Below are 57,671 nucleotides of genomic sequence, written 5' to 3'. Positions count from 1 at the left end.
TAAGGCGCATAGCGCACCAAGCCAAGTTGCCATGCCTTCAATAAAGCCGGGGCTAATATGTTGCGCGACCATGATGGGGGCAGGAAAGCCTTGGGGTAACTTGCTGAGTAGCCTTGCCAGCGCTTGCGGCCCACCGGTTGAGCAGGCAATGGCGACAATACGTTTGTAGTGTCGAGGGGCGGGAGGGCAAGGGCTTGCGACGGGAAACTGCGCCAAGGGCGGTGGAGGAAGTGTGCGACGGCGCAGCCGGGTAATGACAGCCACGCCGGAGAGCAGCCGAACCCTGGCCCGAAGCCGCTCTGCATCTTCACTGTCTAGGGTTGGCTTGGGCAGCACCTCTAGCGCACCGACTTCCAGCGCTCGGTAGGCTGTTTCCGCATCTGAACGATCGCTAATGACCAGGATCGGCACACCTTTGGTGTGCATGATCTCTTCAATGGCGCTAAGGCCATCCATCACCGGCATATTCAGGTCCATCGTGATGAGCTGCGGCGCAAGACGCCGCGCCATGTCAACGGCCTCCTGGCCATTGGTGGCTTCGCCGACAACCTCAATATCGCCATCGCACGTTAGGATATCACGCAGTACATCTCTCGCTAGCTGGCTGTCATCCACCATCACTACCCGGATCGCACTCATTACAGCATCCTCACGTGGAGCGTTGCGGGCCATCGTGCTGTGCCAGCGTAAACTCTTGAACAAGGTCGTTAAGCTCTGCCGACATTTGAATCATATCCTCGCTAATCTCAGTAATGCTACGAACGGACTGGGCGTTGCGAGTGCTGGCGGTATCAATATCGCGTAGTGCAATCACCACTTGGTTGCTGGCCGTTTTCTGCTGCTGGGTAGAGAGCGAGATTTGCTGGGCAGCGCTGCTCGTTTGGCTGGCGGCTTTCAACAGGGCTTCTAGGTCCTGTGCGGTACTGATGCTGGCTTCGACCCCTTGCTCAATGGTCGATGCTCCCTTTTCAGAGGCGACAACGAGTCGGTTGATCGCCTGTTGGATGTCATCGGTGTGCCCCTCAATCTCATGGGTGGAGTCCGTTACGCTATCGGCCAAGCGGCGGATCTCGTTTGCCACGACAGAGAAGCGGCGTCCTGACTCCCCGGCGCTGGAGGCTTCCAGGGCGGCATTGAAGGCGATCAGCTTGGTTTGTGCCGCCAGCGTATTGATCAGCTCCATCACTTTACTGATTTGTTTAGATTTGGCGCCCAGCGTCATAATTTCAGCAAGGCTTTGCTCGCTGTCGGTGCGGATATCCTGCATTTTGGACTGCAGCAGCTGCATGGCGGTACTCCCTTTACGGCTGCGCTCCAGGGTTTGGTTGGCCACATCGACAACGGACTGAGAGTGGTCGGCAATTTGGGTCGAGGAAGTGGATAGCTCCTCCATGGTGGAGGTGATTTCCGCCACCGATGACGCCATTTCCTCAACAGCGGCCGCCATGGTTTGGTTGGCTTCGTGGCTGATATCGCCACCTTGAACGCCGGAAAGCCCCGCAGTTTGCGCCAGCCGGTCGGCGACCTGGGTAAGTGCCGAGGCGTTATTAGAGACCGCCAGGATCGCTCGGGAGAGGCGTTCCAGTAGCTCATTGGTTTGGTCAGCTAAGTCGCCCAGTTCCGCTTGGTCGTCGGTTTCCACGCGCCGCGACAAATCAAGGCTATGAGTGATCTCTTTTAGCTGATGCTGAAAGCGTGTTAGCGGGCGCGTAAGGCTACCGGTAAGCGGATAGAGCACAATGAGTGCAGCCAATAAAATCAGCAGGCCAATGCCGCTCGACTCAATGAAGCGTTCACGGGTTAGGTTTAGATACGCTGTTTTATTGACCTCAACGGCTAAGTGGCGCTGTAGCTCAGGCAACCAAAGTGTGCCAACGAGCCAAGCTTGGCCGTCACGCTCTATTTCATGTGTTTGTACCGTGCCATCACGCAGCAGCTGTTGCGATAGCCGCTCGGGCAGTGTGCCCACAATACTTGCGCTATTGTGGATACGCTGCTCTTCATCGGTACTCAGCAAGTAGGCCTGGCCGGTGTCACCTAAGCGAAAGTTCTCAATGAGTGCGGTCATTTGGGAAAGCTGAATCCCAGCGCCAGCCACGACTAAAGGTTGACCGTTGGCAGCATTGACTGTGCTGCGGTAGTTAACAAAAACAAAAGGCTCGGAAGGCGAAAAGATGTCGTTATCCAAATTAAGTTCATAGGTGCTACCGCTATCAGTAAAGCGGTGGTACCAATCATCTTCGCTGCCTGGTGGTTGGATCATACGCTGTAAAAATTCATCATGACGCAGCTGAAAATAGTAGCCCTGACCCTGGTACTGGGCGGCAATAAACAGCAGCTCGCTATCCAACTGGCCCATCAACCGCGATAAGTAAGTGGCAACTTCCGCCTGGCGCTCTTCGGGTAATCCTTCACGTACCCACTGTTCAATAAAATAGCTATTGGCCAGGCTTTCAGAAACGCTTAGATCCTGGCTAAGGCTAAGGTTAATGCGCGCTGCAAGACCTTCCACGTGGGCAGGCAGCTCTTCGTTGTGGAAGTTACTGAGACTCGCTTGGCTGTCAGAGCGTGCTTGAAGGAATAGCGCCAGTAACATGGCGAGTGCCAGCACGGTACCAAAGGTGATAAACAGACGTAGCCGTAATGGCAGTGATTTCCAGCGCGCTGTCATTATCGCGATTACTCCAAGTGAACTCATGACCAAAAAAGAAAAAGAAGACCTGCTACCCTTAATACCAGTGCATTAAGCCATTGCTGATGCAGCATGATAACAACGATTTCAGCGGCTTTTAGGAAGTGTGTCCAGTATTTGTACCAACGCGGATTAAGCGGCGAGTGCGGTTATGAGACATAACGCAGCTAAATAATGGCGTGAGGAATAAAGCACGATGTGTCTTTAGTAATTCGCCCCACGTCTTCTCGAATGCCCATGCCGCAGGCGCGGTCGCCCACCACCCAGCTGCCAATCAACGCGTGCTTGTCACCAAAGCGCGGCAGCGGCTGATAGGCCTGACGTATCCACGGGCTATCGGTGTAAGGCCCCCCCACGCTCTCTTCCTGGCCGCTGGGCGTTATCAAACTGATATTGCTCCCTTCCCGTGAGAAGAATGGCTTGCGCACCCAGCCTGCTTCCAGCGGCGAGTGACTATCTGTTTCAAAATACGCCGGTAGTAGATTCGGGTGCCCTTCAAACGTTTCCCACAGCAGCGGCAGAATGCCCTTGTTGGAGAGCACGGCTTTCCAGGGCGGCTCAAACCAGTGGGTGTGGAGCTGCGTGACCGCCTCGCCAAATGCCTCTACGGCCATTTCTTCCCACGGATAGAGCTTAAACAGCGCGGTGATGGGTTGGTCGTCTAGGTCAACAAAGTGCTCGACTCCTGGGGCCACGCCAATATCCTCGATGTAGATAAACGGCGCCTGTAAGCCTGCCTGCAGCGCAATATCCTGCAAGTAGCTGACGGTGGCGCGCTCCTCGTCGCTGCCTTTTACACAGGAGAAATAGAGCGTGCGGTTTTCCAAGCGGTCGCCCAGGTGCGCCATGGCGTTGAGCAGGCGCTCTTGAATCGAGTTGTACTGGTCGGCGTGGCGGGGCAGGATGCCTTGCTCAATCGCCTGCTCCAGCCACACCCATTGAAAAAAGCCCGCTTCATAGAGCGAGGTGGGCGTGTCGTAATTGAGCTCTAGCAGCTTCGCGGGGCCGTTGCCTGAATAGGCAAAGTCCATTCGCCCATAGAGTGGCGGCTGCCCGCTTCGCCAGGAGTGGTGGATGGTGTCCCACATGTGTTCGGGAATAGCCAACCGCTGCATTAAGGCATTGGAGTGGCAAACTTTATCCACCAGCTCCATACACATCTCGTGCAGGGCTTCGGTGGGCGCTTCGATCTCCTGTTCCACCTGCTTCAGGGTGAACTGGTAGTAGGCGTCCTCTTTCCAGTACGGCTCGCCATCAATAGTGTGGAAATGAAACCCCAACTCTTTAGCCAGGGCTTTCCATTGCGGGCGTTCGGGTACGTTGATTCGCAGCATAGCGGCTCTGCAGTGAGTGGCTAAGAACCCCAGAAGCTAAGAGCCCCATGAGGCAGAGCGGGTGCCCAGGCCACGCCGTGTCGTAGCTTGGCGGTTTTGCACCACCGAGCTACGCATGGCTTCGTTGCGCTGATTGACCCGCTGGGAGGCTTGGCTAGTGGCAGCGTTCCAGTTGCCCTGGTTTTGGCGATTGCGATAGACCGGCTCTTGATACACGCGCTCAAAAGAACGCCCACGGCTGGTATTCGCCAGCATATTGCCAACCATATAGCCCATCATGGCGGGCATAAACCAACCGCCGCCGCCCGCTGCCTGGGCTTGCTCGTCGGTGGGGGCTGCGCAGGCGCCTTCGCCGTGCTCGGCTTCACAGGCTTCCAGGGTATCGAAGCGGGGAACGGACTCTAGAGAGGCCTCGTAAGCGTCTTCGCAGGCGCTGCGGGTGTACACATTGGCCGCCACGCAATCCTCAACGCTTTGGTAGCTTTTCGGCTCATCGAAGCGCACGTCGGTCAGGTGCTCGTCTTCCGCCGGCTGGGTACAGGCGGTCAAGCCAAAGGCGCTGGCGCCCATCATCGCCAAGGAGAGGCGCGCGCTGCGTTTACGGCGGGGCAGGTGAGTGGGGTGGGTCTGCTTTTGCATGAGTGCGCTCCGTTACCAGGTCATTGAGGCCGCGTTGAGCAAGCCCACGGCAATCGAGATGCTGCCCACCAGCGTGCCGTAGGCTTGATGGCCCTCGGTGATGTGCTGGGACAGGCTCTCGCCCTGGCGGTGCAGAAACAGCTTCAAGCCAAAGAAGGTCGCCAGCTGAACGCCGAAGGCGATAATCCCCCACAGAACAAAATCGATATAGCTAATAGAGTTGGCCATGGCGCTGTAGAGCGGCAGGGTGAAACCCAAAATAGAGCCGCCGTAGGCGGTGGCCGCCGCCGCATTGCCCGCTCGAATCAGCGCCCACTCATGATGGGGCGTCAGGCGGCTATAGCAGTACATAAAGGCCACCAGCAGCGCGAGCGCGCCAAGCAGGTAGGCAAAGAAAGACGGTAATCCCTGTAAATAGTGCAACATGGCGGTGTGCATCCCTGTAGTCAAAGACGTGTGGCCAATCAACAGTGGCCATTGTGTCATAGCTTAGCGGAGCTAGGGGGAATCACGAGCAGGGTTTCATTGCACTCTTCTGAAAGTGGTAAAAAAACGTATTTTTAATTTTATATGCGACCAAAGGCTAATAGATGAATCGTGTCACCTAATTAGAATCCCGCGATTCTTGGTATTTTTACCTAAATTCACCGTGTCGTATCGCTTGATACCGCTCTTCGTGCCCGTGTTGGGCACTGCTTCAGACGCGACCGCATCGAAGGACCTCCCCCATGCATGCCCTAACCCTGGCATCGTTTCTGTTTTTTACGGGCCTGGTGGCCTTTGTCACATGGCGCATCACGCGGCGTGATGACCACCGCAGTACCAGCGGCTATTTCTTGGCAGGCCGAACGCTGACCTTCCCGCTGATTGCCGCTTCCATGCTGATGACCAATCTCTCCACCGAGCAGATGGTAGGGCTGAATGGCTCGGCCTTTACCGATGGCTTGAGCGTGATGGCGTGGGAAGTGATCGCTGTGATTGCGCTGGTGGCGCTGGCGCTGTTCTTCCTGCCGCGCTTTTTGAAAAGCGGCATTGCCACGCTGCCACAGCTGCTGGCGATTCGTTTTGATACAGGCACGCAGCTGATTGCCAACGTTATCTTCCTGATCGCTTACGCGGTGGTGCTGCTGCCGATCATCCTTTACTCCGGGGCCATCGGCCTTCAGGGCATGCTGGATTTACAGGGCTTGACCGGCATTGAATCCAACACCGCGCTGCTCTGGGCGACGGTATGGACGGTGGGGCTGATTGGCGCGGTCTACGCGCTGTTTGGTGGCCTGCGGACCGTGGCGGTGTCGGACACCCTCAACGGAGTGGGCCTACTGATCGGCGGCTTTGTGATCGTTTACTTCGGCCTACAGGTGGTAAGCGGCGGCACTGGCGTGATGGAAGGCTGGAACATCCTGAAGGAGAGCGACCCCAGTAAATTCAACTCCATGGGCGGCCCGGAACAGCAGGTGCCGTTCTCGACCATCTTTACCGGCGTGCTGCTGCTGCACCTTTTCTACTGGACCACCAACCAGCAAATCATTCAGCGCACCTTTGCCGCCAAGAACTTGGCTGAAGGACAGAAGGGCGTACTGCTCACAGGTTTTCTAAAGCTGCTGGGGCCGCTGTACCTGGTACTGCCCGGCATCATCGCCTACCACCTGTATGCCGACCAAGGCATTCGCGCCGACGAAGCGTATGGCCATTTGGTGTTCAACGTATTGCCGCCTTACCTGACCGGCTTCTTTGCCGCCGTCATGGTCGGAGCGATTCTCTCCTCGTTTAACTCTGCGCTGAACAGCACCACGACAATCTTCAGCCTGGGTATCTACAAAGGTGTCCTGAAAAAAGACGCCACGGAAGAGCAGGTAGTGAAATCCGGTAAAGTGTTTGGCTGGATCATGGCGATTACCACCATGATCATTGCGCCGCTGCTGGCGGGCCAGGATAGCCTGTTTAGCTACCTGCAGAAGATGAACGCGATCTACTTTATTCCGATTCTTGCCGTAGTGCTGGTCGGCCTGCTGACAAAGCGTGTGCCGCCCATGGCCGCGAAAGTAGCGCTGGTAGGCGGCTGCTTACTGATTGCAGCGGGCTACTTCGTACCGCCGTTCAACAATCTGCCCATGGTGATGCACGAGTTCCACTTCGTCGCGGCGGTGTTCGTGCTGCTGGTGGCGGTAATGCTGGTGATTGGTAAGCTGCGCCCCCGCGCCACCGACTGGGTGCAGGAAGACTCCGGCGATGTCGACCTCACTCCGTGGAAAGGCGCGGTGCCCACCGGTATTGTGCTGGTGATTTTGGTCGTGATTATGTACGCCTCGTTTGCGGGTGGCTAATCACGCCAGTGTTTGAAAGCAGCGTTCGAGAAAAGACAGCGCCCACGCCCCGCTCTGCGGGGCGTGGGCATTTTTGTAACGCAGTTTATCTGCTCAAACTCTTTAGCATTTCACGCTGCGAATATTCTCTCAGGTGCTTAAAAATATAGGGATAGACCGTGGCTCCCCGGTGTTTCACATGCCATACCTCTAGTGATTCCCAAAACCACTCGGGCACTTCTAGCCCGTTGTCTTCAACACAGTAGATGTGGTTGAAGTTATCTTTGAACCGTACCGGTTTTCTCGGAGACCCGTTAGTTTGAGTCAAGCAGCCTTATTTGCCTGACTCTGTTGCTCATAATACATGGCTTCTCGCTCTGCTGGTGGGATGTGGCCAATCGGCTCCAGTAACCGCCGGTGATTGAACCAGTCGACCCACTCCAACGTTGCAAACTCAACCGCTTCTAGTTGCCGCCATGGTCCGCGTCGGCGAATCACTTCGGTCTTGAAAAGCCCTATCACGGTTTCAGCCATTGCGTTGTCGTACGAATCGCCCACGCTTCCGACAGAGGGCTCAATGCCGGCATCTGCTAAACGTTCCGTGTAGCGAATTGAGACGTATTGAACGCCTCGGTCGCTGTGGTGAATAAGATCACCTTTAGGTCGCTGAGGGCGCTCATGAAGCGCCTGTTCAAGCGCATCCAACACCATATCGGTTCGAGGTGTACTGGAAACTCGCCAGCCGATGATTCGGCGAGCAAACGCATCAATGACGAAGGCGACATAAACAAAGCCCTTCCATGTGGCAACGTAGGTAAAATCTGATACCCACAGTGCGTTCGGCTGAGCTGGCTGAAACTGCCGCTTGACCAAATCCGCCGGACAGGCCTTGTTAGGGTCAGATACAGTCGTACGCACCGGCTTACCACGTATCACACCGCGCAGCCCCATTTGGCGCATCAGGCGAGCGACGGTGCAGCGAGCCACCGGAGTGCCTTCTCGGTGTAGTTGACGCCAGACTTTGCGGATGCCGTAGACACCGAAGTTCTCTTCCCAGACGCGCTGAATTTCGGCCCTCAGCCAGCGCTCACGTTTATTGCGGGGAGGCGCTCGGTTGGGCTCGCGTGCGCGGGCACGATGCTCATAGTACGTCGACGGGGCGATCGGCAGGACACGGCAGATCGGCTCGACCCCGTATAACGCTCGGTAATCTTCGATAAAGTTGATCATCACTTCCCGCGGCGGTCGAGCTCCGCCTGGGCAAAATACGCAGAGGCCTTTCGTAGGATCTCGTTGGCTTGCTTCAACTCTCGGTTTTCACGCTCTAGCGCTTTGATCCGTTCACGCTCGGAGGTCGTAGCGCCTTCCCGACGCCCTGTGTCACGCTCGGCCTGTCGGACCCAACTGCGCAGTGTTTCAGGCGTACAGCCGATTTTTGGGGCGATGGCACCGAGGGCTGCCCACTGGGAGGAATAATCGGCCTCGTGGTCGAAGACCATACGTACCGCCCGCTGGCGAACTTCAGGGGAATATCGATTTGATTTACTCATGGCTCCATCCTCTCAAGGTTTGGAGCCTCCGGGAATCCCGGTACGGTTCACTTTGTATTGTTCTTTGTCGTTTACCAACAAAAGGTTCCATCCGCCAGGCTGAACCGCTGGACTTAGTTCCGACTGCATATTCAGAGGTAGCAGAAGTGCCTGTAACCTAGCCGCAGCTTCTGGGTCATCGCTGTGGTTTGTTATCCAGATTGATTGTTGTCGTACGAAATCGAATAAGCTGGCGTAGCTCTTGTTTATCGATGCGCTGGTCACCGGTACGTGCGCGGTTGGCTCTATTTTTTGAGAGTGATGCTGAAGGCCTCACCGTACGCCCGCTGAAGGTCATCTAGGAATAGGGAAAGAACTCCTAGCCGGGTTTTGTAATAAGACTCAAGCGTCACTAATCCATTAAGCCTGAAGGCTGGGACTCGATTTTTGGTTTTTCGCCAAAGTGCTCTTTTAACGTAATCTCCAGAGCCGTCACGGACTATGTTTTGGCCGAGCAAATCAAGACTATATCGTGGCTCTTTTGCAATTTTCCTGGGTAACCTCCCGTCTGGATTTTCGTGAGCTTGTAGGGGGGTAAATGTGACAGTTTTGACGGTAAGTCTGGGGTTTTGGATAGGTTCGCACCAGGCTGAGTCAATATTAACCGTCGTTATTATGTTGCCTGTCCCATTGAGTGTTTTGCGATCAACGACGTAGTATAAACCGTCGGCTTCCAATCGTTTTGGGTCTCCTTCGTCCTGCTGGAGTAATCTTGGTATTGCCCTCATTAGTAGGGATGTGATGATCCATTTCGGAAGCGTATCCAGTCCCTGCGGTTTGATGCTCACCGACGCATCATCTAGTTGCAGCGCTTTGCCTCTAGGTAACAGTACCCAGTACATCTGAGCTTTACGCTGCCAGACGAGAGAGAGCACTGGCCCGGAGCGATAAATACGAGTGGCTAGCGTTGATATGTGTCTTTCTGTTTTCTCTTGGGAATAGCTTTTATAAGAGACACTTGTGACTGTAACTCGCTCATAGAGCAGTTCATGGTCGATGTTGGTATGTTCAATGAATGAAGTTAATACGGTTGTCATTAGTGTTCGCCCATCCATTCTAAAAATGTTTTTAAGTGTTCTTGAAGAATATCGCCAGTTTGGGGGTCTAGCAGTCCGGGTACTTCGATGACGGGACTATGTCTTCGGTTACAGGGGGTTAGCTCTCGACTGAGATATCGGCACGATTGATCAGGGGTGCCGAATAAGTTGATGTAAGCAAATTGTTTAATTCCGAGAGCATCGCGCAGCTTTGCGGTTTTATGCCTGTGATTTTCAGCGGTGCCATCGGTGCTCCAGTGTTTCGCATCAACGGCAATCGGGGGGTGGTTGGCGTAGGGGCGGACTAAGAAATCACATATTTCATACGCCTCTGGGATTAAGGCTTCGATTGTCAAACCGATGTGTTTAAGGATAGCAATGATCCCTTCCTCACCAAGGGCGCCTTTATACAGGTTAAAGAAGGCTGCCGGATTCATGGTGTAGGGCTGTAGCTGCCACTGTGTTGCGTAGCCTTTGCGTTGGAAATGACTGCGCACTATGGTGTTTTTCATGAGCTGTGGGAGTCCGCTGGTACTTTCGTTGACCCATCGGCTACCGGTGGCTTGTTCAAAGAATTTCAAGCTTTTATAAGATTCAAGCTGGTCGTCTACCTCCAGACTTCCAGAGAGCCGGTAGCCAATAGTGCCTGGTGTTTGAAGGTATAAGCGTGGGTAGTCTGATGAGGGTGAAGACACGGTAGGTTCTGACAATAGTTGGCGGCGTAGGCTTTCCCAGCTTTTGATAGCGCTCTCGGGAGCGGCTCCTCTAAATCCAGACATTAGTTCTCGGATCAGGCCTAGAGTATCGGCAGTGTAGAGGGCTGCCTGGTTGTGTAAACGGAGTAACTCGCGGTTGTCGTGAACTGGCTGAGTGGATTCTACTGCTGCCTTTCTTAGCGCAATGTATTCATGGGAAAGGGTGTCATCTGGCCGGTGGTCAGAAGCTAGGATTGGCCGAAGATCACCATCAGCAAAGAGCCTGATGATGGGGCGTTTGAAAGCTGTGCGGGCCATGCGCCCCACTGCTTGTTCGACAACCTTACGGATGAGCCAATCGTAGTCTTTAGTTTCGTAGTATTTTTTTAGGTGGTGGTTGTGATGCGTTCCTTGCAAGGCCTGTTTTACCCAGTCTCGTGCTTCATCAAGCGATATCCAGCCTACTTCTTGTAACACCATAATCTGATGGAACAGAAGAAGTTGATTGGCCTGGTAGTTGTCGGGATCGCTGAGGAGTTGATGGGTTGGTTTTTCGAGATACAACGTGTCGATGTCGGTTGTAATCTTGTCTGGTGGGTTACCGTCTCCCACCCAGACAAGTTGATCACGATCTTGCTGGTGGTTTACCTCATAATCCGGGTTTTTCCCTTCGCCCATTGAGGCATAAGTAGAAAGCACAATAACTTTGTCGTTAGTGGTACTCAGGTGGTTGAGAATGTTATCGAATTCCCCGTGGTTCATGGCCTGGGCGTTTATTCCGCAGAATAGTTTGTAATTTTTTCCAGAGGCTGCGCTTTTGCGATTAAGGTGGTCTTGCAGGAACTCGATAAATTTAGGGCATTTAGCCGAGCTAATCGTTCTGCTGAGCAGGGCAACCATATACCGATTGTTCTCTGTGTCCATGAATCGGTTAAGCGCATTGAACAGAGTGCCTACCCAGCTCAGGGCAAAGGTACCACTATCTTCTGCATTGAGCAGGTGATTGATGGCTAATCCGGGTTTCCGGACGGGGCCATTGAAGTAAGTCTCAAGCGCAGTGGGTAACAGGCTGGACTCTGGGACCATAAATTCTGTTTCAATACGCACTCCGGCTTTGCTGTATTGTCTTCGTGTGCGATACCAATTACCAATCTCGACTTGCTGCTTAGTGGAGAGCTTTATGAACTGGTTGCCTAGGCGTGTTTGCAGGTAGTCCAGATCAAAGTTCTTGATAACGGTTCGTGAGGTTGCGGTGGCACTAATACCAACAATTTTTACGCCACTTTCTACAAGGCGGGCGATTAGGCCGGAGGGTGTGACGGTAAACCCTGAGTAATAGCAGCTTACGGTATCAATTGTCCCATCGTTTCGGCGAACGTCAGTTAGCTTGAGTCCATTGTCGTGATAGGTTCGCGATGCCGCCCGGTTGTCTGAGGTAGCACGTTGCCCCCGTTGACCGGTGAAGCTGGCTTGGGCATCAAGCGCTGCAATGACCGCGCGGCTTAGGTCCTGAAGATTGAAGTGGCGCAAAATTGAGTGCACGGCGTCTTGAACTGTAGCAGCTCTCAGCGCATCGTCTTTTCCCTCAGACTTTGCATAGTTACTCAGATAAAGCCACACCGATGAGCGCATAATCCAAATAAAGCGCCGGAATAGCCAGTCGGCCTCGTTAATGAAACGGCTTAGGCGGGCATCTGTCTTGTCGTGGTGGGTTCCTATCTCCCTGGTGTCGGTTTGAATGATGTTCTTCTGCAAATCTTCATTAGTGACAAGACTCAATAGGTAGGAGGAGCTGTGGACATGTGTGACGGTCCGGTCTGAAAACAGACGAACCTTCTCATTTTCAAGGCTGGCCCCATCGGTATTGAAAGCGAACTGTAGATTCCAGCGTTCGGCAAATTCTGCAAGAGCGGACCGAAGGGTATCAAATTTCTCCTCAATGCCTTCATAACGGCTCGACCGCTCGAGCTGGTGTTGCTGGAGGTTGGCATTGAGGGTGCGGGTAAGCTCAATCAGATCCACAGCCTTCTGGTCTGCCATAAACTGTAGAATGATTTCATTTTGACGATCAAATTCGTCAATCAGTAACAGGGCATTTCCTAGCTCACGTATAGGATGAATCCGAGCTTTGAGGGTTTGATAGCCCTCCAGAAATTTCCGGGTGGTCATAAAACAAATATGTGCGTCCTGGCGGTGTAGGCGGTCGCCGGGAATGAGTTCGTCGATGAATTCAAAGTCTTGGGGTGATAGCTGGACCGGGTTTTTGCTGCGCTGACGTGCCTGGATTAAGCTAATGAGTAACCGATAGATTTCAGTGGCGTGTTGATTCAGCGTGTCCTGTAGGACAGGCTTTAAACTTGGGTTTCCGTTTGTGAGGCGTTGGAGTTTGCGAATTTGCTGCCAACCTTGTTGGAGCTTCTTGTCTGCTTGAAGGTCAAAAAGTTGGATGATTTGTTCAACGCAAGTGGGAGCTACTTCCTGAACCGTACCGGTTTTCTCGGAGACCCGTTAGTTTGAGTCAAGCAGCCTTATTTGCCTGACTCTGTTGCTCATAATACATGGCTTCTCGCTCTGCTGGTGGGATGTGGCCAATCGGCTCCAGTAACCGCCGGTGATTGAACCAGTCGACCCACTCCAACGTTGCAAACTCAACCGCTTCTAGTTGCCGCCATGGTCCGCGTCGGCGAATCACTTCGGTCTTGAAAAGCCCTATCACGGTTTCAGCCATTGCGTTGTCGTACGAATCGCCCACGCTTCCGACAGAGGGCTCAATGCCGGCATCTGCTAAACGTTCCGTGTAGCGAATTGAGACGTATTGAACGCCTCGGTCGCTGTGGTGAATAAGATCACCTTTAGGTCGCTGAGGGCGCTCATGAAGCGCCTGTTCAAGCGCATCCAACACCATATCGGTTCGAGGTGTACTGGAAACTCGCCAGCCGATGATTCGGCGAGCAAACGCATCAATGACGAAGGCGACATAAACAAAGCCCTTCCATGTGGCAACGTAGGTAAAATCTGATACCCACAGTGCGTTCGGCTGAGCTGGCTGAAACTGCCGCTTGACCAAATCCGCCGGACAGGCCTTGTTAGGGTCAGATACAGTCGTACGCACCGGCTTACCACGTATCACACCGCGCAGCCCCATTTGGCGCATCAGGCGAGCGACGGTGCAGCGAGCCACCGGAGTGCCTTCTCGGTGTAGTTGACGCCAGACTTTGCGGATGCCGTAGACACCGAAGTTCTCTTCCCAGACGCGCTGAATTTCGGCCCTCAGCCAGCGCTCACGTTTATTGCGGGGAGGCGCTCGGTTGGGCTCGCGTGCGCGGGCACGATGCTCATAGTACGTCGACGGGGCGATCGGCAGGACACGGCAGATCGGCTCGACCCCGTATAACGCTCGGTAATCTTCGATAAAGTTGATCATCACTTCCCGCGGCGGTCGAGCTCCGCCTGGGCAAAATACGCAGAGGCCTTTCGTAGGATCTCGTTGGCTTGCTTCAACTCTCGGTTTTCACGCTCTAGCGCTTTGATCCGTTCACGCTCGGAGGTCGTAGCGCCTTCCCGACGCCCTGTGTCACGCTCGGCCTGTCGGACCCAACTGCGCAGTGTTTCAGGCGTACAGCCGATTTTTGGGGCGATGGCACCGAGGGCTGCCCACTGGGAGGAATAATCGGCCTCGTGGTCGAAGACCATACGTACCGCCCGCTGGCGAACTTCAGGGGAATATCGATTTGATTTACTCATGGCTCCATCCTCTCAAGGTTTGGAGCCTCCGGGAATCCCGGTACGGTTCATCCAGTAATTGGCTTCCCTGTCTGGGGAGGTAAACAATTTTGCGTTTCAGAATATCCTTTTCGCTGCTGGAGAACCTGGGGCTTCCTCCAATTTGTTGCTCATCAATTAGGTCGATCAACTCCCGGTGGGTTTGGCGAACGTTGTCCACCGAATTGGTGATGTAGTAAATCGTTTGGGCAGGCCGAGATCCGTTAATAGAGGCAACGAGCTCTTCAATAATCAGCTGCTTGATGGTGTGGGTTTTTCCAATTCCGGTTTGAGCATTTATTAAAACAAGGCATCCTGACTCTGCTTCAGGGCCAATTTGAGAACGAAGGTCCTCTTGTAGCAATCTATCTAGCGGGGTTCTTACACTAGAATCGGCTGGGAGCGTTTTCATCTGGATTTCCTGTCTGCATCGTTGGTAATAGATTTACCGGGAAGCTTTGCTTTTGGCGATACTGGACAGGCTTACAATATTTCTAACTTTTGAGCAGTCACGGGTGTGATGTAAGCAAGGATATCTCGTGGAAAAGGCGGTTGACGCGGGAATGTCTCACATACGGAGTAGGTTGGAAGCCTCCGACGATAGCTGTCTGGATAGCGTTTACGCGACTTATCCTGACAACCGCCTGCGCTCGTCGAAGGTGTTGGGGTTTATGGCTTAGGCTTACCTAGTGTGCGCACTGTTGGCGATACGCCCTACTGGGATAAGGCTAGCCCGCATCAATAAAGTTAAGAGGCTGCGGTGTGTCGACCACTTCCGCCCACAGGTCATACTCATCGGCGTGGGTAACGGTCGCTCGCACTACATCGCCCGCGCGTAGGGCATGGCGGCTCTCCAGGTAGACCATGCCGTCGATTTCTGGTGCATCGGCTTCGCTTCGGCCAATCGCGCCCTCATCGTCTACCTCGTCCACCAGAACGCTGATCTCACTGCCGATTTTGGCTTGGAGACGAGCGGCGGAAATCTCCTGCTGGTGCGCCATAAAGCGTTCCCAGCGCTCTTGCTTCACGTCATCTGGCACTTGTGCCAAGCCGAGCTCGTTGGCGGGAGCACCCTCCACCGGGGAGTATTGGAAACAGCCTACGCGGTCAAGCTGCGCTTCGGTCAGCCAGTCCAGCAGGTACTGGAAATCCTCTTCGGTCTCGCCGGGGAAGCCGACGATAAAAGTCGAACGAATCGTCAACTCAGGGCACTGCTCGCGCCAGCGTTTGATGCGCTCTAGGGTGCGGTCTTCAAAAGCGGGGCGCTTCATGGCTTTCAGCACCTTGGGGCTGGCGTGCTGGAAGGGGATATCCAAATAAGGCAGGATTTTCCCCTCCGCCATCAAGGGAATCAGCTCATCCACATGCGGGTAGGGGTAGACATAGTGCAGGCGCACGCGAATACCCAGCTCGGAGAGCGCGTCGCATAGTTCCGTCAGGCGGGTTTTTACCTGCCGTCCGTGCCACTCGTTCTCCGCATAGCGAAGGTCAACGCCGTAAGCGCTGGTATCCTGTGAAATTACCAGCAGCTCCTTAACGCCAGCCCGGGCCAGCGATTCAGCCTCGCGCAGTACCTCGCCCACCGGGCGGCTAACGAGCTTGCCCCGCATGGAAGGAATAATGCAGAAGCTGCACGTATGGTTACAGCCCTCGGAAATCTTTAAATAAGCATAGTGGCGGGGAGTTAACTTGATGCCCTGGGCAGGTACGAGGTCGATGCGGTGATCGTACTGGCTCACAAACGGCACGGCGCTGTGGACGGCACTGACCACCTGTTCGTACTGCTGGGGGCCTGTTACCGCAAGCACGTTAGGATGCACATCGCGGATAACTGCTTCATCCACCCCCATGCAGCCGGTCACGATAACCTTGCCGTTTTCAGCGATCGCCTCGCCAATGGCATCCAGCGACTCCGCCTTCGCGCTGTCGATGAAACCGCAGGTGTTAACGACCACCACATCGGCATCGTTGTAGGTGGGTACGATCTCATACCCATCGGTACGCAGCTGGGTCAGGATGCGTTCGGAATCGACCAGCGCCTTGGGGCAGCCCAGTGATACAAAACCGACCTTGGGTGTGGACATAGCGAGCCTCACGGAGTAGAGCGGGGGCTATCGCTTTATGCACAGGCCCCAAAATAAAAGGCGGCATTTTAGCGCCCTAACCTAACGCTGCAAACTCTTAGGTGAGCTGATCGGTATATGTGTGGTGAGAGGAAACTCTTGGCGGCCTGTTGTTTTATCTTTTTGGGTGCCCCCAGGTCAGATCGACTTCACCCTCGCTGAATTGACAACGCCGCGTGGGTATGACAAACACACACCCATTTTGCGTGAGGAACCAGCAGTGGCAAACGAGCAGACCTATCAAGCGTTAGAGGTAGATACCCTGGCCCAGCGGCTAGGCGGTGTGGAGGCGGTGGCAAGCCGCGTAGGTGGCAACCCCGCTGAGTGGCAAATCCGCGAAGTGGGCGATGGCAACCTCAATCTGGTGTTTATTGTGACGGGCAGTACCGGCAGCGTGGTAGTCAAACAGGCGCTGCCTTACGTGCGTATGGTGGGCGAAAGCTGGCCGCTGCCGCTCTACCGCGCCCATTTCGAGTATTACGCCCTGGTACGCCAGGCCAAGCGGGCACCGGGCGTGGCCCCCGAGGTGTACTACTTCGATAAGCCCCAGGCGCTGATCGTGATGGAGTATCTCCACCCCCATGTGATTTTGCGGCGTAAGCTGATCAACGGCGAGCGAGTGGCCAGACTTGGCGAAACCATCGGTGAGTTCTGTGCCCGCACGGCGTTTCGTGGCTCCGAACTCTCCATGCCAAGCCCCGATAAAAAGGCCGATGTGGGCCTGTTTTCCGGCAATGTCGCTATCCCCGCGATTACCGAATCCCTGGTATTCACCGACCCCTACTACGGTGCCGAGATGAACCGCCATACGCCGGAGCTTTCGCCGGTGGTGGATGAGCTGCGTCGCAACGCACGCTTGAAAGCCAAGGTGCAGCGGCTGCTGATGAAGTTTACCGCCAACACCGAAACCATGCTGCACGGCGATTTGCATTCTGGCTCCATCATGGCCACCGACACCAGCGTGCGGGTGATTGACCCTGAGTTTTCCCAGTATGGCCCGATGGCGTTTGACTTGGGCATGGCGGTAGCCAACTTCTTCATGGCCTACTTCAGCCAGCCTGCCCACCGCGCAGAAGGCGATCTGGAAGCGTATCAAACGTGGATTTTAGAAGTGATTACCGCGTGCTTTACTCGCTTCGACGAAGAGTTTCGCCACCTTTGGCAAACCGAGCGCAGCGGCATTCTGTTCCCCAAAGCACTGTTTGAAGCCCAGGGCAACAGCGCCGACGACGCCTGCGATGCACTGCTAGAAGAGATCCGCCTGGATGCGCTGGCCTACTGCGGCATTGAAATGCACCGCCGCGTGCTGTCGCTGGCTCACAACGCCGACTTTGAAGAGATCGAAGACACCGCGCTACGCGCCAAGCTTGAAGCACGCAACGTGCTGATGGGCCAAGCGCTGATTCTGGAACCGGAAGCCTACTGTGACCTAAACGCACTGACGGCGCTCGCCAAAACATATAACCAGAAGGCAGTGCTGTAAGCGGTTAGTCAAAGCCTTAAGATGACGAGAGAGGGGCGTTTCGCCATGAGCAGCGACTGCGTTTTTGATAAAACAAGCCAAGCTGCATTTGCGGCGACCGCCTCCTTTGATGACCCTTTCTACTACCTAGCGAACTTCCGCTTTGTGGTCGCGTGGGTGCAGGCACGCCACGGTGATTTGCTTAATGCCGAGGAGCATCACGCCCTCCGGCAGTGGTCGCAGCTGCCGCGCGCTTCTCAAGCGCTTTTAGTGCGGATGGTGATGCGTAAAGGCGAGCTGTTTCGGGTGGATAAGCTCCGCTACCCCGAAATCGGCGATACCCATCAGGCGTTGGCGCCGCTGCTGGCCCTTGGCTGGGTGGATGACGCGCCGCTGCTCAGCGTGCAGGAGCTATTTCGGCTGCTGCGCCTAAGCGAGCTGCGCGACGCCTTGCAAGCCTCTATGAGTTCCGTTGGGCTGCCGTCTAACGCCACCAAAACAGCGCTTCAGGCGGCGTTAACGCCGGTGCTCACCGATGCAATGCCGCTTAGCCAGTGGTGGCCAGAGGCGACGACACGGATCGTTCGGCTTGGCATCATGGCGCTGTGCGACCGCTTGCGGCTGATGTTTTTTGGCAACCTGCGCCAGGATTGGGCCGAGTTTGTGCTCACCGAGCTTGGCCTACAGCGTTTTGAGCAGGTGCCACTGACCGCAGAATCGCGGGCGTTTCAGCATCGGGAAGAGGTGGACACCTACTTGGCACTGCACCGCCTGCGCGAGCGCCTGGAGAGCGGCGAACCGCCAGATCAACTGGCCGCCGCCGCACCCGCCGCCTCCGGTAACCGCTGGCTAGATGCCCGCCGCTCGCGACTGCTGCTCACCCTAGGGCGCACGGTGGAGCGCAGTGGCGATGCGGAGCTGGCGGTTTCACTTTACGCTGAATCGAATAACAGCGAGGCACGCATACGCAGGCTGCGAGTGTTGGAGCGCCTGGGACGCTATTCAGAGGCTTATGAACTCGCCCAGGCCGCGTGCGAGCAGGCGGGGGAGAGCGAAGCCCAAGCGCTGGGTCGCTTGTTGCCGCGCTTGGCGCGCAAGTTGAACCAGCCCACGCCCTATGCTCCAAAAACGGCTGACGCCCCGGCCTACGTGCTGGAGCTTCCCGGCCCGCAGCCGGTGGAGCGTGCCGTTGCCGAGTACTTATCCACCGTCAGTGCCCCGGTGTTCTATGTGGAAAACAGCCTGATCACCGGGCTTTTTGGCCTGCTGCTCTGGCCGGCGATTTTCAAACCGCTGCCGGGGGCGTTTTTTCATCCGTTTCACAGCGGGCCTGCAGATTTGTACCGCGAGGATTTCGTTCGCCAGCGCCAAGCCGAGATCGACGCCTGCCTGGCGCAGCTAGACGACGGGCGCTACCGCGAGACGATACGGGCGACCTGGCAGGCTAAGCAGGGCATTACCTCGCCGTTTGTGCACTGGGGTATCCTGAGCGAACCGCTATTAACAGCCGCGCTTAGCTGCCTACCCGCCGCGCATCTGCGCGCCTGCTTTACCCGCTTGCTGAGCGACTTAAAGCACAACCGCGCGGGCCTGCCGGATCTCATTCAGCTCACGCCCGATGCGCCCGCCGGGGAGCCTCGCTATCGCATGATTGAGGTGAAAGGCCCCGGCGACCGGCTGCAGGATAACCAGCGCCGCTGGATCGACTTCTTCTGCCGCCACGACATGCCGGTCGAGGTGTGCCACGTGCGCTGGCAGCCCGCGCCATGAGCCGCTATCGGGTCGCGGTACGCACGCTGTGCGACTTTACCGCCCGTGAGGGCGACCTTGACCACCGCTTTACCCCCGCTCCCAGCGCCCAAGAGGGCATTGAAGGCCACGCGCTGGTAGCCAAGCGGCGGGAAAACATACCGGGCTACCTGGCCGAATTGCCGCTTTCCGGTGAACATCAGGGGCTACGCGTAGCGGGCCGCGCCGATGGCTTCGATGTGGCGGCGAATTGCGTTGAAGAGGTCAAAACCCATCGCGGTAGCCTGGCGCGCATGGCGGATAACCAGCGAGCATTGCACTGGGCCCAGGTAAAGGTGTACGGCGCGCTGCTCTGCGCCGAGTGCGGCCTTTCGCACATCACGCTAGCGCTGGTGTACTTGGATATTGCTAGCGGCCAGGAAACGCGGCTGACCCTGGAGGCCAGTGCCACAGAGCTTGATGCGTTCTTTACCGACCAGTGCCAGCGCTTTTTAGCCTGGGCCGAGCAGGAGACTGCCCACCGCGAGCGCCGCGATGCGTGGCTTGCTACCCTTACTTTTCCCCACGCGGATTTTCGCCCCGGCCAGCGGGCGTTGGCCGAGGATGTATTCAAAGCCGCCAGCACCGGGCGCTGCCTGCTGGCCCAGGCCCCTACCGGCATTGGCAAAACCCTGGGCACGCTGTTTCCCATGCTCTCCGCGATGCCCCGCCAGCGGCTTGACCGCATCGCCTTTCTGACCATGAAAACTCCCGGCCGCCGCTTGGCGTTGGACGCCCTGGCGAGCCTAGGTGCCCCCGCGCAGCCGCTGCGGGTGCTGGAGCTGGTGGCCCGCGATAAAGCCTGTGAATACCCCGGCACCGCTTGCCAGGGCGATGCCTGCCCGCTGGCCAAAGGGTTTTACGACCGCTTGCCTGCCGCCCGCCAAGCGGCGGTGGAAAACGGCTGGCTGGACCGCGATGCGCTGCGCGAGGTGGCGCTGGCGCATCAGGTCTGCCCCTACTATTTGGGCCAGGAGCTGGCCCGCTGGGCGGATGTGGCGGTGGGGGATGTGAACCACTGGTTCGATAGCCACGCGCTGCTGCACGGGCTTGCCCAGGCCAACGACTGGCGGGTGGGGCTGCTGGTGGATGAAGCGCATAACCTGGTAGAGCGTGCCCGCGGCATGTACAGCGCAGCACTTTCCCAGCAGCGCTTGAGCTACCTACGCCGCCACTCCCCGCCTGCGCTAGCCAAGCCGTTAGCCCGGGTGGGCAGGCAGTGGCAGGCGCTCAATAAAGAGGCAACTGCCCAAGCGCCGGAGCGGCATTACCACTTGCTAGAAGCGCTGCCCACCAAGCTGGTGGGCGCACTGCATACCCTGGCCGGGGCGATTACTGATTATCTGGTGGAGCACCCCGAAGGGGCGAATCAGGCGCTTCAAGAGTTGCTGTTTGAAGCGCTGGCGTTCTGCCGCTTAGCGGAATCGTTCGGCGACCACTCGCTGTGCGACTTGGAGATCCAAGGCAAGGGGAGTGCGGTGCTTGGGCTACGCAATGTGATCCCGGCGGACTTTCTCGCCCCGCGCTTTAAGCGCGCCCACTGCGCGGTGCTGTTTTCCGCCACGTTGTCGCCGTTTTGCTACTACCGCGACCTGCTGGGGCTGCCGGAGCGCAGCGTATGGCGCGAGGTGGAGTCTCCCTTTGTGGCGCAGCAGCTAGAGGTTTATGTGCGTAGCGATATCTCGACCCGCTATCATCACCGCGCTGCCTCGGTGCCATCTATTGTGGCAACGCTGGCGGAGCACTATCAGTGCAAGCCGGGGCACTACTTAGCGTTTTTCAGCAGCTTTGCCTACCTAGAGCAGGTGATGGGCGCGTTTGAGCAGGCGCACCCCGCTATTCCCGTGTTCGCGCAGACTCGCAACATGCAGGAACCCGAACGCGAGGCGTTTTTGGCGCGCTTTGTTCCCGGCGGTAAAGGCATTGGTTTTGCCGTGCTGGGCGGTGCCTTCGCGGAGGGAATCGACCTGCCCGGCGAGCGATTGATCGGTGCTTTCGTGGCCACGCTGGGCCTGCCGCCGTTTAACGACTTCAACGAAGCGCTAAAAGCCCGGTTGCAGGCGCGTTTTGGTCAAGGTGACGACTACACCTACCGCATTCCTGGCATGATCAAAGTGGTGCAGGCCGCGGGAAGGGTGATCCGCAGCCCCGACGATGAAGGGGTGGTGGTATTGATGGATGACCGCTTTGCCCAAGCCAAAGTGCGCGCACTGCTGCCGCGCTGGTGGCAGGTGGGCTGATCGCCCTAAAGAAAGTAAAAACGCAGAAACAAAAACGGCCACTTGCTCTAAGAGCTAAGTGGCCGTTTTCATTAAATTCGTGGTCGGAATAGCAGGATTCGAACCTACGACCTCTGCCTCCCGAAGGAGATTTAGGGGGTTGAGTGGGTAATAGGCGATCTCTTTGTTATGTGCGGTTAGTCCATTTTTCTCAAAGAGTTACTATCGTTCTGCCTTGTCATCTTTTTGCTGAGCCATAAGGGTAATTTCCAACCTCTGGAACCTATTTGGAACCTAGAAAAAGGTGACCTTGATGGCTAAAACAACCGCTAGCTTGACGACCCGTACATTGGATCGCTTGACCAAAACGTTACCTGATGGCCACGAGGTGTGGGACACCGCCTTAGGTGGTTACCACATCCGCTCAGGTAAGCGTGGCCTTGCCTGTCGACTGTCTTACTACAACACGCTCGGCCAACGTCGTGTGCTGACGCTTGGCCGCTATGGTGAGGTTACCGCGGAAGAAGCCCGCCAGTTGGCAAAGGAAGCATTGGCTGACATTGCTCAGGGTAAAGATCCCCGTGCCGTTGCTGAGCAGGCTAAATTTGATCATCAGCTACAAGCACAGCAAACGATTCGTTCTTATCTGGCCGGCCCCTACAAAGCTTATCAAAGCCGTAAGAAAGGCGGGCAAGCTACGTTGAGCCGTCTGCGTAAAGCCTTTGCTGACTGGCTTGATAGGCCTATGGGTAGCATTACACGTGCGGATGTTGAACGTTGGCAGGCAGCACAAGAGGCCATGAAGCCTTCTAAGCCCAATAGCAAAGTACCTAATAAACCACGTGCCTTCTCTACCATGAAGCGTGACTTTGGGGCACTCCATACCTTGCTCGCTCATGCCGCTGAGCGAAAAGTCATTCCTACTAATCCACTCAAGGGTATCAAGCTCCAGAAACCAGCCATGACAGAGCAGGAGCTAGCATCTGTGGGTAATGAGCGGCGCTACCTTGAGCCAGAAGAAGTACATGCACTTTTTCTAGGCTTAGAGCTGTATCAAGAGGAGAAGCGTAAGCAGCGACGTAGTAGTCGAGCACACGGTAAGGCCTTTCTTCCAGACCTGGATCAAGTGGCCTATGTCGATCATGTGAAGCCGTGGATTCTGTTCATGTACTACACAGGCTTTCGTCCAGGAGACATTGCAGGACTCCGCTGGGAGCACGTCAATTTGCCCTTCAAAGTCGTTAGAAAAACTATTGAGAAGACAGCGCACCACCACCCTGAACCACAGACCTTCCCTCTCTCCAGTTCAGTCACTGAGGTGCTTGCGACTTGGCACAAGCAGCAAGGGGAGCCTAAAACAGGGCTGGTATTTCCTAACCCTTTAACAGGAAAGCGCTTTGATAGAACCGCTATGCAAAAGCCATGGGCGAAGGTCAGAGCGTTTGCCAAGCTACCTGATGACTTGGTGCTCTATACCCTTCGCCACAATTTTGCATCGCAGCTGGTCATGGCTGGAGCCGATCTGCTAGCAGTGTCCAGACTGATGGCACACAATGATATCCAGACGACAATTCAGCACTATGCCCACCTTAGGCCCGACCATACCCGCGACATTGTGGAATCATTTGCTGTCTCTGCTGTAGCCAACTCACAGGAACACCTAACGGATAGGCTACCCTGTGAGAGGCCAAGTGCTACTAACCAGCCAATGCCTGCTCAATAACATCACGGGTCTTCGATGGATCAAAGACAGTACTGAACACCCAATGACCAAATCCTCCTTGGGTGTTCACCGCCTTTATCCAAATATCCATAGCGGCACGCTTTGCTGCATTTTGCGGGCTGTCTTGGCCTTTCACTTCAAGAACCAGGGTTTTGCCATTGGTAAAGCGTATTAAATAGTCAGGCACGAAATTACGAGAGGAACCACGCCATAGGTAGCGGAGTTTGAAATCCAAATGGTCATTCTTAGCCCATGCTGAGATATCAGGATGCTGCTCACAGATATCCGCTACCATTTTTTCCCAAGTACTGTCGTACACGACATGACTAATCTGCGAACGCTGGGTAGGGGCGCATGGCTTAGTGGTTAACCAAGGGCGCATGTAAGCAGTTGAACCAATCGGTTGATGTTCGTCGTAGATAAGTTCTTGCCGCTCAATGTTTTGCTCTGTAACAAAGCGGCTAACATGCGCCACTACCGTATCCATGTTCAGAGCAAATAACAGTCGACGACGAATAGGGTCTTGATGCCAAAGGCTTGGTATGTCGAGCTTATCACTGTCCAGGAACTGCTCGACAATACGGATTAGTTGCACGGCTAGATACTGCTTGTCACCACCGAAGGCATCCGTATTTTGCTGGTAGAGCTTACGTGCAGCCCTAAAGACTAAGTTCTGTAAGCGGAAGTCCTGAACGGCATCTTCAAGATCAATCTCTTTCACCATTGCCAAATTAGGTGAGCCTGTTAATGAAGGCGCTATATCGGCGTTTAAAGGGGTTTGCCCAGGGTCAAGTTTAAGGTCGGGTACGCCTGCCCAATTCATCACCAGTTCAGGCTTCAGCACGTTATCGACCCGATCAACATTAGGCCAACGAATTTCCAAATGATTGCGTCCAGTTTCGACTTCTACCCGAACACTGGGCTTGGGTGGAGGAGGTGGATCGCCGCCACCACTTTCATCTTGAAAAATAGAAAGGGGCACACCGAAGACGTTCACATACTCCGGTAGAAACTTCTTTTCTGCATCCATATCGTGGGAAACACGGCGCAGCCCACGCCCGATGACCTGCTCACATAGCAACTGACTGGTGAAGGCACGTAAGCCCATAATGTGGGTCACATTCGCCGCATCCCAACCTTCAGAAAGCATCGCCACAGAAACCACGTTCTGTAGCTGTTGGCCAGGTTGCCCACGCTTGCCCACCGTATCCACCAATGCGCGTAGCTGTACCTCTTGTTTGTTGGCTAATAGATCTTTTTTCTTATCTTCCGGCAAGCCAGAGGCTTCAATGACTGCTTCAAGACGTTGTGCATACAGCTTATCTTTCGTGATGCTCTCGCCCTTCTCGGCCTTTTCCAACACTTTTGAGTCTACTCGCAACGTAGCCTCTGGTGCTTGGGTGCCAGAGATCAAGCAATCACCGCTATTAAAGAAGTGTTCAATGCGTGCAGCTGTCTCGGTACGATTACATACGGTCAGCATGACAGGCGGAATGGTATGCCCAGCGTTTTGCCATTGCTGTTTGGTTTCTTGCCAATCATAAGCGAGCAGTGCATAGGCCTTCTGCACTAAATCAGGCAGGGGAGCCGTGACTTCGGCTTTACGGTTCAGGTCTTCTTTCACCTCATCTTCACGGTAAAGGTGGTAAAGCTTGCTAGCATAGGTTTTGGCATTGGCGAGTGCATCATCGCGTACAACCACTCGTGGTGTTTTTACTAAACCGGCTTCAATAGCATCGTTCAAACCAAAGTCGGAAATAATCCACTCAAACAAGCCAGCATCCGTATTGCTTTTACCGGTAGGTGCAAACGGTGTGGCTGAAAGGTCAAAGCAGCGGCGAATGCGGCGAGTTTTATGAATACGATCCAGCCCCTCAACCCAGCGGGTGGCCTCGTCCAGGTCGATGCCAAGCTTTTCAGCCTGCTTTTTACTGATTTTGGCTTCAGCTGGTTTGCGGTAAGCGTGGTGGGCCTCGTCGTTGATGACGATAATGTCCCGCTCATTCGCTAGCTTACCGAGTACTCTGCGGGTAAAGGCTTCGTCACTCTCTTTGCCTTTCCGAACCACAGAACGATCCTGTTCTTTTAAAGGCATCAAGGTATGCCAGTTTTCGATAACCAGCTGCACTTGGTTCAGTTGCTGCCGCATGGCTTCATTAGGGCAAAGATTGAACTCGTCATAGACGTTTTGTGGGTGGCTAGGCATCAAGACCTGCAAGCGGCTCTTCACCGTCAAGCCAGGTGTGACGATAAATACAGCCTTGGAGTAGCGTCGATCTTTAGGGTACTGAAGGGCGTTCAGTGTCTGCCAGGTAATAATTAACGACATAACGGATGTCTTACCTGAACCTGTGGCCATCTTGTTACAGATGCGCTCCCACGGTCCACCATCACCCTGGAGGTAAATACCTTGCCGATACTGCTCTTGAGCTTCCAACCACCAAATCAGCGTTTCGATGGCTTCCAGTTGGCAGAAATAGAAGGGGTACTGGCGTGGGCCTCCTTCCCAGCGGCAGCTATCGGCATCCCATTCACCACGCTCATGCCAGTGCTCTAACAACTGGCGAGTCACCGATGTAACGCCTGGGTAGCCGTCTTCACGCCACTCATCAACACGTTTGCGGATGTGATTGACCTGATCCAGTGACTCTGAGCGAGTGGTGTTATTTCGGGTATCAAAAATCTCATAGGCAGCAGGGCGTCGTCCTTGCTGTAAATTCAGCTTCTTATCATCCCGCTCCCAGTAAGCCGTTGGTACATCATAAGGCGAGTTGATGATCAGCGATGGATGGCTCATTCGGTGGTTCCTTCTACCGCGGTATATTTTTGCTGGCTATGGTTGGGTGTGTCGGGATACAGCAAAGCTAGCTGTTGATTGAGGACCATAGGCTTAAGGTAACTGTGGCGTAAGCTTTCACTGTTACGCTGCATCAACGTAGCAAGCTCATATACGCTGAGGTAACGCCCTTGGCAAAGGGTGAGCAGTATTTGCTTCACTGCCTCTGCAGGAGGCTTTTTCCCACGAGTGGGGCTAGCAATCTGCCAAAGATAGTCAGCAGCCTCCTTACCGAAACGTTCTTCTAACTCAGTCACAGGCCTAGCATCGTTTTCAGATTCTAGGGAGCTATCCTCGGATAGTAGGGAGCTAGGTTCAGATGCTAGGGAGCTAGGTTCAGATGCTAGGGAGCTGCTGGAATCGTCGTTCGCAGCAGTAACGGCGCCAATGCCTGCGGAGTGGAGGTGGTTGGGTTCTGCCAAGGTGTAGTACATGCCACGGCTGCGGCCGTGAGGCTCTAAAAAACCCTTATCAACGAGCCCAGCCAGCATCCCTGTAATGTCGACACGATGTAGGGTCAGCATTGCCTGTAGACGCTGGTTAGTGACCTGGTTTTCTGTAGAAGCGATGACGATGGCTTGAGCTTCATCACGAGAAAGAGCCTTGAACTCAGGACCAAACAACTGGTGAAGCCGATCGAGCACATCTTCAGGCATCATGCTAATTAGCGGGAGTGATAGCTTGACGCGATCCGGGCGAAACGTCTCGCTCAAGCTAGGTGGCTGCCAAAGATTGGTGTGCCAGCTACGGCGAATTTTATCCAATCCTGAACCTGCTTTATCGCCTACGCCTAGCCATTGGAACATCTTCTGTAGCGACTTGTTACGGCACTCGCTCACACCTCCGGCGACCAATTGTTCTTGTGAGAGCAGCAATGTACCGGGGTTCGAAAACTCAAACGCATCCTTGAAGCGCTCAATGATGATGCCACCCTGGCCAGAGTGGTCAGCGTGAATCAACGCATTCACCAGGGCTTCTTTCAGAGCTTCATGGGCATCACTAGACCCACGTCGTTCTTGATTGAAAGGCACTTTCAGCGCCGGATCATGGGCCAGCTTTTGTGAGACGCGCTGATAAAACTGAAAAAGATTGGCTTCCCAGGTGCCATCGATATGCAACCGGTCACTCCAGCGAATGTTGTCGTCGTCTGCTAACCGCTCACGAAAGTCGAGCTGAAAGCCGGGGAGTACCTCGTTGTCTTGAATGGCTTCCGTTTTGCCGAACATCAACAGCCCAGCTACCGTTAAGCCAGTACTACCTGTGCGACGATCCTTACGCCAACCACCTAACTTAGTGAGCAGGCCAATATCATCTTCAGTAAGCCAAGGGTGGTCAGGTACTCGTGAAGCCACACGATTTCGGAATTGCTTAAGTGAAGCGGCATCCAAGTCGTCTAAGTCGAAGTGAGCCAGGATACGGCTATCTGCAGGTTCATGGTCGAGACGATCCGCGAACATTCGCTGTACTTCCGCATCGTTACAGCGGAAATCACCTTCATGGTTACGCCGATAGGTTCCCTTGAAGGGGTCTACACCAATATAAACGGGGCGTTCGCTTCTCGAAGCACGTGGCACTTCAATCACCAGGATGGTATCACCGCCATATCGTTCGATACTGACGTGATGCTCCTGAAGAATATTGGCACTGACTTTCTGGACATTGTTAATCGTCACCCAGAAATCACCCCGTAACTTTTCCACATCCACGTCGCTCAACCCGGCGGTGCTAGGGCCATCGTCACCTTCTTCTACCCCTAGATAGAGCGTGCCACCTGCGGTGTTAGCAAAGGCGCTGTAGGTTTCCCACAAGCTCTTAGGCAGCCCGCCTTTGGCTGCCTTGTACTCGGTATCGACCCCTTCATGGCGAGCCAGTACCTCAAATAAACTAAGTTGCTGGGTCATGGCTCAATCCAACCGAACGACTTTGAGCGATTCAATGCCTCGGTTATCAACAATCTTCACCGCAATACACTGGTTATTGCCTGGCTCGAAAGGTAACGATTTAGTACCGTGGTACTGGTCTAACAGCGATTCATTGAGTTCAGCACGGATGTCTTTCTTCAGCTTGTACCAGCCGTCTTTCTTTCCAGCCATAGGGAAGAACACCTGGCGTGGGTAAAGCGAGCGGTCATCGTAGTCGGTGTCCAGCTCCCAAACCGCGATATCCCGCTTACCACCCGATTTCAGCTCGCCCGTTTTAGTATCAAAATAATCGAAGCCATGTACTTCTACCTGTAACTTGCCACCTTCTAGCTGATGAACTTCTACATCCGGTTGACCCATGAGCCAGAAAGACTGGTTGCTACGGCTGTTTTTCTTCAAGTCTTCGGTCAGCAAGTCGGTGTTCATCTGTACCCGTAAGGCCTGAATGCCTCGGATACTGTCGATATCTTTGGCGGCCTCAGGGTCGAAGGTGAAGGCACAGAACACCAGTAGCTTGGGAGTAGGGAAAAGGTCGCTGGCATCATTTTTGGCAATCTCTACTTGTCGCTGTTCTAATGCGGCATACTCCGGGCCAAAGCTAACAGCAACACGCTCACCAGTATCAGCCACTGTGCCAATGGCATGTAAATATTTACTTTCCAGGCCACTAGGTAAAGTCTTCAGGTCCATCAATTTGAGGTGCTGGCCGCCTTTGCCGCGTATCCCCGCCTTTAATAGCTCATCCCGCCACTGGGCATGGCGTGAGGTGGCACCAGAACGAGCAACAGCCACATCGGCCTCTTTGGGTTGTTCCGCCTCATCTAAACCAAGCACCGTCGCAAAAGGTACGGCTTCCACAGTGAAGGGGCCGGTAATACGCAGCTTGTCTTTGCTGGCTTCAGGCTGATCGTAGAGCGTTTCTTGGCCAGCATGGTTGGCAATGCTTTCATCCATACGCTGTTGCATACGAATACGTTGTTTATGGAAATCCTCAAAGGCATGAAGCGCTTCTTCTGGCCACTCTTTAGGCCAATCAAAGGGTACTTCCCACTCCAGCAGGGCATTCATAGGGGCTTCTTCACCGCTGGGGAGCGTAGTGGTTTTACGGTCAGGGGCGGTAAAGTCAACTTTCTCTCCCTTGCGGCCTCCTTCTGTCACCGTGAAAGAGGGAGCTGACTTTTTCTGCAGCTCACCATTGAGCCAGCCCAGTGCCTCAACGATGGCAGGGTGGTACTGATCATAAATTTGATCAATCTCGGGGTTATTGGCAATCGATTTGAGGGTGATATGCGGCACGGTCTTGTAGATAAACCCACCGCTTAAACCTTCTTGCGGGTACTTGAGATCGAAGTAGTCGTAGCTGGCGGTCATCAAGCGCTGCTTGGCCAAAGTGACAGCTACACGGGATGTGTCACAGGTAATCCAACGCCGGCCCCATTTCTCGGCCACATAGGCAGTAGTGCCAGAGCCGCAGGTAGGATCAAGGACTAGGTCGCCAGGATCGGTGGTCATCAGTAAACAGCGCTCAATAACTTTTGTTGATGTTTCTACTACGTACTGTTTGTCGGATGCAAAGCCAGCAATGCTGGTGTCGTCCCAACTGTCGTTGATGGGAAAAGCAGGAAAATCATCAATAAATCTAATGTAATAGAGGTTATCTTTGCTGACTCCTACCCGTTCGCTTTTTAGAAGGTTTTGTATGAGGGAGGAGTCTGTTTTCCAGTATCCTTTCGGATAAAATGAGCTCCCTTTGAGTAATACGTCATATCTCGTGCCAGGGCTTTGGCTAGTGAGATTATCAAAACGGAAGACTCGCCCCTCTGGAAGTGAGGTTGGTGATACTTTTTCAGCTTTAGTGAGTGATCTTTGTTGGCCGTTAAGTAATCTAATTTTTCCATATGCTGAAGACCCCAGCCCACCGATAGATTTCACATGATAGAGCTGACGATATTTTATAGCTTCTCTGTTTTTTCCATACCAAACTAGGTAGTCAGAAACGCCGGCTAACAAGTTTGATGTGGAGCTAGAGGTTTTTCGAAAAGCAACAACACTGATGAAATTATTTGTGCCAAATACCTCATCCATAAGTTCCCTGACATGGTGTAGGTTCTCATCAGAGATCTGTACAAACACTGACCCACTATCACTGAGTAGCTCTCGAGCCAATAACAACCGATCACGCAGGTAGGTGAGATAGGAGTGAATGCCCAGCTCCCAGGTATCCCGAAAGGCCTTGATCATCTCCGGCTCTTGGGTCAGATCCTCATCCTTGCGGTCCTTCACGTCCCGCTTATGGGTAAATGGCTGGAAGTTGGAGCCGTACTTAATGCCGTAGGGCGGATCGATATAGATCATCTGCACCTGCCCAGCCATACCTTCTTTCTGCAGCATGGAGTTCATCACCAGCAGGGAGTCACCGGCAATTAGGCGGTTGGCCCAGTCACGTTCATGCTTATAGAAGTCGATGGCTTCACGTAACGGTAGGTTTTCAAATGGCGCATGGAACATATCCGGCTGAAAAGCACTGCCGCTTTTCTGGCTAGCTTTCATGCGCTTTTGCACTTCACCCAGAATCGTCGCTGGGTCGATCCGCTCGTGGACGTGCAGAGAAACCGTATCCACGTCAAAACTGGTTCGTTCAGCTTTGCCTGCCCATTGAAGGTACGGCGACTGAAGGCGCTTTAGCTCTTCTAACGCTGCCCGCATCTGCTCTTGATCACCCGATGCCAAGGCATCATCAATCAGCGTTTCTACCTGGGCACGATTAGCAGAGGAGTCAAACTGTAGCTCAGGGTCTAAGTGGGGGTCATACGCCCACATGGTTCGTTCTTCTACACCATCGCTGGCGGTATCCACCATGCCTACGTGTGGGTTGTTCTTGCGCTTTTCATCGTGACGGTAGGAAAGCACCTGAGCTTGGTCGGCCTTCTTCTGGCGGGCTTTGCTGGTAGGAGCTTTCCTGGTGGGTGCTGATGCCAGTGGCGGTTCAGCAGGCACCTCCTGCATTTTCAGGGTGAGGTCGGGTTCTTTGTTGGCAACCTCCGATGATTGAACCAGGCAAACAGATCCTCCACGACCACGCCCTTTACCCAGCACGCCTTCCTCAACCAGGGCATCGCGTACACGCTCAAAGGCGCTTCTATCGATGCTGCTGTCTTGATCAGTAATCAAACCCAGTAACTTGACGTTACCTACAGTAGAGCCGTCCTGTGGAACGCTTGAAAGAATTAACTCACGCAGTTGGGTATCGGTAAGGCTCATGGGGGCATCCCTGTCATACATCAGAAGGTGTCATTAGGGCGAAATAGTGCCTGACCCACCAAGAAATGAGAAGGCGACAGCGTAAGGACATGGTCACTTCGGCCACCAACCCACTGTTTTTAGGGCTGTCATGAGTACCAACCTGGATCTGACAATTAGTCCAAGATGATGAAATTTTTCTAGGTTGAATTAGGTTTTGATTGTACGATTTTTTACCCAATCCAAGAAAAAAAGTATGAAACAAAGGCGATTGCAACCTAATGGCAGCTGCCACCATGGAAAGGCTCAAGGAATCGATATCCCAGCTTGGGTGAACCGAAACCTACAAGCCTTGCAGAACCAGATCAACCAAACCGGCCGGTCATCTGTAACCGCGTCGGTACTTACACGATGTGCCAGTAAAGGAAGCTACGAACATGCTTGACCAGTTAAAAGACCTTGTTGAGAAAAAGGGATGGATTCGGTTGTGGTTAGTCGTTGGTCTAATAATGGCCCTCATGGGCCTGTTTGCTGAAAGCGAAGGGTTGATTTTGCTAGGGATACTGGCCATTGGTTTAGGCTGGGTGTTGCGTTGGGTGGTGCGAGGGTTTGAGTAGCAATGCAGGCTAGGCTCCGCAAGGAGCCTTTTTTATATGGGAAATATTTATTTTAGTTCAATAAGTTATCATTATTTCTGCCTAAGTAATGGTCAGCATCCTTGCACAAGGCCTCTCCTATAAAGAGACTGTCTATATATACAGTTTAAGGAGGGCCATACCCATGTCACTGAATGCTTCATTTGTCGGAAAAGCTGATCCACTGGCTAGTTTCCAGCCTATACCTATGTTCTCCAGCGCTGTTAGGGCTGGCTTTCCATCACCGGCCGATGATCACCTCGATACAGAGCTAGATCTGCACAGCTATGTCGTAAAACGACCAGCGGCTACCTACTTTGTGCGTGCCGAAGGGGACTCCATGATTGGTGATGGAGTCCATCACGGTGATTTGCTTGTGGTGGACAGAAGCCTGGAAGCCCTTCCCGGACGCATCATCGTTATCGCTGTAGATGGCGAACTCACTGTGAAGAAGTTGGATCGTATTGGCCAGCGAACCTATCTCAAAGCCAGTAACCCTGCTTATAAGCCCATTCCTTTAGACGGTCGAGAATCTCATGTTTGGGGCGTGGTCACCCATGTGCTCCACAGCTTGCCGGGAAGTATGTTGTCATGATGGCTCTAGTCGATTGCAACAACTTCTATGTGAGCTGTGAACGAGCCTTTAATCCTCGTTTAGAAGGAAAACCGGTGGGTGTCCTATCCAACAATGATGGATGCATCGTAGCTCGCTCAAACGAACTCAAGGCATTGGGCATCAAAATGGGGTCTCCCATGCATCTGCTGCCTCCCCACATACGTCGGAAAACGGTTCTGCTTTCTAGTAACTATGCCCTGTATGGCGATATGTCTAGGCGCATCAATGAGGTCCTGGCGGAGTTCTCTCCCCATGTTGAGGTGTACTCCATTGATGAAAGCTTTGTCGGCTTCCAAGGATTTGAACCAGGAACACTAGAGGAGAGAGGTCAGCTATTACGCCAAACCGTACGGCAATGGACCGGCATTCCGGTATCTGTTGGATTTGCACCGACCAGGGTGCTTGCCAAAGTAGCGAACCACGCTGCAAAGAAGAACGATGCTTTTCGGGGTGTCTGTCTGCTAGAGGCTGACAGCCCAGTTACCATTGCCTTACTTAAGCAGCTACCCGTGACAGAGCTTTGGGGCATTGCCCGCCGAACAGGTGAAAGGTTACAAGTCATGGGGATAGAAACTGCTTGGCAGTTACGAGAGGCAGACCCTAAACACATTTGTCGACGCTTCTCTGTGGTTCAAGAGCGAATTGTATGGGAGCTACGTGGTCAGCCCGCTATTCACTTGGACGATATGAGTGAGCCAAAACAACAAATCATGGTATCTCGTTCATTTGGCCGGCTGACTAGTAGCCCTCACGATCTGCGTGAAGCGTTAAGGCAGCATGCCTGTCGAGCAGGAGAAAAGCTTCGCAAGCAAGCCAGTGTCACCAGTGCTGTGATGGTCTTTGTTCGCACCAATCCCTTCCGTGAAGACCTTCTGAACCGTACCGGGATTCCCGGAGGCTCCAAACCTTGAGAGGATGGAGCCATGAGCAAATCAAATCGATATTCCCCTGAAGTTCGCCAGCGGGCGGTACGTATGGTCTTCGACCACGAGGCAGATTATTCCTCCCAGTGGGCAGCCCTCGGTGCCATCGCCCCAAAAATCGGCTGTACGCCTGAAACACTGCGCAGTTGGGTCCGACAGGCCGAGCGTGACACAGGGTGTCGGGAAGGCGCTACGACCTCCGAGCGTGAACGGATCAAAGCGCTAGAGCGTGAAAACCGAGAGTTGAAGCAAGCCAACGAGATCCTACGAAAGGCCTCTGCGTATTTTGCCCAGGCGGAGCTCGACCGCCGCGGGAAGTGATGATCAACTTTATCGAAGATTACCGAGCGTTATACGGGGTCGAGCCGATCTGCCGTGTCCTGCCGATCGCCCCGTCGACGTACTATGAGCATCGTGCCCGCGCACGCGAGCCCAACCGAGCGCCTCCCCCGCAATAAACGTGAGCGCTGGCTGAGGGCCGAAATTCAGCGCGTCTGAGAAGAGAACTTCGGTGTCTACGGCATCCGCAAAGTCTGGCGTCAACTACACCGAGAAGGCACTCCGGTGGCTCGCTGCACCGTCGCTCGCCTGATGCGCCAAATGGGGCTGCGCGGTGTGATACGTGGTAAGCCGGTGCGTACGACTGTATCTGACCCTAACAAGGCCTGTCCGGCGGATTTGGTCAAGCGGCAGTTTCAGCCAGCTCAGCCGAACGTACTGTGGGTATCAGATTTTACCTACGTTGCCACATGGAAGGGCTTTGTTTATGTCGCCTTCGTCATTGATGCGTTTGCTCGCCGAATCATCGGCTGGCGAGTTTCCAGTACACCTCGAACCGATATGGTGTTGGATGCGCTTGAACAGGCGCTTCATGAGCGCCCTCAGCGACCTAAAGGTGATCTTATTCACCACAGCGACCGAAGCGTTCAATACGTCTCAATTCGCTACACGGAACGTTTAGCAGATGCCGGCATTGAGCCCTCTGTCAGAAGCGTGGGCGATTCGTACGACAACGCAATGGCTGAAACCGTGATAGGGCTTTTCAAGACCGAAGTGATTCGCCGACGCGGACCATGGCGGCAACTAGAAGCGGTTGAGTTTGCAACGTTGGAGTGGGTCGACTGGTTCAATCACCGGCGGTTACTGGAGCCGATTGGCCACATCCCACCAGCAGAGCGAGAAGCCATGTATTATGAGCAACAGAGTCAGGCAAATAAGGCTGCTTGACTCAAACTAACGGGTCTCCGAGAAAACCGGTACGGTTCAAAAGTGTTTGTGGGCCTATTCAACATAGACCCACAAACCGATGTAAAGCTCTCTGGTAAATCCGAGCTCCACAGCGTTATCAAATGCTAGCGATTCGTCATGGTGCCAGGGTTAGTCTCTTTGACAAAGTACTCTCCCTCTAGCTCATTCAGCAGAGACAGCGTATTACGTGCCATTACTAGGCCCATCTTAGCGTGCTGACGGATGAATACCGTTTCACCTGGTGCAACGTCTACATCAATCGATGCCCAGTTTTCCGCTTTGGAATAAACCGTGTGCTGTCCCGGCTCAACTGGGAAATAGATATGCTGGCTACCACGGGTATGGCCAACCTCGGACGCATCCTCTTGGTCATTCAAAAACACATTAAAGCGAACCAGGGTGCCTGTTATTTCAGGACGTACCACATACACCATGCCTTCATCAGCAGAGGGTTGCTGTGGCAGCTCAAAGCCCTGCAATGCTGCCTGCATATTGCTTGAGGAGGGTGCTTTGGCAGCACAGCCGGTGATCAAAGCCATAGCGACTAATGCCAGAACCAGTTTTCCCATTCCCTGAAGTTTCATGTATCCCACCTTTGTCATCCCTTGAGCGAGAGTGATCTCGCTAATTCGTTTTGTATTAGCCATAAAAGGCTTCGAGTGCTCCGATATTGGAGCCCTTGGCCCATGATATCGGGCAATGTTATGTTAACTGTATTTAGCCAAATGTCATCCCGAAATTAGGTTTAATTGATATAGGGCAGCAAGCTAAGTAGTGGGTGTTGTTGGAAACCAAGCGCAGGATCAGTAAAGAGAGCCCCTGACCATAATTCTCACGGTGCTTTTTTAGAGATTATTGGCTCATGGTGGTACCTACTTATTCATCTATGCCTCAGTAGTGACAGGGGCTTTGAGTCAAGGGACAGTAATGAAGCCAGGAATCTTACTTGTAGCAGGCGCCATGATGGGGCTGGCAGGTTGCACATCTAACATCCAGCATGGAAGTGGTGATGTGCAATCAACGGTGGCGGGGGAGGCTTATACCCTCAACTTGGAAATGGATCAGCAGATCATTCCCGGTGTTTTAGTCAACGACATCAGGTATGACGTATCTCTCTACGTAAATGGTGTTCGTACTGTACGTGGGCCTTTACATAAAGATGGCTCTGGTAGCCTTCAAGGCAGTTATGAGGGAAAACCAGTAGAGCTGGATTGCCTCAAGCCACATGCCTTTACCAACATTCGGTGCGATGTACATATTTCGGGCAGGAAAGTTGAGACACTGACCTTCAAACCAGGCGCCCGGTGATAAACCGCTGATCTTAGCCAACAACGCCAAAACCACGGGGATGTCATCCATGATCGTGACAAATTGGGTTACCCTAAGTATTCAATTTGTCACCCAAACCAGTGACAACCATGATCTTACTCGTGGTTATTTCCACTGTTCTTAGGTGGACTCTGCCTGTCCACGACATAAAGCTGGCATCGGCGTTGTGACCTAGTTTGATACCAGCCTACAGCACTAGCAGTTACCGGTATGCACCACCACCATACTGGTTCAAATTGTTCCTATCGATATTGACCCGGGGGTCATGTTGGTCACGTATCTGAGCGGCTGGGTCTGCCCCATAACGAACTCGATCAGCAGGGTTGTTGAGGTCGTATTGGTAGCTAGTTCCTGAGCTACTACGGTAGCGTGTTGTTTCTTCTTGGCGAGTTTCTCTGTTGGAACTTGAACCCCATCCACTGTTGTTCTCTTGACCGAAAGTGACCGTTGGGGTGACTGGTTCCCAGGCAGATGCTTCGAAAGCCAATGAAACCAATAAAAGAACTGAAGCTACAGTTACCTTCTTCACGTTTTCATTCCTATGAAAATACACGTTCATGTGTGCTGGCTTATACGTCCTGTGGGTACTGAAGGTGTGACGTACTCGTCTGCTCCCTTAGGCATCAAAATGCCTAAGGCAATATAGCGCCGTCCTTGGTGCTTGTATGTAGAGACTTTCCACTATGTGCCTGAGTTATGGCACAGAAGATAGTGGTGCCAGTCAGTGTCAGATGACTGAGTGGGTAGTGAATCGACTCTGCTTCCAACCGGTGAACCAGGGGTATCCTCCTAAGCTCTATGGCTGATGGAGAAAATAATAGAACACTGCTTCTTAAAAGCCTTGGTAAGCAGTGGATAGCCATTTGTGCATAGGGGTAAGCAAGCCTACTCTGAAATTGAAAGCAGAAGCACCAGCCTGTTCGTCGTGTTCAGCAGAATCAATAACCCTTTGAAAATCACTTAGAGAGGCACATCGATATGGATGAGTACTACCCAAAACCAGCTGTTATCTCAAATACCTCAGGTATGGATGTCCGCATCACCAAGACGGTACGTATGCGTCAACGCTTTGGCATGATGCTTAAGGAAGAAGCCTACCGTCAAACCATGGAGACAGGTCTAAAAGTCAGCGAAGCTGACCTGCTTGATGAAGCCTTGGAAGAGTATGAAGTGAGGCTGGCAATACGTAAGAAAAGAGAGGGGCGCTGTTAGATATCCTCCCAACCAAGTCAGTGCAGCAGCTACTTTGAGGGGTATACCAAGAGGCTTCTGTTGACGATCAGGTGCATAGGTGAAAGCACACCGACGTGTAAGAGCCAGTCGCTAACAGCCTCGTTGGTGACAGGTGAATCCCGCGTGTGCTGCTCAGCCTAGTCTGTGGCTTAGAAAGTTTATTCCATTGCAATGCCAGAAGCATGTATGCAGAGCACGTGCTGCTAAAAAGCACACCTGTTGCTAAAAGTGTTGCTAGATAAGCAGGAACAGGGGGAAGTGATCGTATCGTCATCCACACAGGAAAGGGCTACTGCTCGGGCGGTAGCTGAGGCCAGAGCATCAGATCGATAAGGATCAATAGAGATCATAGCCTCGTTGCTAGCTGACGAGTGAAAGCGGTGAAGTGTTTGGTACCTTCCATTCTATTGAAGCCATACTTCTCAGCAAAAGCTTGAATCGATGGGGAGCTAGCTTGTTCGATGCCAATGACGTTGTACTGCCGCTCACTGGCAAAGTTAACGAGGAGTTTCAGCAGGTCGGTACCATACCCTTGTCGGGTCTTATGGAAGCCTATACGACTTAGCACAAGGGCTTTGCCTCCCCAGAAATCATCTCCCGTTTCAAGGACACGAATATATAGATCGAACCTCTGTCTACGAGCGTCGATAGCAAGCCCAAAGGGGGAGGGGTAGGCACACGTAGCTTTATACCCAAATCGCGTCTTCAAGAAGCTATTTAGGCGGCTACAGAGGGTGTCTATGTCTGGGGTGATACGGTGGGCAAGGCATGGAGTCATGATAAGCACGTCAGCGGGAAGTGGAGTCGTTGATCCTATCCAGCCGTTGAGCCAGGGAGCAATATTAAAATACTGAACCAGGAGTATGAGATGTAGTGGCGCCTACCCTGCCAAGCAGCTATGAAGACGTCGGTGGGCTTCACTTAAGTAGCGAACCAAGCCCCCCTCCCATATGACCATTGATATCAGTCTACTGACGCTGGTTGGCTTGGAGACAGAAAGGGCTATCCCCAAGCCAGGGGATGCTTCATATCTACGAAACCTCCACACAACAGGGGAATGTTGGTAGCACTGACTAGGGGGGATAGCCTTCTGGATAAGGTAGTGGATGAGATATATAGTTCTCATCTATATAAGTAATAAAACCTACGTTACCTATCCCCCCTGCCGGGGGATAGGTAACGTAGGTTAAGTCATTATATATAATATATATAGGAGATTAAGCCGGGGATATACTATTAATATTTATATATTTATATATTTATATATTTATATATTTATATATTTATATATAGAGTTTGATCAGATTCATATGGATTTTTGCAAGGCGTAATTTGGCGCTCCGCTTGGATTGTAAGGAGAGAATACGCCCATGCTTTTTAAGGCGCAAGCAAAATTTTAGGTGATGAGCGTTTTTTTTAAGGCTTCTGCTTCCAGTGTTTCGGGAAGCCTTAGTGCTTCCTGTGTGCTTATTAATAAGGCCGTAGGGGCTTTTCTAGGCTAAGGGCTATATATAAGGGTGGTGGCGCTTTAAAAGCTCCCAGAAGCCCTTTTTAAGCCGTTTCATAGGAAGGGTGGCACTTTTGGAAGAGCCCACTTTTAGAAGCCGTGACTGCTTGGAAGCTATGGGCAGAGAAAAACCAAGGAATAGGGAGGGACATGGGTAGGCTGGTTTTGTTTTTAACGCAGATTGCCAAGAGCGCGACACGGCACAAAGGTGGTGTAGTTCTAAGGATTATGCTGTTAGTTACAAAATTTAGGATCACAAAAATCAACATTAGCTATGAGCAGTAGCATTAAGAGAGCGTGCATCGTATCGATCGCCTCTCCATGCACCTTGTGGTTGCTGTGCTATCTGATCGTGACCTGTTCGTTTGTGACACTGAGCCAGTAGATAGCAGTCACACACTGGCATTCAGTCAGTTTGGCGCATATCGCTCGGCACCAGCATGAAGAACTGCTACCTATAAACACACCAAGCTATAAGTGCTTTAAGAAAGGGTGTGCTTTGTAGTTTTGTAGGGCACAGTGCCAGCATGGATGAGAAGTAGGATCGATATCGTTTTTTCTCTCCTTTCCCCAGGCGGTGCCGGAACGTGCGCAGCAGACACTCCGCCGCTGCGCGTCGGTCTCTACTGCTTGTTCCTTACCGTCTGGGGAAAGGGAGTTAGCTGCTTGTCAGTTGTGAAGGCTTTAAAGATGCGGTTTAAAAAAGTAACCTATCTATTAATTCTTTAATGAAGGGTGTTCTTTTTGCTTCATCTCACTGGTTCAAGATATGTGCCCTCGAATGGGTACTGATAGCCATTGGTAAACGATCATGGGGCAGCTTGCTTCAAGAAAAATATCCATGGGTGGCTGAGACAACAGTCGTGCTTGCTGGAATAATGCCTGTCTTTTTTACTTAGCATGGCGCCTAGCATGATCCAAGAAATCCAGCATGTGAGCGGTAGGTGTGGTGGTGGTAAAAGTCGTGAAACGATCAAAGCACTCATTAAGTATTTGGCGGGGACACAGCCTGCTGCAGAAACGTATCTCTTTGCTTCCAAAACGCTTGAGTTATCAGATCAGAACTATCAGTTAATGCTGGGTGAGGCGGCTTCGTTTTCCAACGCTATTATTCCGGTGAAGAAAGTCGACTCTTCAACCTGTGCAAGCTCAGTGTTACTGGCTCTGATAGAGATCATGAAAGAGGGCTTTCGTGGCGTACTGTTCATTACTCACAAGACACTGGCGTTGCTTCCTGAAGAGCAGTTACGCGGTACCTATGTCCTCATCGATGAGGTGCCACAAGTCCTGGCAGGTTCTTTAATGGTTCGGTATGACCTCAAGGATAAAGGTCACTCATGGGAAAAATACTTGGATGTAACGGCGTCTTCCTGTGGGTCTGGTGATGTCGTGCAGTTGGCTCCTCACGTAGATAGAGGTGAGGTGAGCCGTCGTATCAGTGATATTCGTTGCGGGCGTGATACTACGACAGCACCAAAAGTGGCGGATCTGCTTGAGTGCCTACTGTTAGGCAAAGAGCCTGTTTATGCCTCTAGGAAATCCTCTGTGAATGGTGTGGAACAAGTCTACCAATGTGTTCATTACCACCGGCTCACCAAACTGATCAGCAGCGTAGCGTTTCTAGCGGTACTTAGTACACAGCTTTCAAGCACACTCTTTGGCTTCATTGCGGAAAAATTACTGGGCATACCCATCGTAGAAAAAGACCCAAACCCCGCAATGAAGATAGAAAAGAAACATGAACACAAGGTGACGATCATGCCTGTACTGTCGTCAGGACGTTGGTCATCGACTTTATTAAACTCTCAAGCTAGCGAGACGCTTACACGCAACGGTAGTGCGGTACGGTCAACAATGACAGTAGCGGAGCTTGCCCAGGCCTTTGCTAAAAGCCATATAGGCAGTAGACCATTCCTACTGACACTCAACAGAAAGATAAAAAAGTTGGAAGCTCTGGAACAGCACGGGGTTATACGAACCAATACTGAGGTGCATGGTTTGAGCAGCTATGAACACGTGCATATCGGAGTGTATCTGGCAGCAACCAACCTTACTCCTTTTGACGCAAGGGTATTTCGCAAATTCGCCGCACGAAATGGTTTGAATGCCGATGACCTATTGTACGCTATCAAAGTTGAGCGCTCCTATGAAGCTGCTTACCAATGCATCGGGCGAACAAGCATTCGTCAACCTGCCAACGGTACCAACCGCCATCTGATTATCGTGCCAGATTTAAAGTATGCGTATTATCTGCGTGATAACTGGTTCGATCCAGCTAAGGCAGATATATTGGCTCGTTATTCTTATCAGACGAAGCGTGCATACGAGCTTGCAAGGGCAAAAAGGCATCGGTTCAATAAAACCGTATCAATTCTGCAGAGCTATCACGATAAGAATGGAAAGCTGAAATATCTGGTGCCAGCGGCAGGCATCTCCATGACCTCGTTTAGGAAGTATCTGAAAGAGTTTGAGCAACCACTGACGACAAAGCGTTTACTACCTCTTAAGCCAAAACGAGGGCCAACCAAAGAAAGACTATATGTTAAAAAATCGGCAGTGACGAAGGTGCTATAGCTAAGTGATTGATTAATTTGGATTGGTAAGAAGTCAACATACTTCTATGTAGACTTCTTACCTATATACTAACCCTATCACAATAGGTCGTTACGACGAAGAACGCCTATATTCTATCAGTCCCCTGGTTCAATAAATGTCAGATGCAGTCTATGCACGCTGACAGTCCAAGACTTCTTAACTAATCAGGATCAGTCGAAGCCCTTACGGCTTGGACAGTGAGCTGCAGCTAACCTGGGTTAAGGGCTGACGACATCGCTAGGTAGTATCACCTTCATTGCTACTCGTCTAAGTCCAACTGCGTTGAGCCCAAGCCAAGTGGCTTGTGTGACCGTCTGACTACTGAGGGCATAGTCGTGAAGCCACTAATAGAACAACCTCAAGGCATTTGCTTTCATAAGCCCCTTTTTTTGAAGACTTTTTTGCTTTTGGTTGTGTTGCCAGGCATGTCGTTGGCCAGTGAGCAAGAGCAGACACAGGTAGAAAGCACATTACCCTTCTTAATCATGTCAGAAGACCCAAGCCCTACTATGAATTACGGACGGCCCTACGTAATCATTGCAGAGGAGTACGACATAGCACAGTTCCCACCCCAGGTGGGTGAGGGTCCCTGGCTTCCTGAGGCTCGACTAACCCCCAGTGTCGAAGACATACCGATGCAGGCCTTCGCTGATTTCAAAGCGAAGATCGAAGAGGCTTTTGATCTGATGGGTGATGCACCTGATAGCAACTACCAACTAGAGTCGATAGAGCTTCACGTTACCGCTAGTGCAGAAGGGAAGTTATTGATTGCTACTGCTGGTATGGAAGGTGGGATGAAGCTGGTTTTCAAAAGGAGATGATAACTTGTCACTACCTAGAAACCGTGTGCTGACGAAACACCATCTCAGATGAGCTGGCGTGTCGGCCAGTATATGAAAGCACTCACGCTTGCTCTGTAGGTAGCTGCATCAATGGCTCTGTCCGACTTGAGTCAGCCGCAGGTTTTCACCATTTTTATAAAATTCGTACGGCCCCTGCTGATAGCTATCGGTTGCTGTTCACACAACTACCCCCCCGGGGGTGCCTAGCTCAGAAAAAACATCATTGGCCCCCTGGAGTTCACTGGTTCAGCAGTGAGCTTTATTCCTATGCACAACACAACACAACACAACACAACACAACACAACACATCCAGCCAGACAGTTTGTAGTCTTCCCTGAGTCTGTGCTGATGCTCTCATGGCTACGCCCTTGTGCTGGGTCTATGTTAGTAGTGGTAGCAAGTGACCAGACCTCAACACCACAAGAGCGAGCCAATATGAGAGATGAGTGTGGCTCCGCCACTCTTGTGAAAATGGTAGGAGCAGGCACTGGAGTCAGCAGAGCTAACCGGTTTCCTAGACTAGCTAAGCAAAGTCAAAATACGTTAGCGGATAAGGGCGAAAGCTCAGCAGCTAACATCGGCCCTGTGCATAGCTAACGTCACTCTGACTCCTCATTACCTTGGCTCCAGAGTAACCGGTGTCTGCTTGCTGGTTCATGCAATAGCAGTCATCCGTACCGCTTTTCCCAATCAAATCTTTATACCCCTGTGTCGCTCTCATCCATGGCCTCAGTCGCCAGTGGAGGTATTGCTACACCTTTTATTCGTTACTCCACCCTTTCAAAAGGAACCCTTGATGAATGCATTTTCGTCTCTGTCGGAAGACAGTATGACCTCCACCCCGTCTTACCTTGTGATCAGCCTGGCTCTCATGCAGCGTGAGCATCAACGTCTGGACGTGGCTGCCATGCGTCTACGATCGCGTGTTATACCTGTCGAGCAGCTTTATGAGTTACGACAGCAATGGCAGACCACTCTGGGCTTTTTGGCTCACTTACCTCCGCTGCTGGCGTCACTGGATCGGTTAATTGAACAGTACGAGCACGGCAATGTGGCTGAGGCCGCTTATGGTGATGTGCTGTACCAGATCGCTGTCTATCGTAATGCAGGCTGGAAGTGTTTAGAGCAGCAGTACGGTCATCTTGGCCATTACCTAGATACTAAAGGGATACTTCGAGCCAGTTACCTTCAACTGTTCACGGATACATTCGAAGCTAGTGCAACCCTCACAAGCCAGGAATCTGCCGATTTGCTCCAGCGTTTGCATCCACAATGGTGTGGAGGGCCTTGGGCAGAAACATGCAGGGAAATACATGAGCGAAACCAGAAAGTGCTGTCTGGTACGCTAGCTCGTTACATACTGCGCTCAATGGCTGGATCGATGGGTGTGACAGTGCAAGGCAGTAACGGTATGAACCAAGCTGCAACAGCTTCCAGACGCCAGCCCACTCAGTGAATCCACCAATGAACCAACACAATATCTACACACTTCTTGGCTGGGTGGGGCGAGGCTTAGCGTCGTGGTCCCTCTATGCTCAATACACTGCTTACCTAAAGCCTTACATTATGTTGATGGGCTGAATTCAAGGGGACTTCTTTATTGTCAGCATAAACATGCAAGGGAGGGGAAGTGGGGGCGTGGCGCTTCTATCGTCTGTGCCATATCTTTGTCCAGAGTAGGCGATGATGAGCTATCCAGATCGCGTTGGTTGGAAACCCACAATCCCACGATGCCCGCTCACAAACAGCGACCCAATCTTGCTGGATCGTATACGGTGTCTAGTTCTCCTAGCCGTTGTGCAACCGTAAATTAGACAGATGCCACTTTCAAAAAAAATCGAGTGGCATAAGGCTAACCAATAGATATCCCAAAAGAAACGGCGAACCAACACCATTTTTTTGGAGTTTTGCCTCTTTAACAGTGATAACAACATTAGGTGTAAGAAAAGAGGCCCTTGTTGGAGCCAGTGAAAAGGAACAGATCAGAAGGGTTTAGGCCTTCCATGGTGGGTGACATCCATGGGGCGAGGCTTCATGCCATAACGTATATTGATCTAAACGTTATTCTACGCCGGTTCAAATTAGATATTCATTGATTAACTCGTTGCCTTCGAATGTCCTCGTCATGGACGCGTAGCCTGCCAATCTCCATGCTGACCTTGATGTATTTATATTCCATTAGGCTATATGTTTATTGGGTATTTTGGTAAATTCCTGATCTTGGCAATCTTCACCAAATATATGGCTCCCCGCCTATCGTGCCTACTTGAGCATTTGTTGACGTGCCAGCTGATTCAGCATTTTTTCATTTGTTATGATGACTAGACTTTTTAGACAAAAGAGGCGATATGCGATCGCGTTGAACCTTCGCCTGCCAGGTGCATTTCATGACAATGTTATCGAATGAAAACGACGCTCCAGGACATCGTGGCCGGCGTTCGTTTATGTGCGTGATCAGGTTGCCTTTTGCTACGCTGCGCGGGCGCTTAGTCGTGGGGGCCGTGGCGCTGTGGATTTTGCTTTGCCTTATTTTCCTGGCTTTTGGCTGGCAGGCGGGCAAGCTCTTGGTCAATGAGACTAACCATCAGCATCTGCGGTATGAGGCAGAGCTCATTAGCAACTCGATCACCCTAGATGTGAATGAGCGGTTCAGAGAGCTTGAGCGTTTGGCCGAGAGAATTTCTCTCCCCAAGCAAGGGGCTCTACTCGAACACCATGCGTATACGATGGAGTCTCTCTTTGAAGCGATAATAGTCTTTGATCTGAGTAGCCGAGTCGTTGACGAGTGGCCTATCGACGTAGGACGCATCGGTAACAATTTTGCCGACCGTGAATATGCTCGGTTTATGCATGCTTTCAAAACGCCTTATGTCAGTGCTCCCTTCATTGGACGCATTACCAACACGCCGTTGATACTGATGTTGGTCCCACTATATGACAACGAGGGTCACTACAATGGTTTTCTAGGTGGTTTGGTCAATATTAAGAAAAGCCGCCTGTTCAACAACTTTGATCAGCTCCGTTTAGGCGATGGCGGCTATGTCACGATCTCAACTGCCGCTGGTCAGCGTATTTACGCTCCGCATCAGCAAGAAGCCATCGTGACGTTACCCGACACCATTTCCCCCGTCTTAAAGCAGGCTCTGGATGGCTGGGAAGGAGAAAGCTTGGATCATTCAATATTTGGCGATCCTCAACTAGTGGCCTATCGACAAATTTGGCCTGCAAACTGGGTAGTTGGTGTGCACTTGCCACAAGCCCAAGCCGAAGCCCCTCTTATTGCGGGCATGAAGATCATCACCACTTACGCCGGGGGCGCGCTTTTGCTTATTTTCCCCTTGGTGTGGGGGGGGATTTGGTTGGCATTACGTTCCCTGGCGCATCTTGCTCGACAGATTCAGGAGCTTCAAGACGGACGCCGCTTTGTATTGAATATTCCGACAAATATGAAGGAGCTTCGCACCGTCATTGATGTTATTAACTCCGCGGAGTCTTCGCGTCAGGGGAGCTTGCGTGACTTAGCTGAAAGCGAAGCCTTGCTGAAAGGCACGTTATCTGCTTCTCCACAGGGTATGTTTGTGACTGATCAGCGTGGCCAAGTAACGTTTATAAATGATGCTCTACAACAACTTTTGGGTAATGACACTCCTCGTGATCTGAAACACTGGTGCGACCGAGTTCACTCTGACGACCGCCAAGATGTTGAGGCTGCTTGGTTACACAGCCTTGAAAATCAGACGAGCTTTGCTCGTCAATTCCGCTTCCTAGATGCCGACCAGAAATCGTACTGGTTAGACGTGCATACAGCGGCCGTTCGGGTCAGCAATCAGTTTATTGGGACCGTCGGTACGGTGCGCGATATTACTCAACATCAAAATGAATATGCCCAGAAGCACTGGGAAGCGGAGCATGATCCTCTTACTGGTTTACTCAATCGTCGTGGCCTGAGGAGGCATCTCGAAGAGTTGCTTATCCAATGGCAAAGTATGGAAAAACCGACGGCGGTCATACTTTTCGATTTAGATCACTTCAAACCAGTCAATGATCAAGGTGGCCACGCTTTAGGCGATCAAGTGCTGCAACAGGTCGCGAACATCTTACAGAGTGAAATTCGCAGTAGTGATTGGGCAGCTCGCCAAGGCGGGGATGAATTTGCCGTCATAATGCCAGGCTGTACGACAGCGCGTGCGCTTACCATTGCAGATTCTCTGCGTGGAAGCATTGCTGCAAGCTCGATTGAAGCGCAAGGGCGTCAATGGAAAGTCACGGCCAGTATTGGGGTGAGTCATTTTCATCCAGGAGATAAGACGATCGACGAGGTTCTCAATCGTGCCGATACGGCCAGCTATCAGGCAAAGCAAAGTGGACGTAATAAAATCGAAGGTTATGTCGATGGCTAGCTGATAATCACTGTACTTTCCTGGAATATAGGTACTTTCGTGCGACTTAGGCCCTTCATATGTATGAAGGACTATCAGGCAAGGTGATGCTACTTCAGAGCAGCGGCACGATTTTAGAGAGCTGTATTACAGCTTCTGGAAGGGGGGAGATGTGTTGTTGCTATACAGGAAGCCCTTCGATACGAAGTTGCTGATGCTTTTAAGCCAGTTACACCGAGTGTCTGCTCAAGCAATACCGGCACCAGGAATGCCTAAAGCTTAGTGATCCGTCGGCTGGGCTGGCTTATCATGAAAAGGCTCAGCAAATATGACGTAGCCGTAGTTCGTGATCCTTGGAACCTATATGGAACCTAGAACCAACACAAACAAAAACGGCCACTTGCTCTAAAAGCTAAGTGGCCGTTTTCATTAAATTCGTGGTCGGAATAGCAGGATTCGAACCTACGACCTCTGCCTCCCGAAGGCAGCGCTCTACCAAGCTGAGCTATATTCCGAAAGTTGCTAAGGCGCGCTCAACAACGGGACGAATCATACGCAGGCGAAGGGCTTTTTTCAAGCCCCTTTTGCGTGGTTTATACAGAGATGGCAATGCAGGCGGTTAGGCTTGGCGGTCCACCGCTAGGCGGGCGAGTTGCGCCATGCTGTCGCGGTAAGGGCTTGGGGGCAGGGCTTCTAGTTCGGCCAGCGCTTTGTCTGCCATCTCTTCCGCCCGTGCGCGGGTATACTCCAGCGCACCGGTAGCTTGGATGATCTCAAGAACGTCGTCTAGCTGCTCGAGGCCGCCTTTGCGGATTACCTGGCGAATCAGTTTGGCCTGCTCGGGGGTGCCGCGCTCCATGGCGTGGATCAGCGGTAGCGTGGGCTTGCCTTCGGCCAAGTCGTCGCCAACGTTTTTGCCCATGGCCGTGGCGTCGCCTTGATAGTCCAGCAGGTCGTCAATCAGTTGGAAAGCGAGGCCTAGGTAGCGGCCGTAATGCTGCAGGGCGCGCTCTTGCTCTGGTGTGGCCTCGGCGAGCACCGCGCCGCTATGGGAGGCGGCTTCGAACAGCATCGCGGTTTTGCCCTGGATGGTCTCGAAGTAGTCCGCTTCGGAAATGCTGGGGTTGCCAATGTTGGTCAACTGCAGCACTTCGCCTTCCGCAATCACGCAGGTCGCGCCGGAAAGGATCGCCATGATACGCATGGAGCCGACGTCGACCATCATCTGGAACGAGCGGGAGTAGAGGAAGTCCCCCACCAGCACCGAAGGCGCGTTGCCCCAAGCATCGTTGGCGGTTTTCTTGCCTCGGCGCATGTGCGATTCGTCCACCACGTCGTCGTGTAGCAGCGTCGAGGTGTGCATAAATTCGATCAGCGTGGCGAGGGTAATGTGTTTGTCGCCCTCATAGCCCAGCGAGCGGGCCGCCAGCAGTACCAAAAGCGGGCGCAGGCGCTTACCGCCGCTCTCGATAATATACTGGCCGATGGTCTCTACCAGCGGCACTTTGGAGTTGAGCTGCGCCACAATGGTGCGGTTGACGGCCTCGAAGTCATCGGCCACCACGGCGTGCAGCGGTGAAGGCGAAGGGCTGGCAGGCGGGGTTGGAGAGACGTTGGCTGTCATGGGTTCCGTTCATCGCGGCGGGTAAGAGAGTGAGGCCATGCTATGGGGCTGTCTGTAAGGCGTCAAGGTATAGCGCGACGGGGAAAGCGTCTGGGTGATTGACAAGCCCAGGTAGCCTTGTGGTAGGCGGCGATAGTCGTTATAATCCGCGACCCACTCATCATGCTCCCTGTCAGATGGCTGCCAAAAGGGGCGCCACTCGCAGCAGGTCGATAAGAGCGGAAGGCGATGAGCGTTGGTTACGCGGGGCGTAACCGGCATTAACGACAAGTCCGGAGAGCGACATGTACGCAGTTATTAAAAGCGGTGGCAAACAGTACCGCGTTCAAGAAGGTCAGACCCTCAAGCTCGAAAAAATCGAAGTCGCTACCGGCGAAACGATTGAGTTTGATGAAGTGCTGCTGGTTGCAGACGGCGACGACGTTAACGTTGGCGCTCCGCTGGTAAGCGGTGCCAAGGTTTCCGCTGAAGTTGTTTCCCACGGCCGTGGCGACAAAGTCACCATCATCAAATTCCGCCGCCGGAAGCACCACATGAAGCGTCAGGGCCACCGTCAGTGGTACACTGAAGTCAAAATTACCGGAATTTCTGCGTAAGCAGCCAATTCCCTTTAGGAGGATTTTGCAATGGCACATAAAAAGGCAGCCGGCTCCACGCGTAACGGTCGCGATTCCGAATCCAAACGCCTTGGTGTGAAACTGTACGGTGGCCAAGCGGCAACCGCCGGTAACATCATCGTTCGTCAGCGCGGCACCCGTTTCCACGCCGGCACTGGCGTTGGCGTTGGTCGTGACTACACGCTGTTCGCACTGAACGATGGCGTCGTGAAGTTCGAGACCAAAGGTCCGAAGAACCGTAAATTCGTCAGCATCGTTTCTGCCTAAGCAACCTCGGTTGCTTTGTGTAAGTGGGTTTGTGTGACTTACGCAGTGCGAAGATGACGAAAAAAAGCCCCGCCATGGCGGGGCTTTTTTGTCTTTTCGATCCCTTTTGCCCGCATAAGGCGGGTAGGGATAGCGCAGTTAGGGCGGCGGAAGCGGCCGGGAGAATCCAATGCAGTTCGTCGATGAAGCCTCGATTATTGTTGAGGCAGGTAAAGGCGGCAATGGCTGTCTGAGCTTTCGCCGCGAGAAATATGTGCCCAAGGGTGGCCCCGATGGTGGCGATGGCGGCCACGGTGGCAGCGTTTATCTGATTGGTGATGATTCGCTCAACACCTTGATTGATTTTAAATTTCAGCGTTTCTACAAAGCTGAAAATGGGCAGGGCGGCATGGGCCGCCAGATGAGCGGTAAAGCCGGGGAAGACCTGCACGTCAAAGTGCCGGTGGGCACCACGGTGATTGATGAAGACACCCTTGAGGTGATTGCCGACGTGACGGAAATCGGTCAGGTCGTGCTAGTGGCCGAAGGCGGCCGCCGTGGGTTGGGGAACATTCACTTTAAATCCTCCACCAACCGTGCACCGCGCCGCACCACGCCGGGTACCGAGGGCGACCGCCGTAATCTTCGCCTGGAAATGAAAGTGATGGCGGATGTGGGCCTGCTGGGTATGCCCAACGCCGGTAAGTCGACGCTGATTCGTTCGGTGTCGGCGGCTAAGCCAAAAGTGGCTAACTACCCGTTCACTACGCTGGTGCCGAACCTGGGCGTGGTGAAGCTCGGTATGCATGAGCACTTCGTGATGGCCGACGTGCCGGGGCTAATTGAAGGTGCCTCTGATGGCGCGGGCCTGGGGCTGCGCTTCTTGAAGCACCTGACCCGCACGCGGCTGCTGTTCCACGTGGTCGATGTGGCGCCATTTGATGAGTCCGACCCGGTGGAAGCGGCGCAGGCGATCATTCACGAGCTTGGCCAGTTCTCTCCGGCGCTCTCCGAGCGGCCCCGCTGGCTGGTGCTAAACAAGTTTGACCTGCTGCCGGAAGATGAGCGCGAGGCGCGCGCCCAAGCGATCATCGAGGCGCTGAACTGGGATGGCCCCGTGTTCCGTATTTCGGCGATCAGCAGCGAAGGCACCGATAAGCTGGTGCAAGCCGCCTACCGCTGGCTCACCGAGCAGCAGCGCTTGGAAAACGAAGACGAAGAGGCCCATGCTCGCGAGCAGGAGATGCGCCGCCGCATGGAAGAGGAGTCGGTGGCCCGTACCGAAGCCCGCCTTGGCCGTCGCCGCAAGCGCGACGACGAAGAGGACGATGACGATTTCGACGACGATGATTACGATGTCGAAGTGGAGTACGCCCCGTAAGTTAGCGGCGTGCTGGGTAGGATGAATCGCGTGAGCGCAATGGCGTGGGAGAGTCGCGACGTGGAACACAACGAGCAGTTGCCGGGCCGTGAGGCGCTGAGTAGCGCCCGCCGGGTAGTGGTCAAAATTGGCAGTGCGCTGCTCACCAACGATGGTCGCGGGCTGGATGAAGCGGCCATTGGCGGCTGGGTAGACCAAATTGCCGCGCTTCACCAGCAGGGCAAAGAGGTGGTGCTGGTCTCCTCCGGTGCGGTAGCGGCTGGCATGGTGCGCCTGGGTTGGCAGGCGCGCCCCAGCGCCGTGCACGAGCTGCAGGCCGCCGCTGCCGTGGGTCAAAATGGCCTGACCCAGTGCTACGAGCAGCACTTTGCGCGTCACGGCATGCTCACCGCGCAGATTTTGCTCACCCACGACGATCTCTCCAACCGCAAGCGCTACCTGAACGCACTCTCGGCGCTGCGCACGCTGGTCGAGATGCGCGTGGTGCCGGTCATCAACGAAAACGATACCGTCGTTACCGACGAGATCCGATTTGGCGATAACGACACCCTCGGCGCGCTGGTAGCGAACCTGCTGGAAGCCGATGCGCTACTGCTGCTCACCGACCAGGAAGGCCTGTTCGACGCCGACCCCCGCCACAACCCTGACGCTACGCTGATCGCCGAAGGGCGTGCCGACGACCCACGTTTGGCCGCCGTGGCGGGCGGCGGCGGGGCGCTGGGCCGGGGGGGGATGAGCACCAAGGTACGTGCTGCCCAGCTCGCGGCGCGCTCCGGCGCGGTGACCGTGATTGCCAGCGGCCGCCAGCCGGAGGTGATTACTCGCGTCATGGGCGGCGAAGCGCTAGGCACGCTGTTGCGCCCGGACCAAGCCCCCATGGCAGCGCGCAAGCGCTGGCTGGCTGGCCAGCTTCAGGTGCGCGGTACGTTGGTGCTAGATGCAGGTGCGGTCAACGTGCTGCGCGGCAAAGGCTCCAGCCTGCTGGCGGTGGGCGTTCGTGACGTGCAGGGCAACTTTAAGCGCGGCGATATGGTGCTGTGTGTAGACGAGCAGGGCGCTCGCGTGGCCAAGGGATTGGTCAACTACGGCGCTGACGAAGCCCGCCAGCTAGCGGGCCAGCCAAGCCATCAAATCGAAGCCATTCTCGGCTACGTGGAAGCCCACGAACTGATCCACCGCGACAACCTGGTGGTAGTTTGAACGGTGGGTTAGCCGCGCCGCTTGGGTGGTAGCGGCACCTGGCGTGGCCAGTCATCTGGCACCACCATCAGCCGCGTCAGCGGTCTCTCTTGGCCGCTCCTTTCCTGACCACTCTCTTCTCCCTGCGGGTCGTACAGCACCACTTGCTGCGGCCCGTAGCGGTTTACCTGCGCCATCACCTTGGCAACCTGTTCCTCGGCGGGGGAAAATGCCTTATGTGGTGGCGGCGCCAGCCAGTGGGGCTTAGCTAACCATGCTAGTTGCAGCGCCTTGCCATAGCGCGCCGCGACGCTAGGCCACTCGTGTTGATGACACCACCATCCTCGTCGATGCTCTGCCGTTGCCCCAGCGGGCGGTGGTAGGGCAGTATGCCACGGGTAGAACAGCACGCCGGGGATGGCGACCTGCTGGGTGAGTGCGGCGACTAGCGAGGCATGAACGCCCGCATCCCTAGGGGCTAGCCAGTGGGCCATTGAAGCGTGTGCAGCAGCGGTGCGGGAGAGCGGTAACTGATGATAGAGCAAGTGGCTGCACTTCAGGGCCAAGCTGTCCAAACCGCCCGGGCCAATCCAGCGGGCTTGACTGGTGGACTCTCCTGGTCCTTCGGGCAGGCCGAGATAGAACTTAATCGCCACTTCCAAATGAATAGGTACTGGGTTTTCCCGCGTGCGGTAGAGCATATCCAGCTCGCCCAGGGTGTTACGGCGCTGGGTGATGCGTACGTTATTGGCCAGCAGGTGGGTATTAGGGGCGTTGTCCAGCAGCAGTTGCCACAGCCGCTCATGGTAGTGGCCCATGCGTGTGGCCAACTTGCCATCGAGCGCCTGCACCCTGGGTAGCAGGGAGTCGATCCAGTCATGCTGCTCCTCTGCAAGGCCCAGCGCGGAACGTGTGGGACGGCCCGGATAATCGCCAAGGGTCACTAAATCCGGCGTGACGATGAGCCACGCCAGGTCGCGCAGAACCGCGTGATGAAGTGTGTCGCTGACACCTTCGGCGTAGGTCATCAAAAGTCTCTCCTATCAACCGGCCTGGGGGGCGGCTGAACCCTGTTTGTGACTACGCTAACCACATTAACGCGCGTTGCCAATCAAATCAGGCAACTGCCTGCGAGCTATAACAAACACTGCAGGATGTAACGACACGCGCTGGGCTCGGGAAGCGTATTAGGATTAGCCATCGTGATGAATCTCATCAACCTTTATAATGGCCAGATGCGCCTACAGCGCGCCGAGTCTGGCGGTTTAGAGGTAGTCATTGAGAGGTAGTCATTGAACTGCCTGTGGTCGCTACTTAGATAAATTGATTAAGCAGCGATGCAACATAAAACACAGAGGGTGTGAAATGACACAAAGCGCCAATCCGCTGCCGGATGTACTGGTAGGGCCACTATTACGCCGCCTTGCGCCAACACGGCTAACCCTGTGGCTGGTAGCCTCCCGCCCGCTGACCATGCAGTTGGTGCTAAACCCGGGGCAGCAAGAGCAGCAGACCCACGCGCTAGATAGCGCTCACCAGCGCGTGGCGATTGGTCGGCACGCTTACATTCACTGTATTGATCTCAACCTGCCCACCGCACTGCCTACCGACACGCGTATTGCCTACGACCTGCAGGTACAAAGCCGTGAGGGCGAGTGGCAGCACTTGCCGGCGTGGGCGCCTTGGCTGTGCCACGACGGGTACGCCTACCCAGGGTTTGTGCTGGCTTCCCGCCACCACCGCCTGATGCACGGCTCCTGCCGTAAACCCCATCACGACAGCGCCGATGGCCTAGTGCGGGCCGATAGCTGGCTAGCCGAGCGCCAGGAATCCCCCACCGAGTGGCCTGCCTGGCTGCTGATGACCGGCGACCAGGTGTACGTGGATGACGTGGCAGGCCCCATGCTGCGGGCAGTGCATGCGCTGATTGCCCGGCTGGGGTTAGCGGATGAGTGGCTGGAAGGCGCCACCGTCGACGACAGCCAAGCGCTGTATAACGCCCCCGAAAGCTACTACCACCGAGAAGCGTTGCTGCCGGATGTCACCAGCAATGCGGCGCTGCGCGAGCGCTTTTTTGGCGGTGTCAAAAAGCCGGTCTTCACCTCGGCCAACGCCCAGAACCACCTGATGACACTGGCGGAAATGCTTGCCATGTATTGCCTGGTGTGGTCGCCCACCCCGTGGCAGGTAATTGAGTATGACGCCCCGGCGTTAGGCGAAAAAGAGGCCGAGGCTTACCGGGAAGAGCAGGCGATCATCGAGGCGTTTGTAGAGGGCTTGCCCCAGTGTGCGCGGTTGATGGCCCATGTGCCTAGCCTGATGATTTTTGACGACCACGATGTCACCGACGACTGGAACCTTACCGCCGATTGGGAGCGCTGTGCCTACGGCCACCCATTCTCCAAGCGCATTATCGGTAACGCCCTGGTGGCGTACCTGCTTTGCCAAGGCTGGGGGAACGCACCGGATAAACTCAACCCCTTGCTGCATCAAGCAATCACACTGTTTGACGGTGGCAGCCCGCTCAATGCCAGCGCCCAGGATGGCTTTATTGAGCGGCTATTGCGCTTTCAGGGCTGGGAGTTCCAGGTGCCTGGCGCGCCCGCGCTGATTGTGCTGGATACCCGCACGCGTCGCTGGCGCAGCGAGCGAAGCCCTAACCGCCCCTCGGGGCTGATGGATTGGGAGGCGCTGATGGAGATGCAGCAGGCGCTGCTGGGTACCAAAAGCGCGGTGATTGTATCGCCTGCCCCGATGTTTGGCGTCAAGTTGATTGAAAGCATCCAAAAACTGTTTACCTGGATAGGTAAACCGCTGGTGGTGGATGCCGAGAACTGGATGGCGCACCGCGGTGCGGCCAACGTGCTGCTGCATATCTGGCGGCACTCGAAAACCCCCGGTAACTACGTGATTCTTTCGGGAGATGTTCACTACTCCTTTGCTTACGATATTGTTGTGCGTCGCCATAAGCGAGCACCACAGCTATGGCAGGTGACCTCCAGCGGGGTGAAAAACACCTTTCCCAAGCAGCTGCTGAATACCTTTGACCGCCTGAATCGCTGGCTCTACGCGCCGCTATCGCCGCTTAACTGGTTTACCAAGCGGCGCAAACTGAGTATCTACCCCCGCGACCCCGATCAAGCCAGCGCAGGCGAGCGGCTGTGGAACGCCAGCGGCATCGGATTAGTCAGCCTGGATGAGCAGGGCAAGCCGACTGATATCCGCCAGCTGGATGCCAATGGGAGTGATGTGGTCTTTCCACCCCCTAACGTACCCATCGACTCCTGAAGTGTCTGTGCTTGTCACGTTACTGTCATGGAAATGACGCACGCTTGCTGTCCAAGAACCTTCCTCTTGGAGCGTTACGAAACATAGGAATAGTGGACGTTGGATAGGGCAGCAGGCATATGACCGCACAAGAAGCGCAGTGGCTAAATAAAATTATTGCGGCAGAAGAGCTAAACGTGCTGTTCCAGCCGATTGTGGACGCGAGTCAGCAGGCCATTTACGGCTATGAGGCGCTGATCCGAGGCCCCAAAAACTCTCCATTACGCTCACCGTTGCGGCTCTTTGATGTGGCGACCCAAGCTGGCTTGCTGGTGGAGTTGGATTTACTCTGCCGTCGGCTTGCTATTCGCCGCTTTGCCGAGCTTGAATTGCCGGGGCTGCTGTTTCTCAACGTGATGCCGCTGACCATCGTGGAGCGGGATTTCCGCGAAGGGCTAACGCTGAGTTTTATCCAGGAGAGTGGGTTGCCCCCTGAGCGGGTGGTTATTGAGCTGACCGAGCACGTTCCAATTCACGACTACGACTTGATGCGCCAAGCGGTCGACCACTACCGCGATATGGGCTTTCAGGTGGCGCTGGACGACCTGGGTGCGGGGCATTCCAGCTTACGCCACTGGTCGGAACTGCGGCCCGATTTCGTTAAGCTAGACCGCCACTTTATCTCCGGTATTGATCAAGAACCCGCCAAACGGGAGTTTCTGCGCTCTATTCTAGACGTGGCGCGTAGCCTGGATTGCCAGCTTATTGCGGAAGGGGTAGAAACCGCCGCCGAGCACCTTTGCCTGTGGGAGCTGGATCGCGGGCTGGCGCTGCTACAAGGCTTCTACTTTGCTCGTCCAAGCCCCCAGCCCCCGATGCAGCTTAATATGCTGCTACCCGCCACCACGCAGCTAAAAAGCCCGGCAGGGCGCACCGCACACTCCATTTTGCGGCCTATTGAGAGTGTGTCGGCGACCTGTTCGGTGCCTGCGCTTGCCGAGCGTTTTCGCGAGGACCCGCGTTTGCGCTGTGTAGCAGTGATCGAAGAGGGCGTTCCCGTGGCGGTGGTACGCCGCAACGCCTTTCTAACCCTGTTCACCAATCAGTACAGCCACGCCCTGTATGCGAGGCGCCGCGTGCTAGAAATTGCCGATCCTAAAATGATCGTGGCGGAGGCTGACCTCTCTCTGGAAGCGCTCAGCCAGCAACTTACCGATAGCCGTGATATCGAGCAGGAAGATTTCGTGATCGTTGATAGCGATGGCCACTACCTCGGTATGGGGAACATCGTCGATCTCTTGCGCGAGATTACCGCGATTCAGGTGCGCCAAGCCCGCCACGCCAACCCGCTTACCGGGTTGCCCGGCAACATTCTGATTAATGAAACGCTGGCTTCCTATTTATCCCAAGACAGCGGATTCGCCGCCGCCTATGTAGATCTGGATAACTTCAAAGCGTTTAACGATGCCTACGGTTACGCCCGCGGCGACCATGTGATTATTTCGCTCTCAAGGCTGCTACAGGCTCAGGTGGAGAGTGCGGGTGGCTTTATCGGCCATATCGGCGGCGATGACTTCATGATGCTGCTACCGCTGGGCCACTGGGAAACCGTTTGCCAACAAATTCTCTACTCCTTTGAGGTCATGGCCCCCGGTTTTTACGAGGAAAGCGATCGTCAACAGGGCGGTATCACCATAGAGAGCCGTCAGGGTGACGTGAGGTTCTTCCCCTTTGTGAGCGTCTCCATTGCGGTCAAACCGGTTACCAGCCCCGGCCCCTGTAAAGCGCTGGATATTGCCGCCCAACTCTCCGAACTTAAACATCAAGCTAAAAAGATCGCGGGCAACAGCCTCTTTGTTGAGCGCCGTGGCTGCTGTGTGGGCGTGTATCATTGATGGGGTAGCTCATTTGGCCATGTGCTCACTCGGCCGGTCATAGCTATCTACGCTTGGAGGGGGGGGGCGCAGGAGCACCCTCAGCGAGCGGAGAGGGCGTAAACCTATTGTGAAGCACTTGCGGGTAAATGACGCTTAGGGCGTGATAAGGGCACTAGGCTACTTTGATCATTCCATGCCCTTAACCCACTTATCCCGTTCTTGGCGCTTTGCCTCCTGAGTCGGCTGACAGGCTGATACAGGTCAAGATATGTTTTGCTTATCGCTATACACTCAGGCTGTTTTGTCAGCTAATTGAGTTTAATTGCCCGGCAAAATGCGGCAAACTTGAAAAATAAACAGTCTGTGCAGGCCAATAAAAAAACGAGTACGCCGCTTACCTCCCTGAACGATGCAAATTGAGGCTAAGCAACGTAATGAAAGATATTCTCCACCGCTTACCCATGCGGTTTAAATTTGCCCTTGTACTGGTGCTTCCTTTGATAGCACTAGGATGGTTTGCCACTAGTGGGGTGATCGCTCGGCAAGCCGCAGTTAACGAGCTGTCCCGTATACAAGCACTAACCGCACTGGCTCAACAAGCAGGGGGCTGGGTGCACCAGGTGCAGCGTGAGCGAGGCATGACGGCGGGCTTTTTGGGCAGCCAGGGAAATGCTTTTGTCGAGCAGTTGCGCCAGCAGCGGCCGGAAACAGATACGGCAGCAGAGGCGTTTTTTCAACAGCGCGACCAGCTAGATGAAGAGCTGTTAAGCGCTAGCATTAATAACCAACTATCAGCGATTGAGCA

Annotated in this window: 38 protein-coding genes, 1 tRNA gene, 1 pseudogene and 3 other annotated features (2 of these 43 cut by a window edge); of the genes and pseudogenes, 22 read left to right on the top strand and 18 right to left on the bottom strand. The window is 53.9% G+C overall.

What is annotated here, in order from left to right; translation table 11 throughout:
• From cheB to LG300_RS14560, 5 genes are all read right to left on the bottom strand, one after another.
• A protein-coding gene (cheB, locus tag LG300_RS14580) for a chemotaxis-specific protein-glutamate methyltransferase CheB (protein ID WP_404376027.1) crosses the window boundary here: on the bottom strand, positions 1–639 show its 5' portion. The gene continues 423 nt to the left of window position 1, outside the view; only the first 639 of its 1,062 coding nucleotides appear in the window; it begins with the start codon at positions 637–639; its stop codon lies beyond the left edge, outside the window.
• 10 nt (positions 640–649) lie between these two features.
• A complete protein-coding gene (locus LG300_RS14575; protein WP_404376026.1) occupies positions 650–2,671 on the bottom strand; it encodes a methyl-accepting chemotaxis protein in 2,022 nt (673 codons plus the stop codon).
• 188 nt (positions 2,672–2,859) lie between these two features.
• Positions 2,860–4,026: a glutathionylspermidine synthase family protein gene (locus tag LG300_RS14570; RefSeq protein ID WP_404376025.1), complete on the bottom strand. Its 1,167-nt coding sequence runs from the start codon at positions 4,024–4,026 to the stop codon at positions 2,860–2,862.
• Between the two features lie 36 nt (positions 4,027–4,062).
• Positions 4,063–4,665: a DUF1190 domain-containing protein gene (locus tag LG300_RS14565; RefSeq protein ID WP_404376024.1), complete on the bottom strand. Its 603-nt coding sequence runs from the start codon at positions 4,663–4,665 to the stop codon at positions 4,063–4,065.
• 12 nt (positions 4,666–4,677) lie between these two features.
• Complete coding sequence (locus tag LG300_RS14560; RefSeq protein WP_404376023.1) at positions 4,678–5,091, bottom strand: DUF350 domain-containing protein; 414 nt, start codon at positions 5,089–5,091, stop codon at positions 4,678–4,680.
• Positions 5,092–5,393: 302 nt separating this feature from the next.
• On the opposite strand from LG300_RS14560, the gene LG300_RS14555 reads away from it, so the two are divergent.
• Positions 5,394–6,992, top strand: a complete 1,599-nt coding sequence (locus LG300_RS14555; RefSeq protein ID WP_404376021.1) for a solute:sodium symporter family transporter — start codon at positions 5,394–5,396, stop codon at positions 6,990–6,992.
• A 303-nt stretch (positions 6,993–7,295) separates the two neighbouring features.
• On the opposite strand, the gene LG300_RS14550 is transcribed toward LG300_RS14555, so the two are convergent.
• From LG300_RS14550 to rimO, 6 genes are all read right to left on the bottom strand, one after another.
• A protein-coding gene (locus LG300_RS14550; RefSeq protein ID WP_336275339.1) for an IS3 family transposase occupies positions 7,296–8,521 on the bottom strand; the annotation gives its coding sequence in 2 pieces (ribosomal slippage) (positions 7,296–8,236 and positions 8,236–8,521; 1,227 coding nt in all).
• Positions 8,127–8,243: a sequence feature (AL1L pseudoknot), on the bottom strand. Its footprint overlaps the gene before it by 117 nt.
• A 284-nt stretch (positions 8,522–8,805) precedes the next feature.
• Entirely contained in the window at positions 8,806–9,597 is a 792-nt protein-coding gene (locus LG300_RS14545; protein ID WP_404376020.1) for a hypothetical protein, read from the bottom strand.
• Positions 9,597–12,461 carry a hypothetical protein gene (locus LG300_RS14540; protein WP_404376019.1) on the bottom strand — a complete coding sequence of 955 codons (2,865 nt, stop codon included), beginning with the start codon at positions 12,459–12,461 and terminating at the stop codon, positions 9,597–9,599. The genes LG300_RS14545 and LG300_RS14540 overlap by 1 nt, the downstream gene beginning before the upstream one ends.
• Before the next feature lie 349 nt (positions 12,462–12,810).
• A protein-coding gene (locus LG300_RS14535) for an IS3 family transposase (protein ID WP_336275339.1) occupies positions 12,811–14,036 on the bottom strand; the annotation gives its coding sequence in 2 pieces (ribosomal slippage) (positions 12,811–13,751 and positions 13,751–14,036; 1,227 coding nt in all).
• Positions 13,642–13,758: a sequence feature (AL1L pseudoknot), on the bottom strand. Its footprint overlaps the gene before it by 117 nt.
• A complete protein-coding gene (locus LG300_RS14530) occupies positions 14,029–14,466 on the bottom strand; it encodes a hypothetical protein (protein ID WP_404376018.1) in 438 nt (145 codons plus the stop codon). Before LG300_RS14530 ends, LG300_RS14535 begins: the two co-directional genes overlap by 8 nt.
• Before the next feature lie 316 nt (positions 14,467–14,782).
• A complete protein-coding gene (gene rimO, locus LG300_RS14525) occupies positions 14,783–16,138 on the bottom strand; it encodes a 30S ribosomal protein S12 methylthiotransferase RimO (RefSeq protein WP_404376017.1) in 1,356 nt (451 codons plus the stop codon).
• 259 nt (positions 16,139–16,397) lie between these two features.
• Between rimO and mtnK the strand changes: the two genes are divergently transcribed.
• The 4 genes from mtnK (at position 16,398) to LG300_RS14505 (ending at position 23,369) form a co-directional block, all read left to right on the top strand.
• Complete coding sequence (gene mtnK / locus LG300_RS14520; RefSeq protein WP_404376016.1) at positions 16,398–17,660, top strand: S-methyl-5-thioribose kinase; 1,263 nt, start codon at positions 16,398–16,400, stop codon at positions 17,658–17,660.
• 45 nt (positions 17,661–17,705) lie between these two features.
• The gene (locus tag LG300_RS14515) at positions 17,706–19,409 is read left to right on the top strand and encodes a VRR-NUC domain-containing protein (RefSeq protein WP_404376015.1); all 1,704 of its coding nucleotides are present in this window, start codon (positions 17,706–17,708) and stop codon (positions 19,407–19,409) included.
• Positions 19,406–21,667 carry an ATP-dependent DNA helicase gene (locus LG300_RS14510; RefSeq protein WP_404378047.1) on the top strand — a complete coding sequence of 754 codons (2,262 nt, stop codon included), beginning with the start codon at positions 19,406–19,408 and terminating at the stop codon, positions 21,665–21,667. The genes LG300_RS14515 and LG300_RS14510 overlap by 4 nt, the downstream gene beginning before the upstream one ends.
• A 292-nt stretch (positions 21,668–21,959) precedes the next feature.
• Positions 21,960–23,369 carry a tyrosine-type recombinase/integrase gene (locus LG300_RS14505; protein ID WP_404376014.1) on the top strand — a complete coding sequence of 470 codons (1,410 nt, stop codon included), beginning with the start codon at positions 21,960–21,962 and terminating at the stop codon, positions 23,367–23,369.
• Here the strand turns inward: LG300_RS14505 and LG300_RS14500 are convergent.
• From LG300_RS14500 to LG300_RS14490, 3 genes are read right to left on the bottom strand one after another with little or no spacing between them, the layout of a single operon-like run.
• Positions 23,344–26,166, bottom strand: a complete 2,823-nt coding sequence (locus tag LG300_RS14500; RefSeq protein ID WP_404376013.1) for a BPTD_3080 family restriction endonuclease — start codon at positions 26,164–26,166, stop codon at positions 23,344–23,346. The genes LG300_RS14505 and LG300_RS14500 overlap by 26 nt on opposite strands.
• Entirely contained in the window at positions 26,163–28,106 is a 1,944-nt protein-coding gene (locus LG300_RS14495) for an ATP-binding protein (protein WP_404376012.1), read from the bottom strand. Before LG300_RS14495 ends, LG300_RS14500 begins: the two co-directional genes overlap by 4 nt.
• A gap of 3 nt (positions 28,107–28,109) precedes the next feature.
• The gene (locus LG300_RS14490; RefSeq protein ID WP_404376011.1) at positions 28,110–31,388 is read right to left on the bottom strand and encodes a site-specific DNA-methyltransferase; all 3,279 of its coding nucleotides are present in this window, start codon (positions 31,386–31,388) and stop codon (positions 28,110–28,112) included.
• Between the two features lie 416 nt (positions 31,389–31,804).
• Here LG300_RS14490 and LG300_RS14485 point away from each other — a divergent pair, with 416 nt between their 5' ends.
• From LG300_RS14485 to LG300_RS14470, 4 genes and pseudogenes are all read left to right on the top strand, one after another.
• Complete coding sequence (locus tag LG300_RS14485; protein ID WP_404376010.1) at positions 31,805–31,984, top strand: hypothetical protein; 180 nt, start codon at positions 31,805–31,807, stop codon at positions 31,982–31,984.
• 163 nt (positions 31,985–32,147) lie between these two features.
• Positions 32,148–32,597 carry a LexA family protein gene (locus LG300_RS14480; protein WP_404376009.1) on the top strand — a complete coding sequence of 150 codons (450 nt, stop codon included), beginning with the start codon at positions 32,148–32,150 and terminating at the stop codon, positions 32,595–32,597.
• Complete coding sequence (locus tag LG300_RS14475; RefSeq protein WP_404376008.1) at positions 32,594–33,529, top strand: Y-family DNA polymerase; 936 nt, start codon at positions 32,594–32,596, stop codon at positions 33,527–33,529. Before LG300_RS14480 ends, LG300_RS14475 begins: the two co-directional genes overlap by 4 nt.
• A gap of 12 nt (positions 33,530–33,541) precedes the next feature.
• A pseudogene (locus LG300_RS14470) lies at positions 33,542–34,765 on the top strand (transposase); the annotation flags it as partial.
• Positions 33,820–33,936, top strand: a sequence feature (AL1L pseudoknot). It overlaps the preceding pseudogene by 117 nt.
• 128 nt (positions 34,766–34,893) lie before the next feature.
• Here the strand turns inward: LG300_RS14470 and LG300_RS14465 are convergent.
• Positions 34,894–35,373 (bottom strand): hypothetical protein, encoded by a 480-nt coding sequence (locus LG300_RS14465; protein ID WP_404376007.1) that lies wholly within the window; start codon positions 35,371–35,373, stop codon positions 34,894–34,896.
• Positions 35,374–35,716: 343 nt separating this feature from the next.
• Here LG300_RS14465 and LG300_RS14460 point away from each other — a divergent pair, with 343 nt between their 5' ends.
• The 6 genes from LG300_RS14460 (at position 35,717) to LG300_RS14435 (ending at position 46,696) form a co-directional block, all read left to right on the top strand.
• Positions 35,717–36,097, top strand: coding sequence for a hypothetical protein (locus LG300_RS14460; RefSeq protein WP_404376006.1), 381 nt, complete (start codon positions 35,717–35,719; stop codon positions 36,095–36,097).
• 999 nt (positions 36,098–37,096) lie between these two features.
• The gene (locus LG300_RS14455; protein WP_404376005.1) at positions 37,097–37,330 is read left to right on the top strand and encodes a hypothetical protein; all 234 of its coding nucleotides are present in this window, start codon (positions 37,097–37,099) and stop codon (positions 37,328–37,330) included.
• A gap of 2,440 nt (positions 37,331–39,770) precedes the next feature.
• Positions 39,771–41,432, top strand: coding sequence for a hypothetical protein (locus tag LG300_RS14450; RefSeq protein WP_404376004.1), 1,662 nt, complete (start codon positions 39,771–39,773; stop codon positions 41,430–41,432).
• Positions 41,433–41,788: 356 nt separating this feature from the next.
• The gene (locus LG300_RS14445; protein ID WP_404376003.1) at positions 41,789–42,274 is read left to right on the top strand and encodes a hypothetical protein; all 486 of its coding nucleotides are present in this window, start codon (positions 41,789–41,791) and stop codon (positions 42,272–42,274) included.
• Between the two features lie 818 nt (positions 42,275–43,092).
• Positions 43,093–43,752 carry a hypothetical protein gene (locus LG300_RS14440; RefSeq protein ID WP_404376002.1) on the top strand — a complete coding sequence of 220 codons (660 nt, stop codon included), beginning with the start codon at positions 43,093–43,095 and terminating at the stop codon, positions 43,750–43,752.
• Between the two features lie 931 nt (positions 43,753–44,683).
• Positions 44,684–46,696: a diguanylate cyclase gene (locus LG300_RS14435; RefSeq protein WP_404376001.1), complete on the top strand. Its 2,013-nt coding sequence runs from the start codon at positions 44,684–44,686 to the stop codon at positions 46,694–46,696.
• 417 nt (positions 46,697–47,113) lie between these two features.
• Here the strand turns inward: LG300_RS14435 and LG300_RS14430 are convergent.
• Positions 47,114–47,190: transfer RNA gene (locus LG300_RS14430), tRNA-Pro, on the bottom strand.
• A 104-nt stretch (positions 47,191–47,294) separates the two neighbouring features.
• Positions 47,295–48,299 (bottom strand): octaprenyl diphosphate synthase, encoded by a 1,005-nt coding sequence (gene ispB / locus LG300_RS14425; protein ID WP_404376000.1) that lies wholly within the window; start codon positions 48,297–48,299, stop codon positions 47,295–47,297.
• 284 nt (positions 48,300–48,583) lie between these two features.
• On the opposite strand from ispB, the gene rplU reads away from it, so the two are divergent.
• From rplU to proB, 4 genes are all read left to right on the top strand, one after another.
• Positions 48,584–48,895 (top strand): 50S ribosomal protein L21, encoded by a 312-nt coding sequence (gene rplU, locus LG300_RS14420; RefSeq protein ID WP_404375998.1) that lies wholly within the window; start codon positions 48,584–48,586, stop codon positions 48,893–48,895.
• A gap of 30 nt (positions 48,896–48,925) precedes the next feature.
• The gene (rpmA, locus tag LG300_RS14415; protein WP_139527922.1) at positions 48,926–49,183 is read left to right on the top strand and encodes a 50S ribosomal protein L27; all 258 of its coding nucleotides are present in this window, start codon (positions 48,926–48,928) and stop codon (positions 49,181–49,183) included.
• A 169-nt stretch (positions 49,184–49,352) separates the two neighbouring features.
• Positions 49,353–50,543, top strand: a complete 1,191-nt coding sequence (cgtA, locus tag LG300_RS14410; RefSeq protein WP_404375997.1) for an Obg family GTPase CgtA — start codon at positions 49,353–49,355, stop codon at positions 50,541–50,543.
• 39 nt (positions 50,544–50,582) lie between these two features.
• Entirely contained in the window at positions 50,583–51,743 is a 1,161-nt protein-coding gene (gene proB, locus LG300_RS14405) for a glutamate 5-kinase (protein ID WP_404378046.1), read from the top strand.
• A gap of 8 nt (positions 51,744–51,751) precedes the next feature.
• Here proB and LG300_RS14400 read toward each other — a convergent pair whose 3' ends face one another.
• Positions 51,752–52,750, bottom strand: a complete 999-nt coding sequence (locus LG300_RS14400; RefSeq protein ID WP_404375996.1) for a DUF1853 family protein — start codon at positions 52,748–52,750, stop codon at positions 51,752–51,754.
• A gap of 337 nt (positions 52,751–53,087) precedes the next feature.
• On the opposite strand from LG300_RS14400, the gene LG300_RS14395 reads away from it, so the two are divergent.
• The 3 genes from LG300_RS14395 to LG300_RS14385 form a co-directional block, all read left to right on the top strand.
• Complete coding sequence (locus tag LG300_RS14395; RefSeq protein ID WP_404375995.1) at positions 53,088–55,010, top strand: alkaline phosphatase family protein; 1,923 nt, start codon at positions 53,088–53,090, stop codon at positions 55,008–55,010.
• 119 nt (positions 55,011–55,129) lie between these two features.
• Complete coding sequence (locus LG300_RS14390) at positions 55,130–56,884, top strand: bifunctional diguanylate cyclase/phosphodiesterase (protein WP_404375994.1); 1,755 nt, start codon at positions 55,130–55,132, stop codon at positions 56,882–56,884.
• A 416-nt stretch (positions 56,885–57,300) separates the two neighbouring features.
• Positions 57,301–57,671, top strand: the beginning of a protein-coding gene (locus tag LG300_RS14385; protein WP_404375993.1) for a methyl-accepting chemotaxis protein. 1,582 nt of this gene lie beyond the right edge of the window; the window shows 371 of its 1,953 coding nt (coding positions 1–371); its start codon is at positions 57,301–57,303; its stop codon lies beyond the right edge, outside the window.

It is taken from the genome of Vreelandella aquamarina, assembly GCF_044805175.1.
GTDB classification, from domain to species: domain Bacteria; phylum Pseudomonadota; class Gammaproteobacteria; order Pseudomonadales; family Halomonadaceae; genus Vreelandella; species Vreelandella aquamarina_B.
Note: the sequence above shows the minus strand (reverse complement) of the source record. Positions and strands in the feature narration are given on the sequence as shown.

What these genes read in the sequence shown, in the direction of transcription:
- LG300_RS14575 (WP_404376026.1), bottom strand. Translation starts at nt 2,671, where the DNA reads ATGACAGCGCGCTGGAAATCACTGCCATTACGGCTACGTCTGTTTATC.
- LG300_RS14570 (WP_404376025.1), bottom strand. Translation starts at nt 4,026, where the DNA reads ATGCTGCGAATCAACGTACCCGAACGCCCGCAATGGAAAGCCCTGGCT.
- LG300_RS14565 (WP_404376024.1), bottom strand. Translation starts at nt 4,665, where the DNA reads ATGCAAAAGCAGACCCACCCCACTCACCTGCCCCGCCGTAAACGCAGC.
- LG300_RS14560 (WP_404376023.1), bottom strand. Translation starts at nt 5,091, where the DNA reads ATGTTGCACTATTTACAGGGATTACCGTCTTTCTTTGCCTACCTGCTT.
- LG300_RS14555 (WP_404376021.1), top strand. Translation starts at nt 5,394, where the DNA reads ATGCATGCCCTAACCCTGGCATCGTTTCTGTTTTTTACGGGCCTGGTG.
- LG300_RS14545 (WP_404376020.1), bottom strand. Translation starts at nt 9,597, where the DNA reads ATGACAACCGTATTAACTTCATTCATTGAACATACCAACATCGACCAT.
- LG300_RS14540 (WP_404376019.1), bottom strand. Translation starts at nt 12,461, where the DNA reads ATGACCACCCGGAAATTTCTGGAGGGCTATCAAACCCTCAAAGCTCGG.
- LG300_RS14530 (WP_404376018.1), bottom strand. Translation starts at nt 14,466, where the DNA reads ATGAAAACGCTCCCAGCCGATTCTAGTGTAAGAACCCCGCTAGATAGA.
- rimO (WP_404376017.1), bottom strand. Translation starts at nt 16,138, where the DNA reads ATGTCCACACCCAAGGTCGGTTTTGTATCACTGGGCTGCCCCAAGGCG.
- LG300_RS14515 (WP_404376015.1), top strand. Translation starts at nt 17,706, where the DNA reads ATGAGCAGCGACTGCGTTTTTGATAAAACAAGCCAAGCTGCATTTGCG.
- LG300_RS14510 (WP_404378047.1), top strand. Translation starts at nt 19,406, where the DNA reads ATGAGCCGCTATCGGGTCGCGGTACGCACGCTGTGCGACTTTACCGCC.
- LG300_RS14505 (WP_404376014.1), top strand. Translation starts at nt 21,960, where the DNA reads ATGGCTAAAACAACCGCTAGCTTGACGACCCGTACATTGGATCGCTTG.
- LG300_RS14500 (WP_404376013.1), bottom strand. Translation starts at nt 26,166, where the DNA reads ATGAGCCATCCATCGCTGATCATCAACTCGCCTTATGATGTACCAACG.
- LG300_RS14495 (WP_404376012.1), bottom strand. Translation starts at nt 28,106, where the DNA reads ATGACCCAGCAACTTAGTTTATTTGAGGTACTGGCTCGCCATGAAGGG.
- LG300_RS14490 (WP_404376011.1), bottom strand. Translation starts at nt 31,388, where the DNA reads ATGAGCCTTACCGATACCCAACTGCGTGAGTTAATTCTTTCAAGCGTT.
- LG300_RS14485 (WP_404376010.1), top strand. Translation starts at nt 31,805, where the DNA reads ATGCTTGACCAGTTAAAAGACCTTGTTGAGAAAAAGGGATGGATTCGG.
- LG300_RS14480 (WP_404376009.1), top strand. Translation starts at nt 32,148, where the DNA reads ATGTCACTGAATGCTTCATTTGTCGGAAAAGCTGATCCACTGGCTAGT.
- LG300_RS14475 (WP_404376008.1), top strand. Translation starts at nt 32,594, where the DNA reads ATGATGGCTCTAGTCGATTGCAACAACTTCTATGTGAGCTGTGAACGA.
- LG300_RS14465 (WP_404376007.1), bottom strand. Translation starts at nt 35,373, where the DNA reads ATGAAACTTCAGGGAATGGGAAAACTGGTTCTGGCATTAGTCGCTATG.
- LG300_RS14460 (WP_404376006.1), top strand. Translation starts at nt 35,717, where the DNA reads ATGAAGCCAGGAATCTTACTTGTAGCAGGCGCCATGATGGGGCTGGCA.
- LG300_RS14455 (WP_404376005.1), top strand. Translation starts at nt 37,097, where the DNA reads ATGGATGAGTACTACCCAAAACCAGCTGTTATCTCAAATACCTCAGGT.
- LG300_RS14450 (WP_404376004.1), top strand. Translation starts at nt 39,771, where the DNA reads ATGATCCAAGAAATCCAGCATGTGAGCGGTAGGTGTGGTGGTGGTAAA.
- LG300_RS14440 (WP_404376002.1), top strand. Translation starts at nt 43,093, where the DNA reads ATGAATGCATTTTCGTCTCTGTCGGAAGACAGTATGACCTCCACCCCG.
- LG300_RS14435 (WP_404376001.1), top strand. Translation starts at nt 44,684, where the DNA reads ATGACAATGTTATCGAATGAAAACGACGCTCCAGGACATCGTGGCCGG.
- ispB (WP_404376000.1), bottom strand. Translation starts at nt 48,299, where the DNA reads ATGACAGCCAACGTCTCTCCAACCCCGCCTGCCAGCCCTTCGCCTTCA.
- rplU (WP_404375998.1), top strand. Translation starts at nt 48,584, where the DNA reads ATGTACGCAGTTATTAAAAGCGGTGGCAAACAGTACCGCGTTCAAGAA.
- rpmA (WP_139527922.1), top strand. Translation starts at nt 48,926, where the DNA reads ATGGCACATAAAAAGGCAGCCGGCTCCACGCGTAACGGTCGCGATTCC.
- cgtA (WP_404375997.1), top strand. Translation starts at nt 49,353, where the DNA reads ATGCAGTTCGTCGATGAAGCCTCGATTATTGTTGAGGCAGGTAAAGGC.
- proB (WP_404378046.1), top strand. Translation starts at nt 50,583, where the DNA reads ATGGCGTGGGAGAGTCGCGACGTGGAACACAACGAGCAGTTGCCGGGC.
- LG300_RS14400 (WP_404375996.1), bottom strand. Translation starts at nt 52,750, where the DNA reads ATGACCTACGCCGAAGGTGTCAGCGACACACTTCATCACGCGGTTCTG.
- LG300_RS14395 (WP_404375995.1), top strand. Translation starts at nt 53,088, where the DNA reads ATGACACAAAGCGCCAATCCGCTGCCGGATGTACTGGTAGGGCCACTA.
- LG300_RS14390 (WP_404375994.1), top strand. Translation starts at nt 55,130, where the DNA reads ATGACCGCACAAGAAGCGCAGTGGCTAAATAAAATTATTGCGGCAGAA.